The 57,671-nt window shown below is 64.9% G+C and carries 45 protein-coding genes, 3 tRNA genes and 1 pseudogene (1 of these 49 cut by a window edge); 16 read left to right on the top strand and 33 right to left on the bottom strand.

The window, feature by feature from the left end; genetic code table 11:
- From MSIMFI_RS15080 to lipQ, 4 genes are all read right to left on the bottom strand, one after another.
- Positions 1-925: the 5' end (the start) of a glycerol-3-phosphate 1-O-acyltransferase gene (locus MSIMFI_RS15080; RefSeq protein ID WP_191497807.1), read on the bottom strand. 1,430 nt of this gene lie to the left of the window's left edge; the window shows 925 of its 2,355 coding nt (coding positions 1-925); it begins with the start codon at positions 923-925; its stop codon lies off the left edge, out of view.
- Complete coding sequence (locus MSIMFI_RS15075) at positions 922-2,601, bottom strand: HAD-IB family hydrolase (RefSeq protein ID WP_396820229.1); 1,680 nt, start codon at positions 2,599-2,601, stop codon at positions 922-924. The genes MSIMFI_RS15080 and MSIMFI_RS15075 overlap by 4 nt, the downstream gene beginning before the upstream one ends.
- A gap of 77 nt (positions 2,602-2,678) precedes the next feature.
- Entirely contained in the window at positions 2,679-4,151 is a 1,473-nt protein-coding gene (locus tag MSIMFI_RS15070) for a WS/DGAT/MGAT family O-acyltransferase (protein ID WP_191497805.1), read from the bottom strand.
- Positions 4,152-4,338: 187 nt separating this feature from the next.
- Positions 4,339-5,586 carry an esterase LipQ gene (gene lipQ / locus MSIMFI_RS15065; protein ID WP_191498203.1) on the bottom strand — a complete coding sequence of 416 codons (1,248 nt, stop codon included), beginning with the start codon at positions 5,584-5,586 and terminating at the stop codon, positions 4,339-4,341.
- Between the two features lie 191 nt (positions 5,587-5,777).
- Here lipQ and MSIMFI_RS15060 point away from each other — a divergent pair.
- The 3 genes from MSIMFI_RS15060 (at position 5,778) to MSIMFI_RS15050 (ending at position 7,405) form a co-directional block, all read left to right on the top strand.
- Positions 5,778-5,851: transfer RNA gene (locus MSIMFI_RS15060), tRNA-Arg, on the top strand.
- A gap of 197 nt (positions 5,852-6,048) precedes the next feature.
- Positions 6,049-6,738, top strand: coding sequence for a cutinase family protein (locus tag MSIMFI_RS15055; protein ID WP_186243937.1), 690 nt, complete (start codon positions 6,049-6,051; stop codon positions 6,736-6,738).
- 346 nt (positions 6,739-7,084) lie between these two features.
- On the top strand, positions 7,085-7,405 hold the full coding sequence (locus MSIMFI_RS15050) for a hypothetical protein (protein ID WP_191497804.1): 321 nt from the start codon (positions 7,085-7,087) through the stop codon (positions 7,403-7,405).
- A 105-nt stretch (positions 7,406-7,510) separates the two neighbouring features.
- Here the strand turns inward: MSIMFI_RS15050 and MSIMFI_RS29275 are convergent.
- Positions 7,511-8,809, bottom strand: a pseudogene (locus tag MSIMFI_RS29275) (PE family protein); the annotation flags it as partial.
- 460 nt (positions 8,810-9,269) lie between these two features.
- Between MSIMFI_RS29275 and MSIMFI_RS15040 the strand changes: the two are divergent.
- Positions 9,270-10,052: an enoyl-CoA hydratase gene (locus tag MSIMFI_RS15040; RefSeq protein ID WP_191497802.1), complete on the top strand. Its 783-nt coding sequence runs from the start codon at positions 9,270-9,272 to the stop codon at positions 10,050-10,052.
- 91 nt (positions 10,053-10,143) lie between these two features.
- Here the strand turns inward: MSIMFI_RS15040 and MSIMFI_RS15035 are convergent, their stop codons facing one another.
- The 10 genes from MSIMFI_RS15035 to MSIMFI_RS14990 all read right to left on the bottom strand — a co-directional run bounded on the left by MSIMFI_RS15035 (position 10,144) and on the right by MSIMFI_RS14990 (position 21,527).
- Positions 10,144-11,346 carry a dihydrolipoamide acetyltransferase family protein gene (locus tag MSIMFI_RS15035; protein WP_191497801.1) on the bottom strand — a complete coding sequence of 401 codons (1,203 nt, stop codon included), beginning with the start codon at positions 11,344-11,346 and terminating at the stop codon, positions 10,144-10,146.
- Entirely contained in the window at positions 11,343-12,389 is a 1,047-nt protein-coding gene (gene bkdB / locus MSIMFI_RS15030) for a 3-methyl-2-oxobutanoate dehydrogenase subunit beta (RefSeq protein ID WP_191497800.1), read from the bottom strand. Before bkdB ends, MSIMFI_RS15035 begins: the two co-directional genes overlap by 4 nt.
- A gap of 10 nt (positions 12,390-12,399) precedes the next feature.
- Entirely contained in the window at positions 12,400-13,491 is a 1,092-nt protein-coding gene (pdhA, locus tag MSIMFI_RS15025) for a pyruvate dehydrogenase (acetyl-transferring) E1 component subunit alpha (RefSeq protein ID WP_191497799.1), read from the bottom strand.
- 346 nt (positions 13,492-13,837) lie between these two features.
- The gene (locus MSIMFI_RS15020) at positions 13,838-14,659 is read right to left on the bottom strand and encodes an HpcH/HpaI aldolase/citrate lyase family protein (protein WP_191497798.1); all 822 of its coding nucleotides are present in this window, start codon (positions 14,657-14,659) and stop codon (positions 13,838-13,840) included.
- Positions 14,656-15,225, bottom strand: a complete 570-nt coding sequence (locus tag MSIMFI_RS15015; protein WP_191497797.1) for a MaoC family dehydratase — start codon at positions 15,223-15,225, stop codon at positions 14,656-14,658. The genes MSIMFI_RS15020 and MSIMFI_RS15015 overlap by 4 nt, the downstream gene beginning before the upstream one ends.
- Positions 15,222-16,406 (bottom strand): acyl-CoA dehydrogenase family protein, encoded by a 1,185-nt coding sequence (locus MSIMFI_RS15010; RefSeq protein ID WP_191497796.1) that lies wholly within the window; start codon positions 16,404-16,406, stop codon positions 15,222-15,224. Before MSIMFI_RS15010 ends, MSIMFI_RS15015 begins: the two co-directional genes overlap by 4 nt.
- Before the next feature lie 18 nt (positions 16,407-16,424).
- On the bottom strand, positions 16,425-18,395 hold the full coding sequence (locus MSIMFI_RS15005; protein ID WP_191497795.1) for an acetyl/propionyl/methylcrotonyl-CoA carboxylase subunit alpha: 1,971 nt from the start codon (positions 18,393-18,395) through the stop codon (positions 16,425-16,427).
- Positions 18,396-18,399: 4 nt separating this feature from the next.
- Positions 18,400-19,977: a carboxyl transferase domain-containing protein gene (locus MSIMFI_RS15000; protein WP_191497794.1), complete on the bottom strand. Its 1,578-nt coding sequence runs from the start codon at positions 19,975-19,977 to the stop codon at positions 18,400-18,402.
- Positions 19,974-20,621, bottom strand: coding sequence for a 3-oxoacid CoA-transferase subunit B (locus MSIMFI_RS14995; protein WP_191497793.1), 648 nt, complete (start codon positions 20,619-20,621; stop codon positions 19,974-19,976). The genes MSIMFI_RS15000 and MSIMFI_RS14995 overlap by 4 nt, the downstream gene beginning before the upstream one ends.
- A 162-nt stretch (positions 20,622-20,783) precedes the next feature.
- Positions 20,784-21,527 carry a CoA transferase subunit A gene (locus tag MSIMFI_RS14990; RefSeq protein WP_186243947.1) on the bottom strand — a complete coding sequence of 248 codons (744 nt, stop codon included), beginning with the start codon at positions 21,525-21,527 and terminating at the stop codon, positions 20,784-20,786.
- Positions 21,528-21,794: 267 nt separating this feature from the next.
- Here MSIMFI_RS14990 and MSIMFI_RS14985 point away from each other — a divergent pair, with 267 nt between their 5' ends.
- Positions 21,795-22,463, top strand: a complete 669-nt coding sequence (locus MSIMFI_RS14985; RefSeq protein ID WP_191497792.1) for an SACE_7040 family transcriptional regulator — start codon at positions 21,795-21,797, stop codon at positions 22,461-22,463.
- On the opposite strand, the gene MSIMFI_RS14980 is transcribed toward MSIMFI_RS14985, so the two are convergent.
- Positions 22,457-23,485 carry an LLM class flavin-dependent oxidoreductase gene (locus tag MSIMFI_RS14980; protein WP_191497791.1) on the bottom strand — a complete coding sequence of 343 codons (1,029 nt, stop codon included), beginning with the start codon at positions 23,483-23,485 and terminating at the stop codon, positions 22,457-22,459. The genes MSIMFI_RS14985 and MSIMFI_RS14980 overlap by 7 nt on opposite strands.
- A gap of 162 nt (positions 23,486-23,647) precedes the next feature.
- On the opposite strand from MSIMFI_RS14980, the gene MSIMFI_RS14975 reads away from it, so the two are divergent.
- Positions 23,648-24,427, top strand: a complete 780-nt coding sequence (locus MSIMFI_RS14975) for an MmpS family transport accessory protein (protein ID WP_191497790.1) — start codon at positions 23,648-23,650, stop codon at positions 24,425-24,427.
- Here the strand turns inward: MSIMFI_RS14975 and MSIMFI_RS14970 are convergent.
- Positions 24,424-25,728 carry an MFS transporter gene (locus MSIMFI_RS14970; RefSeq protein WP_191497789.1) on the bottom strand — a complete coding sequence of 435 codons (1,305 nt, stop codon included), beginning with the start codon at positions 25,726-25,728 and terminating at the stop codon, positions 24,424-24,426. The two genes, MSIMFI_RS14975 and MSIMFI_RS14970, sit on opposite strands and share 4 nt — an antisense overlap.
- Before the next feature lie 409 nt (positions 25,729-26,137).
- Between MSIMFI_RS14970 and cmrA the strand changes: the two genes are divergently transcribed.
- A complete protein-coding gene (gene cmrA / locus MSIMFI_RS14965) occupies positions 26,138-26,944 on the top strand; it encodes a mycolate reductase (RefSeq protein WP_191497788.1) in 807 nt (268 codons plus the stop codon).
- Positions 26,945-26,947: 3 nt separating this feature from the next.
- Here cmrA and MSIMFI_RS14960 read toward each other — a convergent pair whose 3' ends face one another.
- Complete coding sequence (locus MSIMFI_RS14960; protein ID WP_191497787.1) at positions 26,948-28,507, bottom strand: helicase HerA-like domain-containing protein; 1,560 nt, start codon at positions 28,505-28,507, stop codon at positions 26,948-26,950.
- Between the two features lie 86 nt (positions 28,508-28,593).
- On the opposite strand from MSIMFI_RS14960, the gene orn reads away from it, so the two are divergent.
- On the top strand, positions 28,594-29,241 hold the full coding sequence (gene orn / locus MSIMFI_RS14955) for an oligoribonuclease (RefSeq protein ID WP_186243954.1): 648 nt from the start codon (positions 28,594-28,596) through the stop codon (positions 29,239-29,241).
- 32 nt (positions 29,242-29,273) lie between these two features.
- A tRNA-His gene (locus MSIMFI_RS14950) sits at positions 29,274-29,349 on the top strand.
- Between the two features lie 216 nt (positions 29,350-29,565).
- Here MSIMFI_RS14950 and MSIMFI_RS14945 read toward each other — a convergent pair.
- A complete protein-coding gene (locus MSIMFI_RS14945) occupies positions 29,566-30,786 on the bottom strand; it encodes a L,D-transpeptidase (RefSeq protein ID WP_224770268.1) in 1,221 nt (406 codons plus the stop codon).
- A 176-nt stretch (positions 30,787-30,962) separates the two neighbouring features.
- On the opposite strand from MSIMFI_RS14945, the gene MSIMFI_RS14940 reads away from it, so the two are divergent.
- A tRNA-Lys gene (locus MSIMFI_RS14940) sits at positions 30,963-31,035 on the top strand.
- Between the two features lie 142 nt (positions 31,036-31,177).
- Here MSIMFI_RS14940 and MSIMFI_RS14935 read toward each other — a convergent pair.
- Complete coding sequence (locus MSIMFI_RS14935) at positions 31,178-31,405, bottom strand: DUF3618 domain-containing protein (protein WP_191497785.1); 228 nt, start codon at positions 31,403-31,405, stop codon at positions 31,178-31,180.
- A gap of 52 nt (positions 31,406-31,457) precedes the next feature.
- Here MSIMFI_RS14935 and bcp point away from each other — a divergent pair, with 52 nt between their 5' ends.
- A complete protein-coding gene (gene bcp, locus MSIMFI_RS14930) occupies positions 31,458-31,931 on the top strand; it encodes a thioredoxin-dependent thiol peroxidase (protein ID WP_191497784.1) in 474 nt (157 codons plus the stop codon).
- On the opposite strand, the gene MSIMFI_RS14925 is transcribed toward bcp, so the two are convergent.
- Entirely contained in the window at positions 31,903-33,264 is a 1,362-nt protein-coding gene (locus tag MSIMFI_RS14925; protein WP_191497783.1) for a dipeptidase, read from the bottom strand. The two genes, bcp and MSIMFI_RS14925, sit on opposite strands and share 29 nt — an antisense overlap.
- A 26-nt stretch (positions 33,265-33,290) precedes the next feature.
- Between MSIMFI_RS14925 and macS the strand changes: the two genes are divergently transcribed.
- On the top strand, positions 33,291-34,424 hold the full coding sequence (gene macS / locus MSIMFI_RS14920; protein WP_191497782.1) for a MacS family sensor histidine kinase: 1,134 nt from the start codon (positions 33,291-33,293) through the stop codon (positions 34,422-34,424).
- The gene (locus MSIMFI_RS14915) at positions 34,394-35,053 is read left to right on the top strand and encodes a response regulator (protein ID WP_191497781.1); all 660 of its coding nucleotides are present in this window, start codon (positions 34,394-34,396) and stop codon (positions 35,051-35,053) included. The genes macS and MSIMFI_RS14915 overlap by 31 nt, the downstream gene beginning before the upstream one ends.
- Positions 35,054-35,129: 76 nt before the next feature.
- Here the strand turns inward: MSIMFI_RS14915 and acpS are convergent, their stop codons facing one another.
- The 4 genes from acpS to MSIMFI_RS14895 all read right to left on the bottom strand — a co-directional run bounded on the left by acpS (position 35,130) and on the right by MSIMFI_RS14895 (position 46,632).
- A complete protein-coding gene (gene acpS / locus MSIMFI_RS14910; RefSeq protein WP_186243960.1) occupies positions 35,130-35,522 on the bottom strand; it encodes a holo-ACP synthase AcpS in 393 nt (130 codons plus the stop codon).
- A gap of 86 nt (positions 35,523-35,608) precedes the next feature.
- Positions 35,609-44,854, bottom strand: coding sequence for a type I polyketide synthase (locus tag MSIMFI_RS14905; protein WP_191497780.1), 9,246 nt, complete (start codon positions 44,852-44,854; stop codon positions 35,609-35,611).
- 578 nt (positions 44,855-45,432) lie between these two features.
- A complete protein-coding gene (locus MSIMFI_RS14900) occupies positions 45,433-46,155 on the bottom strand; it encodes a DUF1906 domain-containing protein (protein WP_191497779.1) in 723 nt (240 codons plus the stop codon).
- Positions 46,156-46,215: 60 nt separating this feature from the next.
- Positions 46,216-46,632 (bottom strand): hypothetical protein, encoded by a 417-nt coding sequence (locus MSIMFI_RS14895; protein WP_191497778.1) that lies wholly within the window; start codon positions 46,630-46,632, stop codon positions 46,216-46,218.
- Between the two features lie 87 nt (positions 46,633-46,719).
- On the opposite strand from MSIMFI_RS14895, the gene MSIMFI_RS14890 reads away from it, so the two are divergent.
- Positions 46,720-47,556, top strand: coding sequence for a helix-turn-helix domain-containing protein (locus MSIMFI_RS14890; protein WP_191497777.1), 837 nt, complete (start codon positions 46,720-46,722; stop codon positions 47,554-47,556).
- A gap of 79 nt (positions 47,557-47,635) precedes the next feature.
- A complete protein-coding gene (locus MSIMFI_RS14885; protein ID WP_191497776.1) occupies positions 47,636-48,796 on the top strand; it encodes an aromatic ring-hydroxylating oxygenase subunit alpha in 1,161 nt (386 codons plus the stop codon).
- Positions 48,797-48,831: 35 nt separating this feature from the next.
- Here MSIMFI_RS14885 and MSIMFI_RS14880 read toward each other — a convergent pair whose 3' ends face one another.
- Positions 48,832-50,172 carry a lipocalin-like domain-containing protein gene (locus MSIMFI_RS14880; protein ID WP_191497775.1) on the bottom strand — a complete coding sequence of 447 codons (1,341 nt, stop codon included), beginning with the start codon at positions 50,170-50,172 and terminating at the stop codon, positions 48,832-48,834.
- 56 nt (positions 50,173-50,228) lie between these two features.
- On the opposite strand from MSIMFI_RS14880, the gene MSIMFI_RS14875 reads away from it, so the two are divergent.
- The gene (locus MSIMFI_RS14875; protein ID WP_191497774.1) at positions 50,229-51,719 is read left to right on the top strand and encodes an aldehyde dehydrogenase; all 1,491 of its coding nucleotides are present in this window, start codon (positions 50,229-50,231) and stop codon (positions 51,717-51,719) included.
- Positions 51,720-51,893: 174 nt separating this feature from the next.
- On the opposite strand, the gene MSIMFI_RS14870 is transcribed toward MSIMFI_RS14875, so the two are convergent.
- The 7 genes from MSIMFI_RS14870 to MSIMFI_RS14840 all read right to left on the bottom strand — a co-directional run bounded on the left by MSIMFI_RS14870 (position 51,894) and on the right by MSIMFI_RS14840 (position 57,535).
- Positions 51,894-52,940 carry a S41 family peptidase gene (locus MSIMFI_RS14870; RefSeq protein WP_191497773.1) on the bottom strand — a complete coding sequence of 349 codons (1,047 nt, stop codon included), beginning with the start codon at positions 52,938-52,940 and terminating at the stop codon, positions 51,894-51,896.
- Between the two features lie 136 nt (positions 52,941-53,076).
- Positions 53,077-53,523 carry a MaoC family dehydratase gene (locus tag MSIMFI_RS14865; protein WP_191497772.1) on the bottom strand — a complete coding sequence of 149 codons (447 nt, stop codon included), beginning with the start codon at positions 53,521-53,523 and terminating at the stop codon, positions 53,077-53,079.
- Positions 53,520-53,993, bottom strand: a complete 474-nt coding sequence (locus MSIMFI_RS14860) for a MaoC family dehydratase (protein ID WP_396820227.1) — start codon at positions 53,991-53,993, stop codon at positions 53,520-53,522. The genes MSIMFI_RS14865 and MSIMFI_RS14860 overlap by 4 nt, the downstream gene beginning before the upstream one ends.
- A gap of 47 nt (positions 53,994-54,040) precedes the next feature.
- Positions 54,041-54,466, bottom strand: coding sequence for a nuclear transport factor 2 family protein (locus MSIMFI_RS14855; RefSeq protein WP_191497770.1), 426 nt, complete (start codon positions 54,464-54,466; stop codon positions 54,041-54,043).
- 41 nt (positions 54,467-54,507) lie between these two features.
- Positions 54,508-56,064, bottom strand: a complete 1,557-nt coding sequence (locus MSIMFI_RS14850; protein WP_191497769.1) for an AMP-binding protein — start codon at positions 56,062-56,064, stop codon at positions 54,508-54,510.
- The gene (locus tag MSIMFI_RS14845) at positions 56,064-57,167 is read right to left on the bottom strand and encodes an aromatic ring-hydroxylating oxygenase subunit alpha (RefSeq protein ID WP_191498202.1); all 1,104 of its coding nucleotides are present in this window, start codon (positions 57,165-57,167) and stop codon (positions 56,064-56,066) included. Before MSIMFI_RS14845 ends, MSIMFI_RS14850 begins: the two co-directional genes overlap by 1 nt.
- A 176-nt stretch (positions 57,168-57,343) precedes the next feature.
- On the bottom strand, positions 57,344-57,535 hold the full coding sequence (locus MSIMFI_RS14840) for a ferredoxin (protein ID WP_186243974.1): 192 nt from the start codon (positions 57,533-57,535) through the stop codon (positions 57,344-57,346).
- Positions 57,536-57,671 lie beyond the last annotated feature (136 nt).

Here is a 57,671-nt window from a genome sequence, read left to right as displayed (position 1 = left end):
ACCGCCGCATCAGCGGACCCATGACTCCGAATGACAGGTTGATGCCGCCGAACATGTGCACCGGTGGCAGTCGGTTCTCCTGCATCGCCACCGGTACTACCGCGCCGTCGATGTAGGACCGGTGCGAAAACAGCAACACCGCCGGGTGTGCTTCCAGCGCAGTGCGCATGGCCGCGACCTGATACTCGTCGTAGTCGATTTCCGGATCGAATCCGCGGCTCAGCATCCTGCCCAGGACGGAAATCATGTCGACGGAAACCTGGCTCCATCCGGTCGCCAGTTCGTCGAGTATCTTCCCCGCCTGCTCCACAGTGGCGTTTGGGATCCGTTCCAGGCCGGCACGAAAACGCGCTGACGCCAAGATCTCCGGTTTCACGAGCCTCGGAGACTTGTATTGCGGTCCAAGGATTCGGTATTCGGCGCGTGCCAACGCTAGCAGCGCTCGACGGGTGACGAACTGGGCGAAATCGTGGGTGCTTTCGGCGACGGTGGTGTCGCGCCACTGTTGGCGAAGTTCGGACACTTTGGCCGACTCGCCCGCCACCACCCGCGCGCGCCGTGGGTCGGTGCGCAGGATGCGGCGCTGCTGACGTGCGTTGGGGTGGTAGGGATCTCGCCCCGGAAGCAGCGCCGCCACCTTGTCCGCCCTGCTGCGGTCCGCGGGCGGCAACCAGAACACCCGCACCGGCACGATGGAGCGATCTTCTCCGCCCTCGAGCTGTTCGACGAGCGCTGTCAGCGCCGCCAGCGGCGCACTACGTGGGGGCAGCTTCAACACATCGAACTTTGCCTCCGGATTGCGGGCACGCTGCTGGCCCACCCACTCCATGACCAACCCCATTTCCACGGGAGTTTCCATGGCGGCGAGCACCAGCGTGTCTTCCGCGGTGAGGACCGCGCTGGTGTCGGTGGCCGGTTTGGTCACGGCTGTCCTCTGGGCCTAGACGATTCGGTTGCGCCGGTTTCGTTAGTGGGGGGTTGTTGCGCCTCACCGGCTTTGACGGCCGTTGCGGCGACGTTGGGCGGCGTCTTGCGTGCGGGTGTTTTGGTGGCCTTCTTCGCGGGCTTGGGCGCGGCCTTCTTCGTGGTACCTTTCGACGCAGCCTTTGGTTGTGCCTTTTTCGCGGCTGCCTTGTTAACCTGAGCCGTCGCCTTTTTCGCCGCCTTTTTCTCGGCGTACAGATCGACCTTGGGCAGCTGATCGACCGGCCAGTCGCGCAGCGTGTCCAAATACAGTTGCCGCACTTCGGCGATGCGATCCGCTAGGTTGTCAAGGGTCCAGCCGTCGACAGGGATCGGCGGGAACACCGCGACATCGACCGTACCCGGATTGATTGTGGTGGAGTTTCGCGACGCGACGACCTCCGCGTTGCGGATCACGATGGGAACGATGGGGATTCCCACCGCCATCGCGATGCGAAACGGCCCCTTCTTGAATGGCCCGACTTCGGTGGTGTCCAACCGGGTGCCTTCGGGGGCGATCACGATCGACAGCCCGTTCTTGGCACGGTCCTCGACGGTATGCATCGTCTCCACCGCTGCGACCGGGTCGTCACGGTCGATGAACACACCGTCCAATAGCTTGCCCATCGTCCCCATGATCGGGTCGTTCTGCAGTTCCTTCTTGCCCACGCCAACCCAGTTGTCGCGCACCAGCGCTCCGGCAATGACCGGATCAACCTGGTTGCGGTGGTTGAAGAGAAACACAGCCGGACGCTGTGCGGTGAGGTTCTCTTTCCCAATGACGTTCAGATGTACACCGCTGGTCGCCAGTAGCAGCTGGGAAAAGTTGGAGGTAAAGAAATTCACGCCGCGCCGTCGGCTACCGGTGAGCACTCCGATCCCTACCGCGCCGGCCGCAACGGGAATCATGGTGGAAAAACCGGCAAGTGTTCGGAGTTGCCGACGCAGGCCCACGCCGCCGCGGCTATTGAACTTCAAGATCGGCCAGCCACGGCGTTTCGCGACAGCGGCCATTTTGCCTTCAGGGTTAGTCGGCCGTGGATTGCCGACGAGGTACATCAGCGCGACGTCCTCGTCACCGTCGGCGTAGAAGTAGCTGTCTTTGAGGTCGATATCGTGCTCGGCCGCAAATCGTTGTACCGCAGCGGCTTTGCCCGGACCCCACAAGATCGGCTTGACCACACCACCGGTGAGCATTCCGTCCTCGTTGGTCTCGAACTTGTTGGTGAGCATGTTGGTAATGCCCAGAAAACGTGCGACCGGCTCAACTTGAATCGTCAGGGCCGACGAGCTAAGCACCACGGTGTGCCCGCGAGCGACGTGAGCCCGCACCAGTTCTCGCATTTCCGGGTAGATCCGGGACTCGATCCGCTGGGCGAACAGCCGCTCGCCGATCTCCTCCAAGTCGGTCAACAGCCGTCCGCGCAACGCCGAGGAGGCCTTACCGATGAGGTCTTCGAACTCGATGCGCCCGAGCGTATGGTTCAGACCGGCCTGAACCATGCTGAGCAGCTCCCCCACCCCCATGTCGCGGCGCCGGAGCCGCTCCTGGGTGAGGATAACGGCCGTAAAGCCGGCAACCAACGTCCCATCCAGGTCGAAAAACGCGCCGATCGTTGGTCCCGGTGGACTGGCCATGATTTCAGCCACTGAGCCGGGCAGCCGCAGGTCTTGGACCGGCTTATTCGTCCCGCGCTCTTCGCCTTCGGAGACGCTCACCAGCCCCACCCCGATCGAGATGCCGAACCCGCCTGTGCCGCAAACGAAGCCGGCACCGCGCGCGGTGCCGGATCACCGGCCAGGGCGAGGATTTCGTCAAATCCCTCCAACAGACACTGAGCGAACAACTCATCGTTTCGTACCGCAGCCCGGTCGTAGCGCACGGTGATGGTGCACCAGCCTCCCCGCGATATCAGCACCACCATCATCGCAACCCCCGGCAGCGGTCCAATACCGTACTGCCGCAATATTTTTGCTCCCACGATGAAGGTATCGCCGGGATAGACCGGGACATTGCTGGCCTGCACGTCCGACCCGATTACCGAACCGCTGATCCCCTCCAACACCGCGGTGGGCAAAACACTCAACACCGGCGCCATGGCACCGATGACGTTCATCGCGGGTTCGTCGCGACGCTGGGTCATCTGTGCCCGGATCTTTTTCATCCGGGCCACCGGATCGGCAGTGCCCAGTGGAGCCGCGAGATTGACGCCGGTGAACCGGTTGCCGCCGGCCGCGTCGGCGTCGGCCCGCAGGTTCACTGGTACCGCCATCGGCAGGGTGCTGATCGGGACACCAAGCGCCTCGTGATAGCGCCGCAGCGCGCCAGACAAGCCCGCGAGGTAGGCGTCGTTGATCGACCCGCCACCGGCCTTTGCGGCCTTGTGTAGGTCGGCGAGCCGGATGTCGATCGCCTCGGTGCGGGTGGTCAGGCTGCGCCGGCGCAGCAGCGGCGACGGCTCGGCGGCCCGATTCATGACGCGCATGCTCGAGAGCGCGTAGCCGACAATTCCCGACACCGTAGACGCAGGATCCAAAACCGCGCGCCCGGCCACGGAAACCGCCCCGGAGAGCGCGCCCAGAACCCCGCCGACGATGGCGATGGGCAAGTGGTTGATGCCTTGGCGCATTAAGTCGTTGGGCGAAAGATCCTCCGGAATGGGCTGTGGAGGCGTCGCCCTGGGCGGCGGATCGCGCTCCAGGTCGTAGATTTCGGCGAACATCTCAACACCGCCGACACCGTCGGTGACCGCGTGACTCACGTGCAGCAGGGTCGCGGCTTTGCCGTCGGGCAAACCTTCGACCAGGGTGGCCGTCCATAGCGGTCGCGAGATGTCCAGCGGTGATTGCAGGATCACCTCGGCCAGGTCGAATACTTCGCGCAGCGTGCCGGGTTCGGACACGCGGACTCGGCGAACGTGAAAGTCGAGGTTGAAGTCGGGATCCACCACCCAGCGCGGCGCCGCGGTGGGCAGCGTCGGCACGACGACCTTCTGCCGCAGCCGCAACACCCGCCGGGATGCATTTTCGAACCGGGTCCGGAAGCGCTCCCAGTCCGGCGTGGTGTCGAGGATTTCGACCGCCATGATCCCGGAACGGGTCCGCGGATTTGCCTCGCCCCGATGCATCAAATAGTCGACAGGTCCGAGTTCGTCGGACAATCCAACTGCCTCGACAGGCTCAGCCACGCCGATCAAGCCTCCTGATTTAGCACCCACAACACAATCGACAACACAACGCTAGTCCGGTTAACGCGGTGGTGAAAGCCGAGTGTGGGTGAGGATCGGCTCAGTGCGGCGGCACGTGAGGGCTTAGTTACGAAACCTCGTGTTGGGCACCTGAGTTGGGAGCTTGGCGACCCGTGCTCTGCCCGGTTCAGCTGGCCGGCGTTGCTGATAGCGCCAACGAGCCCACCAGCGCCCGCCGCCCGTAGACGACTCCAAGGAAGTCCGCGACGGCGTTGGCAGCCAGCCGCGATCGGACCGTGGGGGTGATGTCAAAAGCGTGGTACGCGTTGGCGAGCTCGGCATAGGCCACCGTGACAGCTCCGGCCCCCCGTAACGCCGCACAGAACGCCCGCGACTGGCCGCTAGGCGCCATTTGGTCCTTTTCGCCGTGCAACACGAAGAAAGGCGGCGCTTCGCGGTGCACGTACGAAATGGGTGAAGCCGCCGTGAACCGTTCGGGATCGTCTACGTAGCGGGTCTTCATTACGAAGCGCTCGAGGAACGGCAGCATCATCTCGTGCATGTTGTCGAAGTCGGTGAAGTCGTAGACGCCGTAGTACGGTGCGACCGCTTGCACGGTGGTGTCGGATTCTTCGAATCCGGGCTGGAATTGTGGATCGTTTGGGGTCAGCGCGGCCAGGGAAGCCAGATGCGCGCCCGCCGATCCGCCGGTGATCGCGATGAAGTCGGGGTCGCCACCGTAGTCGGTGATGTTCTCGCGGACCCACGCGATCGCCCTTTTCACGTCGATAATGTGCGCGGGAAATGCGCAGCGCGGGCTCTTGCTGTAGTTGATCGAGACACAAATCCAGCCGAGTTCGACCATCCGACTCATCAGCGTGTACGCCTGAGGACGTTTGCCGTTGACGGACCACGCCCCGCCGGGTACTTGGATCAGAACCGGAGCCCGGCAGCCGGGCGCCAGGTCGGGCCGGCGCCAGATGTCGAGCAGATTGTCACGACCGCCCGGACCGTAGGAGATGTCGGACGTATGCGCCGCGTATCGGCGGCGCGGTCCGGACGGCAACAGCCCGCCCCGGCGCGTGCACACAGACGGATCGCTGGTCGGGTGACATACCTGGTCGCGGAAATCCGGACCGAATGACTCCTCGAGTGCAGCGGTAAGGGAGTGGTCGGCGCGCTGCGCGGCCCAGGTGGTTGCGACCCGGTTGATCGACGGCGGCGCCACCCGGGACAACGCGTGCCCGGTCACGACGTGCGGAGGAAATTCCGTAGCGAGCCAGCTGGCGACCCAGCCAAGGGCGAACGGCGAACCACGCAACAGTAGGGCGCCGGCCCGGTAGGTGTCGCGGGCGTCGGCCGCCAGCTGCGCCCCTTGACGCAGCGCCTGGGCACCTGCCCGCGAGCACCGCGAAGTCACACTGGCCATGCACATAACAAAGCCCACCCAACCCCTCGACGTCAGGCACACGCGTCGTTGCGGTTAACGGCCGATTACCGGCCGGTGTTGTACGTGTGTCGAGGCTCACACCATAACCGATATTTGGCGCAGGGGAAGACTTTTCGCGCGCGTTGCGCCGCTCAAAATGATCTTGAGGCGCCGTTGGATAGACTGACCTGCATATTGCCTCCGTAGCTCAGGTGGATAGAGCAAGGGCCTTCTAATCCCTAGGTCGGGTGTTCGAGTCACCCCGGGGGCACACGCTGGGACAGCTGTGACGATTGTGGCGTGAATGAGTGCGTCGTTGGTCGAAACGCGTACTCAGGTTGTTCGGGGTATTCCGCACCCAGTCGCCGATGAGGTTGCGACGGTAAAAAGCGCCGCTCACGGTGTGCTCAAACAGGTCGTGCGACTTTGCCGGTACCCGCTTCGGTCGCGATATGTCAGCATTGAGAAGTGAACGCACGCCAATTCGCTCGTTTGCTGGGTGCCGCAGTGGTGACAACCTGTACGACGCTGCTGAGCGCACCGATTCTCATTGCCTCCGCGTCTGCTGCACCCTGCCCCGACGTCGAGGTGACGTTCGCCCGCGGCACCGACGAGCCACCTGGTGTTGGTGGGGTCGGACAGGAATTTATCGATTCACTGCGCTCGCAGGTTAGGGGTCGATCCATCGAGGTATATCCGGTCAACTACCCCGCTACCGAAGACTTCGCCCCGTCGGCATCCGCCGGCGCCAGCGATGCGAGCGCTCACGTTCAGTCGATGGTTGCGAACTGTCCCAACACCAAGCTGGTGCTCGGCGGATATTCACAAGGCGCGGGGGTGATAGATCTGATCACCATCGCCCGAGCATCGGTCGCGGGCTTTAACGCCGCGACGCTATCGGCGGACGAGGCCGAGCATGTCGCTGCGGTCGCTGTCTTCGGGAATCCGACGACCAGATTTCTCGGGGGGCCGATAAGCGAGATCAGCCCATGGTATGGGCACAAGGCCATTGACTTGTGTGCGCCCGGCGATCCGGTTTGCTCTCCCGGGGGTCTGTCGCTGCCCACACATGACGAGCTGTTTTCCCCGGAGCACCTGTCCTATTTGCACTCCGGGATGCCCAGTCAGGCCGCAACTTTCGTGGCGAGCCAGCTCTAATGCATGTGTCGAGGACTACTTGCAGTAACGGGTTCCCACCCGGTGCCGAATCTCGGCTAAAACTGGTGTAGCACAACCAATACCGGCAACCTCGGAAAGCCGCACTGAGCGGCCGTTGGTCATCCCTGGGTTGCACGTTCGAGTCGTGCCGGGCACCGGTCGCACCAGCTGCGGCGGTGGGGGCGTGAGTCGCGAGTGGGCGCGCAGTCTCTGGCCAGACAAACAGACCCGCGCCGGGCAAGGGAACTGGGCGGTCCCCGCGCCGCGTCTGCAGGATCGCCGTCTCGGGACGACTGAGCCTATGGCATGCCGACGTCCAGGCTGACGAGCCTCGCAGTATCGCCGGGTGGAGTTAACCGGGTGCGCCGGGGTTGCCGGCGGTGCCGGGCGCGCCGTCGAGGCCATCACCCCTCGTCAGGGTTCCGGAACCACCGGCACCTCGGGTGCCGGCGGTTCCGCCCGTACCACCCGCCCCGGCCGCACCGCCCAAACCCGCCGCACCTCCGCTGCCCGAGGCCGCGCCGAACAACCCTCCGGATCCACCCGCGCCGGCGACACCGCCCGCGCCGCCCCCGCCGGCGCGGGGGGGTCCGGAGGGGTGGTCGGCGCCGCCCCGGGCAGCGGAGGCGCGCCGGGGGTGGGGCGGGCCGCGCGAATGAGTACGTAGGTGATGGCAGTGAAGGTGAGATAGACGGTTATGGTTGTAAATGAGGCGCCGCCCGCGGAGAAGACCACAGGGAGTGCCGTCGCCGGCGCAAAGGGTTTATAGGAGACGGCCCTGTTGGCCGGTACCGCCGGCCCCGCCCGCACCACCCACGCCACCATGGCCGCCATTACCGGCCAACAGGCCGCCCTGACCTCCGGCTCCGCCGCTTCCGCCCGCGCCGCCGTTGCCGCCGGACACCGAGCTCGCGGCCCCATTGCCGCCGGCACCACCGTGGCCGCCCGAGGTGAGGTTGTGACCCGCGACCACGGAGCCGGCGCCGCCGGCGCCGCCGGCTCCACCTGCGCTGCCGGGAGCCACGCCGTTGGTCCCATCACCACCGGCACCACCGGCGGCGGAGCCGGCACCCAGAACCGTCGCGCTGCCACCGATACCGCCGTCGCCGCCAGCGCCGCCAGCGGCGGCGGTGCCGCCGTTGCCGCCGTCACCGCCCGTGGCGGTGACCCCGCTGCCGCCCATGGTGGATGTTGCGCTAGCGCCGTTGCCGCCGGTGCCACCGCTGGGTGTCGAGTCGGTGCCGGTGCCGCCGCTGGTTCCGCTATCGCCCGTTTGACTACCAGGCCCGGACACGGCGTCGGGGCTAATGCCAGGGGCAGCGGCGGTACCGACGGGGGAATTGACACCGTTTGCCCCGGCGACGCCAGCACCGCCATGGCCCCCGGCACCGCCGCTGCCGATCAATAGGGCGTTCCCGCCGGCACCGCCGTTGCCACCAGTCCCACCGGCGGTAATGGCGGCTCCGCCATTCCCACCAACCCCACCGTTGCCGTACAACCACCCGCCGTGGCCGCCGTTGCCACCGGCCGCACCGGCGCCACCGGCTCCACCAGCCCCACCGTTGCCGATCAGCCCCGCAGCCCCGCCGTTGGTGCCCGCCACTCCCGGAGTCGTACTCGTATAACCCGCGCCACCATTGCCATACAAAATCCCCCCACTACCACCGCTTTGCCCCGGCGCAGTCGCATCGGCGCCGTTGCCGATCAGTGGGCGCCCGAACAGCGCCTGAGTAGGCGCATTCACCACAGCCAATACGTCCCGCTGCAAGGACTGCAACGGCGAGGTATTGGCGGCCTCCGCCGCCGCATACGCACCCGCGCCAGCATTGAGAGCCCGGACGAACTGCGCATGAAACACCGCGGCCTGAGCACTCAGCGCCTGATATTCGTAGCCGTAGGTGCAGAACACCTTCGCGATCGTCGCCGACACGTCATCGCTAGCCGCGGCCAGCACCTGCGTCGTCGAGCTGGCCGCCGCCGCATTGGCCGCCCCAATCGTCTCGTCGATCTCGGCCAAGACGGCCGCCGCAGCCGCCTGAAAATCAGGACTCGCGATCACAAATGACGACATCAACGGCCTCCATCGGGACGAGGCCCACCCGACCCCGCATAGACATTTGGGACAGTGCTGGTGCGGGAGACCGACGCGGCTGTCGACGACGGCGAATCCGGGGTAGGCCAGGCCGCTACGGCACCGAACGCCATCGCCGCCGTTGACACCGCCATGCGGCCGTCTCCTCGCGCGTAGAAACCTCCGACTGTCGAATCGTCGACCAACGAACTCACGCAGGGGCCGTAGCCGACTACCTAATCCCCAACCGTCGATGCCCTCGAACTACCCCAGTGAGACCACCGAGATGAAGTCGGCGGGGCCCTCGTCGCCTGGCGACCGCGACCGCATCGGTCGCTCGGACGCGGGCAATTTGCCTCTCGCCCTACACGGCGACGCGTGTGGCGCGGGTGGGTGCACGCAAAGGGCTTCCAATCCGGTTCGGGATACTGCATCCGAAACAAAAAACGGAGGTTGCTAGATGGCCGAATCCGATCTCGTCTTGTACAGCGTCGATAAGCGCGTCGCGCTGATCACCGTGAACGACCCGGACCGGCGCAACGCCGTCACCGACGAGATCTCCGCCCTGCTGCGCGCCGCAGTGCAGCGGGCCGAAACCGACCCCGATGTGCACGCCGTAGTGGTCACCGGAGCGGGCAAAGCCTTCTGCGCCGGCGCGGATCTAAGCGCCTTGGGCGCCGGTATCGGCGGCGAAGCCAAATCCGGATTGCTGCGACTCTACGACGGATTCATGGCCGTCGGCAATTGCGTCCTGCCGACCATCGCGGCGGTCAATGGCCCGGCCGTTGGGGCCGGCCTGAACCTGGCACTGGCCGCCGACGTGCGCATCGCCGGACCTGACGCAATGTTCGACGCCCGTTTCCAGAAGCTGGGCATACATCCCGGCGGGGGTGCGACCTGGATGCTGCACCGCGCGGTAGGACCGCAGGTCGCCCGGGCGGCGCTGTTGTTCGGCATGCGTTTCGATGCCGAATCCGCTGTGCGCCACGGGGTCGCGCTCGGCGTCGCCGACGATCCCGTCGCCGCGGCACTCGAGCTGGCCACGGGGCCCGCCGCCGCGCCACGCGAGGTAGTGCTGGCAACCAAGGCCACCATGCGCGCTACCGCCAGCCCCGGGTTACTCGACAACGAGCAACACGACCTCGCCAAGCGCTTAGAGCTTGGGCCACAAGCGAAATCGGTCCAGTCGCCCGAGTTCGCCGCACGTTTGGCCGCTGCAAAAGGGCAAGTACGTAGCGAGTAACCGATCTGGTGTCGGGCGCGGCGATGGGGAAACCCATATCGCGTTTCCATCACATCTGGTCGCCGCTGGCCGGCACCCGACCGGCCGCCCGTTACAGGTCCAACAGCGCGGTCTCGGGCGACTCAATCAGATCCCGCAGCTCACAGACGAATTGAGCCACCTGAGCACCGTCAGCGACGCGGTGGTCGAACACGCAGGTCAACATCATCGTTGGACGCACCACGACCTCGTCGCCGACGGCCACCGGGCGAGGCTTGATAGCTCCGATCCCCAAGATCGCCGCTTCGGGATGATTAATCACCGGGACACCGTCGTCCACTCCCAGCGCGCCAAAGTTTGACACGGTGAAGGTGGAGCCCCGCAGCTCCGCCGGCGTGAGGGTGCCCTCGCGAGCGCCGGTAATCAATTCGGCTGTCCGGCTGGCTAGTTCGCGAGTGGTTTTGTTGTGAGCGTCAGTGATCACCGGGACCAGCAGTCCGCGATTGGTGGCCACACCGAAGCCCAAGTGCACGCCACGATGGACGTTCACTTGGGGGCCCTGAGGCGACTCGACCCAGGTCGAGTTAAGAATCTCGTTGTGCGTCAACGCAATAACCACGAGACGTAATGTCAATACGAACGGTGTGATCTCCGGTGCAACCGAACGAAACCGGTCGGACAGCCGCTGCAGTTCGGTGCAAGCAACCTCAACGCTGGCGATCGCGGCCGGAATCTCTTTGTGGGACAACGCCATTTTCTCGGCCATCCGAGCCTGAACACCGTGGACCTGCCGCACATCTGCCGCCTCGACATGAGAGGCCGCCAGCACGTCCGCTCGGGTGATCACGCCGCCGGTGCCCGAACCTCGAGGAAGCGAGGCCAAGTCAACCATCAGCTCCTTGGCCAACTTGCGCGCCGGAGGTGCGGCGAGCGGCCGGCTTGGGCGCCGGCTGGTGTCGATGCCCGAGTCTGCTCCGTAGCCGACCAGCGTTGGTACGTCGGCCTCGCCATTCGTCCGCGACGGCATCTCCGGCTTCACATCACCATTCAACTGCTCGGTGTCAATGCGGACCAAAATCTCACCGACTTTGATCACATCACCGACATCGCCTGTCGAGCCGCCGATTTCGACGATCCGCCCGGCGTACGGGCTCGGGATCTCGACCTCGGCCTTGGCGGTCTCCACCGTGCACAACGTCTGGTTGAGCTCAACGTCATCACCGACGGCGACCTCCCAGCACGTCACCGTCACGTCCTCCAGTCCCTCACCGAGGTCTGGCACCCGGAAAGACTTGACCCGACCCTCGGCGCTCATGGCAGTGTCAGTACGCGCTCGACGCAATCCAGCAGCCGGTCGGGACCCGGCAGCCACAATCTCTCCAAGCGCGCCGGCGGGTACGGAGTGTCAAAACCGCACGCTCGCAATACTGGAGCCTCCAGCTCGTAGAACATCTCCTCCTGGATGCGCGCGGCCAAGCCGGCGCCATAGCCCAGGCTTCGCGGGCCCTCATGCATCACCACGCAACGCCCGGTCCGATGGATCGACGCTGCGATCGTGTCGAAATCCAACGGGACAAGCGACCGCAGGTCGATGACCTCCAGGCTCCAACCGTGTTGCCGTTCAGCGTCTTCCGCAGCGGACAGGGCGGTGCCGACGAGGCCGCCGTAGGTTATGACGGTCACGTCGGTGCCTGGCCTGCGCACCATCGCCTGCCCGATCGGAGGTTCCGGCCGGCTGGTATCAACCATTCCGCGACCCTGGTAACGCCGCTTGGGCTCCAGATACATCACCGGGTCCGGACAAGCAATCGCGTGCCTCAGCAGCCAATAGCCGTCGCCGGGGTTAGCCGGAACCACCACCTTCAAGCCGGCGGTGTGCGCCCAGTAGGACTCTGTGGACTCCGAATGATGTTCGGCCGCACCGATACCGCCAAACGACGGGATCCGCACGGTGACCTGCATACTCACCTCGCCGCGGGTACGGCTCCGGTATTTGGCGAGATGGCTAACCACCTGATCCAAAGCCGGGTAAGAAAAGCCATCGAATTGGATCTCGGGCACTGGTACAAAACCACGCAGCGCCAACCCCACCGCGATGCCGATCAATGCGGACTCGGCCAGCGGAGTGTCGAAGCACCGCTCCTCGCCAAATGTTTCGGCCAGTCCCTCGGTCACTCGGAACACCCCGCCCGCTGCGGAAACGTCCTCGCCGAACACCAGGACCCGGTCGTCGGCAGCCATCGCATCATGCAATGCTCTGTTGATCGCCTGCACCATGGTCAACTGCCGCGCGACGTCCGCCACCGCCACCGTGAGTGTTTCGTCCGCCTGGGCCGGACGATCGGCGATTTGAGTCACGCCCGCCTCCTCACTCGGCCCTGGCCAGTTCGGCGCGCAACTGTTGGCGCTGCGCTTGCAATCCGGGAGTGATTTCGGCGAACACGGTGGTGAATACGTCATCGATGTCGAAGTCAGGCGCACCGAACACCGCGTCACGCAATTCGGCCCGCGTCCGCTTCGATCGGGCGGCCACTCGCTCCTCCAACCGTTCTGACCACACGCCCTGGGCCTGCAAGTACGCGCGGTACCGCGGAACGGGGTCCAGCGCCAGCCAGCGATCCACTTCCTCCTGGTTCCGGTACCGGGTTGGATCGTCGGCAGTGGTGTGCGCCCCAAGTCGATAGGTGACCGCCTCGATCAACGTCGGGCCGCCGCCGGACCGGGCCCGGGCGGCGGCTTCTGCCATCACCGTGTAGCACGCCAGGACGTCGTTGCCATCCACGCGGATGCCGGGCATCCCGTAGCCAAGCGCCTTGTGCGCGATAGAGGGCGCAGCCGTTTGCTTGGATACCGGCATCGAGATGGCCCACTGGTTGTTCTGCACATAAAAAACGCACGGCGTCGTGAAAACCGCGGCGAAGTTCAACGCTTCGTGGACGTCACCCTCGCTGGTGGCGCCGTCGCCAAGGAACGCCACCGTCACCGAATCCTCACCGAGGCGTTGCGCAGCCATCGCCGCGCCGACGGCGTGCAAGGTCTGGGTGCCGATCGGTACGGACATCGGCGCGCAGCATTTCTTGGTGAATTCCAGCCCACCATGCCAGGTACCCCGCCACGCGGCACCTACATGTCCGGGAGGGATACCGCGGATGAGGTAGGCGCCGAGCTCGCGGTATTGGGGAAATAGCCAGTCAGTCTTGCGTAGACACGCAGTCGCACCAACCTGCGCGGCCTCCTGGCCACGGCAGGAGGCGAACAGCGCCAATTCACCTTGACGCTTCAGATTGATGAACTCGATGTCCAGCTCCCGAGTGAGCACCATCATCTCGTAGAGCCAGCACAGCGTCTCCTCAGGAAGGTCACGGCTGTAACGACGTTCGGCGGTCGGGTTCCCCTCCGGGTCGACGAGTTGCACCGGCACCAGGTCGACAGTCATCGGCTTTGGAGAGCTCTCCGCCATACCGCCTCCCAACTTCGGAGCCACAACGCGGTCACGCCGTCAGCAGATGCCGTCCTTCCGATAACGGATCACCAGTCAACTGCGTTCCATCCTTTGCGTCGACGCCAGTGGTGCGGCGGGCCCAGCAAAATCCCGAAAGCGAACTGCTACGAGCCGAAGTCGACCGCCAGTCCGCGATACACTTCGGCTCGCCGCAACACTGACGCACTTTCCATTATGCGCTCAAATGCGAAGACACCGCGGCTGATCGCCGGAACCCGTCGCCGTGTCGCACGCTTCGGCGAGGAACGCCTGCCATCAGCTCAGCGCCCCGCCGATGACCCCGACAACAGCGAGCCAGCAACCGTCACTCAGGCACCGACTCCCCCGCCCGGCGCAGCATCATTTCCGCGTGCCGCAGGACTGGCGAGTCGACCATTTGTCCTTCGAACGCAAACACCCCACGCTCGTTTCGTGACGCGGCCAAAACCCGTCGCGCCCAGGCCAGCTTCTCGTCGCCAGGCCTATAGGCCTTGCGCACCACCGGGACCTGGCTCGGGTGGATGCAGACGGTCACATCGAAGCCCACCGTCGCGGCGTCGATCGCCTCCTCCTGTAAGCCCTCGATGTCACGGATGTCCAGATGTACGGCATCGAGCGCCAGCCGGCCGAACGCGGACGCCGCCAGCAGGATCATCGACCGCACGTGGCGCGTCACATCCCGATAGCCGCCGTCGGCCCTACGGCTGGAGCTGCCGCCCAGGGTCGCGATCAGGTCCTCGGCACCCCACATCATCCCCACGGTGTTCTCGGCAGCGGCGATTTCGGCGGCGAACAACGCGCCGCGCGCGGTCTCCACTAGGGCGATGACATCGCGTGGCGCAAGTGCGGCCACCTGCTCGGCCGATTCGGCCTTCGGCAGCATCACTGTCGTGTACGCCGTACTGGCCAGAGCCTCTAGGTCACGAGCCTGGTCATCGGTGCCGGCCGCGTTGATTCGCACGACGGTACGCGCCGGGTCCAGCGGGGTGTCCCGCAGCGCCTGGCGCGCGACGGGCTTCTCCTGCGCGGCAACGCCGTCCTCGAGGTCCAGGATCACCACGTCGGCGGCAGCGGCCGCTTTCGCGAAACGTTCGGGGCGGTCCGCCGGGCAAAACAGCCAGCCGGGACCGGCGTCGCGCAGGCTCATCGCGTCTCCTCGCCGGGCCGCTTCTGTACCAGGGTCGTTCGTACTGCGCGTGCGACGATCTCGCCGTGCTGGTTGCGCCCGGTGTGCTCAAGCGTGACTATCCCCTCGCCGGGCCGGCTTTTGGACTCGCGCTTGCCGGTACAGACCGTCTCCGCATACAGGGTGTCGCCGTGAAACACCGGCTTGGGGAACGACACCTCGGAGAAGCCGAGGTTGGCCACGATGGTGCCCAGCGTCAGCTGGGTAACCGACAGCCCGACCAGGGTCGACAGAGTGAACATCGAGTTCACCAGCCGCTCGCCACGAAAGCCCGGTTGTTGGGCGGCCCACGCCGCATCGAGATGCAGCGACTGGGTGTTCATCGTGAGCGTGGTGAACAGCACGTTGTCGGCTTCGGTGATCGTGCGGCCGGGCCGGTGCAGGTACGTCGTGCCGATTTCGAATTCCTCGAACCACAAACCCCTTTGAATGATCTTCGCGCCGACTGTGAATCCTGCTTCGCGACACGCCGATTCAGCGTCACCAGATTCACCGTCGCCGGCCCGCTCGGTCTTCTCGCCGGTCATGAGAGCCCCAGCGAGCGTGCGATGAGCATTAGCTGCACCTCGGTGGTGCCTTCGCCGATCTCGAGTACCTTGCTGTCGCGGTAGTGACGCGCCACCGGATATTCGTTCATGAAGCCGTATCCGCCGTGGATCTGGGTGGCGTCGCGGGCGTTGTCCATCGCCGCCTCCGAGGAGATCATCTTGGCGATCGCCGCTTCTTTCTTGAAAGGTTTGCCCGCCAACATCTTTGCGGCCGCCTCGTAGTATGCGGTACGGGCGACGTGCGCACGCGCTTCCATCCGCGCGATTTTGAAGCTGATCGCCTGATAGGAACCGATCGGCTGGCCGAACGACTGCCGTTCCTTGGCGTACTTGACGCTCTCGTCCACGCAGCCCTGCGCCGCTCCAGTTGCCAACGCAGCGATGGCAATCCGGCCCTCGTCCAAGATGGACAAGAAGTTCGCATAGCCGGTGCCGCGGGCGCCCAGCAGGTTCTCCCGCGGGACGCGGACCTCATCGAATGTCAGCGGGTGGGTGTCTGAGGCGTTCCAGCCGACCTTGTTGTAAACCGGCTCCACGATGAATCCCGGTGTGCCGCTGGGCACTATGATCGTTGAGATCTCTTTCTTGCCGTCCGCTGAGCTTCCAGTGCTCCCGGTGACCGCTGTGACGGTAACCAGCGAGGTGATGTCGGTGCCGGAGTTGGTGATGAACTGCTTGCTGCCGTTGATGATCCATTCGTCACCCTCGAGACGGGCCGTGGTGCGGGTGCTGCCCGCATCCGAACCCGCTCCCGGCTCAGTGAGCCCGAACCCGGCAAGCGCGCAGCCGGCGGTCAGGTCCGGCAACCACTTGCGCCGCTGCTCCTCGGTACCGAACCGGTAGATCGGCATCGCACCGAGTCCTACCCCGGCCTCCAGGGTGATCGCCACCGACTGGTCGACCTTGCCCAGCTCTTCGAGTGCTAGGGCCAGGGCGAAGTAGTCGCCGCCCATACCGCCGTACTCCTCCGGGAACGGCAGCCCGAACAAGCCCATTTCGCCCATCTTGGCGACGACCTCGTACGGGAAGCTGTGCTCCGCATCGTGTTTGGCCGATACCGGAGCAACGACGCTGCGCGCGAAATCGGCCACCGTGTCGCGCAGTTCCTCGTATTCCTTGGGTAGCGTCCCTCCCGAAAAGGAGGCAATGGTTGTCGTCATGATTCTCTAATCCTCGATCTATTCGGCCGGCTTAAACCTGGCCAGCACCTGCTCAACTTTCACCTGATCGCCGACCGACACCAGAACCTCTACTTGTCCCGAAACCGGTGCGGTAAGCGGGTGTTCCATCTTCATCGCCTCGACGACCACCACCACGTCGCCCTCGGAAACGTCGGCGCCCGAAGTGACCGGCACGGCAATCACATTGCCGGGCATGGGGCTGACGACCTCGGCCTGGCGCTCACCCACCGCACGGTGAATCTTGTGCTCCTCGGCCTCCCGCAGGTGCCAGGTTCCGCGTTCGTCGGCGATCCACAGGTGCCGGTCGGCCTCAGCCCAGCGATAATCCCGACGCAGCCCGTCTATCGTCACGCTCATCTCTGAGTGCGTGACTTGCACACTCGCAGAAACGATCTCACCATCGCCGACCTGCACCCTGGCCGTCTCCGGTAGCCCCCACACCGACACCGTCTCACTGCGCAGCGGCGTTTGCATGGCGGTGCGCACCGGCGCCGCACCCCCGCCGACCCGCCATCCGGTCGGCGCGGCCCACAGGTCTCCCGCGGCCCGGCGGGACAGTGCCCACTGGCGGTAAAGGCCCCCCGCGGCCAGCACGTCGTCGGGCGCCGGCAGCGGCACGAAGTCGGCCAATCGCTCGTCCAGTAGAGCGGTGTCGAGGTCGCCGGCACGCACCCGCTCGTCGGTAAGGAGGAACCGCAGGAATTCCAGATTGGTCTGCACGCCCAGGACCGCGGTCCGGGCCAGCGCTTCATCGAGCCGCTGCAGCGCCTGCTCGCGGTCGTCCGCGTGGGTGATCACCTTGCTCAGCATTGGGTCATAGTCACTACCGACCACCGTGCCGGCCAGCAGCGACGAGTCCACTCGCACCCCGGCACCTGACGGTTCGAGCACCTGCAGCACGCGGCCGCCGGTGGGCAGGAATCCCCGCGCGGGATCCTCCGCGTAAATCCGGGCCTCGATCGCGTGACCGCTCAGTTCGATGCCGTCCTGCGCAAAGGCCAGCTTTTCGCCGGCACCCACCCGTAGCTGCCACTCGACAAGGTCCAGCCCGGTCACCGCCTCGGTGACCGGATGTTCCACCTGCAGGCGGGTATTCATCTCCATGAAGAAGAACTCATCGGGGCGGTCGGCCGAGACGATGAATTCCACCGTGCCGGCGCCGACATAATCGACGCTACGGGCGGTGTTGCAGGCCGCGGCCCCGATCCGGTCGCGGGTCTGCGGGTCAAGCAGTGCAGACGGCGCCTCCTCGATGACCTTCTGGTGGCGTCGTTGCAGGCTGCACTCACGCTCACCCAGATGCACCACGTTGCCGTGGGTGTCCGCGAGCACCTGCACCTCGATGTGCCTGGGCCGCAATACAAATCGCTCCAGGAACAGGGTGTCGTCACCAAACGACGATCCGGCCTCACGGCGCGCGCTTGCCAGCGCCGCACGCAGCCGGCCCGGGTCTTCGACCAGCCGCATGCCTTTGCCGCCCCCGCCAGCGGACGGCTTGATCAGCACCGGATAGCCAACCTCGGCGGCTGCCGTGACGAGCTCGTCGTCCGTCAGGCCCGGCTTAGCGACCCCGGGAACCACCGGCACGTCGAATGCGGCGACGGCGTTCTTGGCGGAGATCTTGTCGCCCATGACCTCGATCGCGCGCGCTGGCGGTCCTAAGAACACGACTCCCGCTTGCTCACAGGCGGCCGCGAAATCGGCGTTCTCGGAAAGAAACCCGTAACCCGGATGGATCGCCCGGGCACCGGTGCGCACCGCAGCATCAATCACGCGAGCGACATTGAGGTAGCTCTCGCGGGCCGCGGCGGGTCCCAGCCGCACGGCCGTGTCAGCTTCGACGACATGCCGGGCGTCGGCATCCGGATCGCTGTAGACCGCGACCGACCGGATGCCCAGCCGACGCAGCGTTCGGATAACCCGCACCGCGATCTCGCCGCGGTTGGCCACTAATACGGTGTCAAACATCACGTCACATCCGGAACACGCCGTAGGAGACTTGTTCTAGCGGAGCGTGTGCACACACCGAAAGAGCCAACCCAACAACCGTTCTCGTGTCAGCAGGGTCGATGATGCCGTCATCCCATAGGCGCGCCGTCGAGTAGTACGGGTTGCCCTGGTCCTCGTACTGCTGGCGGATCGGCGCCTTGAACGCTTCCTCCTCCTCGGGCGACCAGGGATTGCCGGCCGCAGACAGCTGCTCGCCGCGCACCGTCGCGAGCACCGACGCCGCCTGCTCGCCACCCATCACCGAGATCCGCGCATTCGGCCACATCCACAAGAACCTCGGCGAGTACGCCCGGCCGCACATCGAATAGTTGCCCGCGCCATAGGATCCGCCGATCACGACGGTCAGTTTCGGCACGCGCGCGCACGCGACGGCGGTGACCATCTTGGCGCCATGCTTGGCGATGCCGCCGGCCTCGTAGTCGCGGCCCACCATGAAGCCCGCGATGTTCTGCAGGAACAGCAACGGGATCTTGCGCTTGTCGCACAGCTCGATGAAATGTGCTCCCTTGAGAGCGGATTCGCCGAACAACACACCGTTGTTGGCGACGATCCCGACGGGGTGGCCGTGGATGCGCGCAAAGGCGGTCACCAGTGTCTTGCCGTATTTGGCCTTGAACTCACTGAATTCGCTGTCGTCGACCAGGCGCACAATGACCTCGTGCACGTCGTAGGGCACCCGGGGGTCGGGGGGTACGACGTCGTAGAGCTCGGTCTGCGCATGCTTGGGCTCGACCGAATGGCCTACCTCCCACTGCGCAGGGTCTCGCGGCGCAAAGGTGGCCGCGATCGACCGGACGATCCGCAGCGCGTCCTCGTCGTCCTCGGCCAGGTGGTCAGTGACACCAGATACTCGCGAGTGCAGATCGCCGCCGCCGAGTTCCTCGGCCGTCACAATTTCGCCGGTGGCGGCCTTGACCAGCGGCGGGCCACCAAGAAAGATCGTGCCCTGTTCGCGGACGATAACCGCCTCATCGCTCATTGCCGGTACATAAGCGCCGCCCGCGGTGCACGAGCCGAGAACCGCCGCCACCTGCGGGATGCCCTTGGCGCTCATCGTCGCCTGGTTGTAGAAGATCCGCCCGAAGTGCTCGCGGTCGGGAAACACCTCGTCCTGGCGCGGCAGGAACGCGCCGCCGGAGTCGACCAGGTAGATGCACGGAAGCCGATTCTGCAGCGCGACCTCCTGCGCGCGCAGGTGTTTCTTGACCGTCATCGGGTAGTACGTACCGCCTTTGACGGTCGCGTCATTGGCGACGATCACGCACTCCCGTCCCGACACTCGACCAATACCGGTGATAATTCCGGCGCCCGGGGACTCGTCGCCGTACATGCCGCCAGCGGCCAGCGGAGCCAGCTCGAGGAATGGGCTGCCCGGATCCAAGAGGCGGTCCACCCGTTCGCGCGGCAGAAGCTTGCCACGGCTGACGTGACGCTCGCGTGCGCGTTCGTTGCCCCCCAGAGCGGCGGCGTCAAGCTTGTCGTTCAGCTCTGCAACCAGCCGGCGGTGCTCGTCGGCAAACGAGGGCGCGATAGTTGTCACCTTGTCGCCAAGTCCCGAAGCACAAGGGGTGGTTGAGTTTTCGCGATCACCTCTTCGACCGACACGTCCGGTGCGGTTTCGATCAGGTGCAGGCCGTCGTCGCACACGTCGATGACGGCGAGTTCGGTGACGATGCGGTTGACGCAGCCGATGCCGGTCAACGGCAACGTGCAGCGTTCGAGGATCTTTGGGCTGCCGTCTTTGGCCGCGTGCTCCATCATCACGATCCCCTTGCGGGCGCCGTGCACCAGATCCATCGCGCCCCCCATGCCCTTGACCATCTTGCCGGGGATCATCCAGTTGGCAAGGTCACCAGTGACCGAAACCTGCATGGCGCCAAGGACTGCCACGTCCAGATGCCCGCCGCGGATGATTCCGAATGAGGCCGACGAGCTGAAGAACGCGGCACCTGGCAATGTGGTTACGGTCTCCTTGCCCGCGTTGATAAGGTCGGCGTCGACATCTTCGCGCCGAGGGTATGGGCCGACACCGAGGATTCCGTTCTCCGAATGCAAGACGACATGGACGCCCTCGGGTATGTGGTTCGGAATCAGAGTGGGCATGCCGATGCCAAGGTTGACGTATTGCCCGTCCTCGAACTCCGCCGCGACCCGCGCTGCCATCTGGTCTCTAGTCCAGGTCATTTGGCGCCGCTCCTCCTCATCGCTTCGCTCTGCATCGTCGCCGACGCGGTCATTTGGCGCCGCTCCTCATCGCTTCTGCCTCGAGTGTCACGCCAGCGTGACGCGCGGCGCCGAACGCCGCGCTGGCGTGACACTCAGCGAAGTACATATTCGTCGGCGCGGTCACCGCACCGTCTCCTTCTCAATCTTCTTCACCGGATTGGGTACGTGCACGACCCGCTGCACGAACACGCCTGGTGTGTGGACGGTGGCGGGATCGATCTCTCCGGGTTCGACGAGGTGCTCGACCTCGGCAATCGTGATCCGCCCGGCCGGCGCGCATTCCGGATTGAAGTTTCCTGCTGCGTAGCGGTACACCAGGTTGCCGTGCCGGTCGCCCTTCCAGGCGTGCACCAGGGCGAAGTCGGTTCGAATACCCCGCTCGAGAACATAGGTGACACCGTCGAACTCGCGCGTCTCCTTGGGCGGCGACACCACCGCCACCGCGCCGGAGGCGTCGTAGCGCCACGGCAGTCCACCGTCCGCGATCTGGGTGCCAACCCCGGCCGGCGTATAGAAGGCCGGTATGCCCATCCCGCCGGCGCGGAGCCGCTCGGCCAGGGTTCCCTGCGGGGTCAGTTCTACCTCGAGCTCGCCGGACAGAAATTGGCGGGCGAATTCCTTGTTCTCCCCTACATATGATGAGACAGTTCGACGAATTCGTTTGTGCTGCAACAACACCCCAAGACCGACGCCGTCAACGCCGCAGTTGTTCGACACCGTTTCCAGATCGGTGACGCCGCGGTCCGCCAGCGCGGCGATCAGCGCTTCGGGAATGCCGCAAAGCCCGAATCCCCCGACCGCCAGGGACGACCCATCGGTTATGTCCGCGACCGCCTCCGCGGCGGTAGCCACCACCTTGTCCATTACCGTCGGGCCTCCGATTTCAGTTAATCCTGATTAACTGGCTGTGAGAATACCACCGCACTTGCGATCGCGTCCAGAACGGAACTTCACCCTTGACGAGCGAGGTACTCGATCTATCGCCTGTTGGCGCATCTCCACTTTTGCTGTGGCCGCGGTTCCTCCGCCTAGCGCCTACACGCGACAAACTCGAGTTAATGGCGAATAACTCGTGCTACGTTAGTGACGATTAACCGATGTGTCGAGGATGAGTTGTGGACGGAGGCCGTCATGACAGCGTCCGCCCCTCACGGCCAAGCCGGCCAGCACGGCCAGCCCGGCCAGCCCGGCCAGCCCGAGGTCCCAAATCGTCGCAGCCAGTTGAAGTCCGACCGGCGTCTGCAACTGCTGTCAGCCGCCGAACGGCTGTTCGCCGAGCGCGGTTTCCTCGCGGTGCGGCTGGAGGACATCGGTGCCGCCGCCGGCGTCAGCGGCCCCGCGATCTACCGCCATTTCCCCAACAAGGAGTCGCTGCTGGTCGAACTGCTGGTCGGGATCAGCGCCCGGCTTCTCGCCGGTGCGCGCGACGTGACGGCTCGCAACCCCGACCCCGTGGCGGCACTGGACGGTCTCATCGATTTTCACCTCGACTTTGCCCTCGGTGAGCCAGACCTCATCAGGATCCAGGATCGTGACCTTGCACACTTGCCCGCCACCGCCGAGCGGCAGGTCCGGAAGGCCCAGCGGCAGTACGTGGAGGTCTGGGTGGGCGCATTGCGTGAACTGCACCCCGCCCTGGCCGAGGCCGACGCTCGGCTGATGGCGCACGCAGCATTCGGCCTGCTCAATTCCACACCGCACAGCATGAAATCGGCGGATGCCAAGCCGGCACGCGCGGTGCGTTCCCGCGCCGTCATGAAGGCGATGACGGTCGCGGCACTCATGGGCGGCGATCAGTAGCCGGTTGCTGATCTGTCGGGGAACGCGGGAATGACATACCGAGCGAAAAGGCGCATCTGTTCCAGCATTTCGTCGACGGTATTGGCGACGAACAAGGTCGCATAGAACCCATCCAACCCAGCCTCTTCGAAGGCAGCGACCTTGGCGCACACCTGTTCTGGAGTCCCGATGAGATTGTCGGCGACATACTTATCCAGGCTCACGCCCTTCATCATGGTGTCCCGCAACGACGTTCGGAACAGCTCGAAGGTGGAGGCCTCAAGTCGTTCGCGAGCCTGCTCGGCGGTCGCCGCAAGGCACACAACGGTCTGCAAACCGATCGTGACATCGGCGGGATCCCGTCCTGCGGCCCGCGCATATTCCGCTATTTGCCCGCGGCCAGCGGCGATTTCGGCTGGCCCCAGCTTGGCCGGCAGCCAGCCTTGGCAACGCTCCCCCGCCCGTCGGATCGCACCTCGTGCGTTGCCACCGGAAAAGATCGGCAGCGGAGACTGGACCGGCTTCGGGTACGACTCGACGTCGCAAAAACGTCGGTACTTGCCGTCATAAGTCGACCGCGGATGCTCAAACAGAATGCGCAATGCGTCAATACCCTCGGTCATCAGCCGGGTACGTGACGCATCGGCCAAATCCGGTGTGACTGCTTCAAATTCGTCGCGATAGCCACCGGCTGCCACCGTTAATGTGACGCGGCCGCCACTGATGTGGTCCAGCGTGGCAACCTGCTTGGCAAGCAGAACCGGGTCACGCATTGGCAAGACGAGGATCCCTGTGGCAAGCCGTACCACAGAGGTCTTGGCGGCGATCGAAGCCAGCATCATCAGGGGCTCGAAGTAATCCGGCGGCGCCGACCACGCTTCGCGCACGAACTGCTGCGTGCTCAGATGATCGTTGCCGGCGACCTCGTAATAACCAAGTTCTTCGGCCTCGACCGCGATCTGAATCACCTCGTCGGCCGTGGCAAAGGGAACCGGATACGCCATGCCGGCCAGACACGTGGGTACGTCAATCCCGAACTTCACGGTGTCCACCTCCGGGGCTTAAGCCCGTTTTCTTCAGCATTCGTTCAAGAATCACTGTACCCGTGGCTCACTCATACATCAACATTCGTTGAAGAACTGTTCCGGAGCACTCCGGCGACGCTGCTCCACATCGCCCGGTACCCTGCAACCCATGAGGTGGACATGAGCGATCCACGTCGACCCCAGCGGTTTGGTCCCCCTCTATCAGGGGGACCGACCGCGCCGCAGGGTCCCCCAAATACGCCGCCGGTCGATCCGGCTTACGCCGGCCAGGCACCCTATGCGCCCAGCTACGGAGGTCACATCCCCCAGTGGGCGCCGGGGTCCAACGAACCGAATCCAACCCAGCGGTTGCCCCAGTACTGGCAGCAAGGCCAGGCGTCAGGTTCGATGCCGCCGGAGGGTCCGGAGCCACCGCAAGAGCCGAAAACACCGCGCTGGTTGTGGTTTGCCGCGGGCGCGGCGGTGCTCCTGGTGGTCGGCTTGGTCATCGCGTTGGTAATCGCAAACATTTCGGTCAAGAACCAAACTGCGGTCGAACCCTTGCCCCCGATGCCCGGGCCAAGTTCGCCCCTGCCGACCACAACAAGGACGCCACCCACGCCCAGCGCGGCGCCGGCGCCGACGACTACGAGTGGCACGGGTACGCCCACCGAAACGACCGGCGCCGCGGCGATGCAAACCGTCGTCTACAACGTCACTGGCGAAGGCCGCGCGATCAGTGTCAGCTACCTAGACACCGGCGACGTCATACAGACCGAGTTCAACGTGGCGCTGCCATGGACGAAAGAGGTCAGCCTGTCGAAGTCGACCGAGCACACCGCGAGCGTCACGATCGTCAACATCGGCCACGACATCACCTGCTCGGTGACCGTGGCCGGGGTCCAGGTGCGCCAGCGCACCGGAGCGGGCTTAACCATCTGCGACGCCCCGACGAGCTAGGGCAGTTCGGTCACGGCGGCGGTCGTGCCATGCCGCGGAACTCGTACCGCCAGCATTGCCACGAGTCCCACCAGCAGCACCAGGCATATGCCACCCAGGCCGGCGCGAACCGCGTTGAACGCATCGACGAAGACGGAAAACAACCACGGTGCCATGAAGGCCACCGCTCGACCCGTCATCGTGTACAGACCGAAGGCCACCCCCTCCTTGCCGTGCTGAGCCATCCGCAGCAACAGTGCACGAGCAGATGACTGCGACGGCCCGATGAATAGACACAGCAGCAGTCCGCACACCCAGAACGCCACCGCGCCGGACAACGCCATCAGGGTGAGCGCCGATGCGAGGATGGCGGCCAACGACACGACGATGACCGGCTTTGAACCGACCCAGTGGTCGACGAAGCCGCCCAGCACCGCACCCAGCGCGGCCACCACACTTGCAGCCACACCAAACACCAGCACGTCGGCTTGGGCGAGACCGTAGACGTTGACGCCAAGCACCGCACCGAAGGCGAACATCGCCGCCAGCCCGTCTCGAAAGATGGCGCTGGCGATCAGGAAGTAGACGAGGTTGCGGTCCCGGCGCCATTCGGCGCTGATGTCGGTCCACAATTTTCGATAGCCGCCCAGGATGCCCGTGGAGTGAGAGACCTCGTTTGCCCCGGGTAGCCGGTGCGCGACAAATAACAGCGGCAGCGCCAACATCGCCAGCCATGCCGCAGCCAGCAGCATCGCTACCCGGACGTTGAGTCCGTCGTTGGTGGGCAACCGCAGCAGCCCGCGGACCTCACCGGTGCCGGACATGAAGCCCAGATAAACCAGAATCAGCAGCAGGACGCTGCCGACATAACCCGAGGCCCAGCCGAAGCCGGAGACCCGGCCGGCCGTCTCCGGCGTCGAAAGCTGCCTCAGCATCGCGTTGTACGGAACGCTGGCCAGGTCACCACACGCCGCCGTCGCCGCAAGCAGCGCCAGTCCGGCGAACAGATAGCCCGGACTATCGCGGATCAAGAACATCGCACACGTCAGCCCCACTGCGAGGCCGGTCAACACGCCCAACGCCACTCGTCGGCGATGTGGCGACTCCACCCACACGCCGACCACGGGCGCCAGGACTGCGATGGTCACCCCGGCGGTGGCGCCCGCGCGCCCCAACCAGCTCTCCGGCGCGGCACCGCCGGGCATGCCCTCACCCACACTGCTGGTCAGGTAAACGGAGAACACAAACGTCGTCACGATCGCATTCAGGCCAGTGGAGCCGCAGTCCCACAGCGCCCACGCCGCGACCCGCAAACGCAGCATGGCCGACCTCGACCGTATTGCGCCTCGCCCTACGACCGGGCTTCGCCCACCGCTTTCAGCCTGTAATTTTGCAGGCCCGCTCTCGCTGTTTGTCTGCGGATTTACAGGCTCGGCAAATGGGCGATGGTCTTCAGCTGCACCCGGGCCCGAGTTATCCATGCCCGGCAGCCTATTGGGATTTGTAGCGACCCGCTGCGCCCGGCTACGCCGCGCTTGCGATCGCTACGTTGGGATTTGTAGCGACCCGCTGCGCCCGGCTACGCCGCGCTTGCGATCGCTACGTTGGGATTTGTAGCGACCCGCTGCGCCCGGCTACGCCGCGCTTGCGATCGCTACGTTGGGATTTGTAGCGACCCGCTACGCCCGGCTACGCCGCGCTTGCGATCGCTACGTGTCTACGATTGGCCGCATGCCGATACCCGCCCCTAGCCCCGACGCACGTGCCGTTGTCACCGGAGCCTCGCAAAACATCGGCGAAGCACTGGCCACCGAACTTGCCGCACGCGGGCACAGCCTGATCGTCACGGCACGACGCGAAGATGTCCTCACCGATCTGGCGACGCGGCTGGTCGACAAGTATCGCATCGCCGTGGAAGTGCGACCCGCCGATCTCGCGGACCCCGGGGAACGAGCGAAACTCTGCAATGAACTGGCCGCACGGCCGATCTCGATCTTGTGCGCCAACGCGGGTACCGCGACCTTCGGTCCGGTCGCCACACTGGACCCGGCGGGTGAAAAAGCTCAGGTGCAGCTGAATGCCCTTGGCGTGCACGACCTTACGTTGGCGGTGCTGCCCGGGATGATCGAGCGCGGGGCCGGGGGCATTTTGATTTCTGGTTCGGCAGCGGGCAATTCGCCGATTCCGTACAACGCCACGTACGCCGCAACCAAGGCGTTCGCGAACACCTTCAGCGAATCGTTGCGCGGTGAACTGCGTGGTTCGGGTGTGCACGTCACGCTGCTGGCCCCGGGCCCGGTGCGCACCGACCTACCCGATGACACCGAAAGGTCACTCGTGGAAAAGCTGGTGCCGGATTTCTTGTGGATTTCAACCGAGCACACCGCCCAGTTGTCCCTGGATGCGTTGGCGCGCAACAAGATGCGTGTCGTTCCGGGGTTGACGTCGAAGGCGATGTCGGTAGCGAGTGGATACGGTCCCCGCGCTATCGTGGCGCCGATCGTGGGTGCCTTCTACAAAAAGCTCGGCGGCGGGTAGCCGCTATTTCCGACGGCGACGCCCGGAGCCGAAGATGCTGCGTACGGCTTCGCGTATCGCCGTGTTGATGCCGCTCTTCACCGTCGGATTCCTCAGCACTTCCTCCCACATGGCGGGGCCCTTCGGCTCCGCGGGAGCCGGCATCGGCGGGACCTCGATTTCGTCCGGCCAAGGCAGCGGGTCATACCGCCCGTGCGACGGAGTCTGACCTGCCTCTGGCTGGGTAGTGACTTGTGCATCCGGCTTGTGTTCTATCGTCCGGCCGTATTTGGCCTGCAGTGGACTGTCTTTGGCCGCGGCGGCGATCGCGTCGGTGCCGATCGAGGCCATCAGCGACCGGGGCACCCGCATGCGCGTCCACGCCACCGGTGTCGGCGCCCCCTTCTCCGACAACACGGTGACGACGGCCTCACCGATTCCCAGTGATGTCAGCGCCGACTCCAAGTCGTATACATCGGTTTTCGGGTAGGTGCGCACCGTCCTGCTGAGCGCCTTCTGGTCATCGGGAGTGAATGCCCGCAGCGCGTGCTGGATCCGGGCACCCAACTGGGACAGCACATCGTTGGGCAGATCGGTCGGTAGCTGCGTACAGAAGAACACCCCGACGCCCTTGGAGCGGATCAGCTTGACGGTTTGTTCGACCTGCTCGAGAAAGGCTTTGGACGCATCGGCGAACAACAGGTGTGCCTCGTCGAAAAAGAACACCAGCTTGGGCTTGTCCACGTCACCCACCTCGGGCAAGGACGTGAACAGTTCGGACAGCAACCACATCAAGAAGGTGGAAAAGATGACCGGCCGCACCGACTGACCGCTGAACTCAAGCAGCGAGATGATGCCCTGACCCTGCTCGTTGGTGCGCTGCAGGTCCTGTGGGTCGAGCTTGGGCTCGCCGAAGAAAGTGTCGCCGCCCTCGGCGTCGAGGTTAACCAGCGCACGCAAGATGACACCCGCCGTCGTGGGCGACACACCGCCCAAAGATTTCAGGTCGGCTTTACCCTCTTCGCTGGTCAGGTGGCTAATTGCCCGGCGCAGGTCGTCCAGGGTGACCAGCCGACGGTCTTTGGCCCAATGGAAGATCAGCCCCAGCGTCGACTCTTGAGTAGCGTTGAGCCCCAACACTTTTGACAGCAGAACCGGACCGAAGCTGTCGACGGTCGCACGCACCGGGACCCCAATTCCGCTGGTACCCAACGACAGGAACTCGACCGGAAATGCGGTCGGCGTCCAGTTGTCCCCGGTGTCTTTTGCGCGTGCGGCGGTCTTGTCGTTGCCCTCCCCCGCCCGGGCCAGACCGGATAGGTCGCCCTTCACGTCGGCCATGAGCACGGCCACACCCGCCGCGCTGAGCTGCTCGGCGATCAGCTGCAACGTCTTGGTCTTGCCGGTTCCGGTCGCGCCCGCCACCAGACCGTGCCGGTTGACGGTGGCCAGCGGAATGCGAATCTGTGCGGTCGGGTCGGCGTTGCCGTCAACCACGACAGTGCCCAGCTCGAGCGCCTGACCTTCTACGGCATAACCGGCTGAGATCCGCTTTGCGGGCGTGCCCGCAGAGTCAGTGGTCATTGGTTCCCCTTGCAGTGCGGCAATTCATCACATTACTTGCCAGGGGGCGGCAGGTGTGTGGCTGACGTGGGCCTACGCTGAGCGCTGTGCGTGACGAATTGGTGTGGATCGACTGCGAGATGACCGGGCTCGATTTGGGCGCCGACAAGTTGATCGAGATCGCGGTCTTGGTAACCGACGCCGATCTGAACATTCTCGGCGATGGAGTCGACGTGGTAATCCACGCCGACGACGCCGCGCTGTCGTCAATGATCGACGTAGTAGCCGAAATGCACTCGCGCTCTGGGCTAACGGCCGAAGTGAGGGCGTCCACAGTCGACATAGCGGCCGCCGAGACGATGGTGCTTGATTACATCAACGAGCACGTCAAGCTACCCAAGACGGCGCCGCTGGCGGGTAATTCGATTGCCACCGATCGTTCGTTCATCGCACGCGACATGCCCACGTTGGACTCGTTTCTGCATTACCGGATGATCGACGTCAGCTCGATCAAGGAACTCTGCCGACGCTGGTACCCGCGCATCTACTTCGGACAGCCGCCGAAGGGGCTCGCTCACCGGGCACTGGCCGACATTCACGAATCCATCCGCGAACTGCAGTTCTACCGCCGCACCGCGTTCGTGCCCCTGCCAGGGCCCTCTACCAGCGAAATCGCGGCGGTGGCCGCCGAGCTATCCAACGGGTCCGGCACGCACGAAGATATCGATTCGGCCGAGGAGCGTCCGAGCGGTTAATATCGACGTCGCCGCGGCTACGCCCGGCAATGGTGGCTGTAGTTCAGTTGGTAGAGCACCAGGTTGTGATCCTGGGTGTCGCGGGTTCGAGTCCCGTCAGCCACCCCAAACGCGCAGCAATGCGCTAGCCCCGATCGTGGCGACCCGCTGCGCCCGGCTCCGCCGCCCTTGCGATCGCCACTAACCACACCGTGGCGACCCGCTGCGCCCGGCTCCGCCGCCCTTGCGATCGCCACTAACCACACCGTGGCGACCCGCTGCGCCCGGCTCCGCCGCGCTTGCGATCGCCACTAGCGCCCCTTGGTCGCTAGCGACCAAGGGTCGCTAGGCGTTGGCGTTCCCGGCGCGCCACTGATCCCACGGGATGTTCCAATCGCCGAGGCCCTCGGTGCCGGGCAACGTGCCACCCACGGTGTTCATGATCTCCACGATGTCGCCGCGCTTGCTGTGGTCGTAGAACCACTGCGCATTACTCGGGCTCACATTCAGGCAGCCGTGACTGGTGTTGGTGTGGCCCTGCGCCCCCACCGACCATGGCGCCGAGTGCACGAAGACGCCGCTGTAAGAAATCTGCGTGGCCCAGTCGACATCGGTGCGATATCCGTTGGGCGAGTTGACGGGTACGCCGTAGGTCGACGAGTCCATGATGATGTGCTTGAACCGCGCGCCGACGGTGTAGATGCCGTTGGCGGTTGGGGTGCTGTCCTTGCCCATTGACGTCGGCATGGTCTTGACGACTTCGCCGTTGATTCGCACGGTCAATATCTTGGTGTTGTCGTCGGCGGTCGCGATCATCTCGTCACCGATGGTGAAGTGTGTCTTGACGTTGTCCTCGCCGAACATCCCTTCACCCAGGTCGACGCCGTAGGTGTTAACCGCAACGTCGATGGCCGTCCCTGACTTCCAGAAATGCTCTGGGCGCCAACGCACTTCACGGTTGTTCAGCCAGTAGAACGCGCCCTCAACGGGCGGGTTCGTGGTGATCTTGATGGCTTTCTCGGCAGCAACGCGGTTGGCGATGTTCTCGTCGAACCGGATGGCCACCGGCTGACCGACTCCCACGACCTCGCCATCGCCGGGCACGACGTACGGCATGGTCAGATGCGCGGGAGAACTGGTCTGGAAGGTCATTTGACGGTTGGCGGCGCCGCCCAGCCCGAACGCCTTAGCGTTCAGCGTGTAGCGCCGGTTGTAGCCCAGCTGCTCGGTGGTCTGCCAGTGCAGTCCGTCGGGGCTGAGCTGACCGCTAATTGCCCTACCGTTGTCGTTGACCATGGTTACCGACGCCAGCACCCCGTCGGCAACGCTCACGGTCACCGGCGCGTCCACCGTGACACCGACGGCACCGTCAGTCACCGAGGCGGTGAGCTTTGGAACCAACAGATCGGCGAACGGTGTGCCCTTGTCGACGATGACTTTCGCCGGCGCGGCAGTGCTGCCGCCGCTGCTGCACGCGCCGGTGAACACAGCAACCGGGATGAGGGCCGCAGCCAGCCACGATCGACGTCGGCGCAAAGGCGTCATCAAGTGACCTTCCAGACACATCTCACTTACTTTGGTCACCGCTGACCCTGGATTGTTCCCAGTATTGTAGTGCCTTACGGCCACACGCTGCGGAAGTCCGGCCCAATTGTTGCGGTCTAGTGCTCTAGGTCACCTGAGAATTTCGCTCTGCGACAGAATGCCTGTTATTGTCGCAAAGCGGTCTCTGGCCGACCAAGGCGCCGTTAGCTCAGTTGGTAGAGCAGCTGACTCTTAATCAGCGGGTCCGGGGTTCGAAACCCTGACGGCGCACAAATTACCTTCATCCACTCGTGCAATTAGGGATTCGAGCGTCACGCCAGGGCGGGAATCCTGCAACTTTTACGCCCAGAACACACCCTCGAAGCCGTCAATTCACATTGGACGCGGACGCTGCCCCATGCTCCGTCTCGCCTTAGCGATTCCTGACTCGGTGCACAACCACCACGACCACAACGGCCCCGACTCCGGCCAGTGACACCGTCACCGCAGGCTTCCTGACGAATTCGATCACCCGGGCCTTGACGTCATCGGCCAGACGGCGCGGGTTGGCGCGCTCAGCAAGAGAATCGACGGTCGCGGCCAACCGGTCGCGGGCGAGGTCGATCTCCTGCTTGATGGTGTCGGGATCGCGGTCCGCCACGTGTCTGTCCTCCAAGTGAGCCTGCTGCACCTGCCCGAACTACCCTAAAGCAGTGACCGAGACAACGCGGCTAGCCCCCGGAGACAAAGCCCCCGCCTTCAGCCTGCCCGACGCCGACGGCAACAAGGTGTCATTGGCCGACTACAAGGGACGCCGCGTCGTCGTGTACTTCTACCCAGCGGCCTCGACGCCCGGATGCACCAAACAGGCCTGCGATTTTCGCGACAACCTGCACGACCTCAACGACGCCGGCCTCGACGTCGTTGGTATCTCCCCCGACAAGCTGGAGAAGCTGGCCAGATTCCGGGATGCCGAAGGTCTGACGTTTCCGCTGCTATCCGATCCCGACCGCAAGGTCCTCACCGCCTGGGGCGCCTACGGCGAAAAGCTGATGTACGGCAAGACGGTCACGGGTGTGATCCGCTCGACTTTCGTTGTCGATGAGAAGGGCAAGATCGCCGTCGCGCAGTACAACGTCAAGGCCACCGGCCACGTCGCTAAGCTTCGGCGCGATTTGTCGGTATAGCCCCAAGGTTGGCCAGCAGCAGAGCCTCAGCGGTCGCAGCACGTTCCAGCACAGCTAGGTGCAGGCTTTCGTTGATGCTGTGCGCCTGCGTTCCGGGATCCTCCACCCCGGTGACAAGGATCTTCGCATGCGGGAAAGCGGCGGCGAACTCGGCGATGAAGGGGATCGATCCGCCCATGCCCATATCGATGGGATCAGCGCCCCATGCCTGCCGAAACGCCGCCCGCGCGGCGTCATAGACGGGGCCGCTTGCGTCGATCACATATGGCTGGCCGATATCGCCGCGCGTGACGGTGACCTGGGCGCCCCACGGGGCGTGCTTTTGCAGATGGGCTTCCAGCGCGTCCAGATGCGCAATGGCGTCGCCGCCGGGCGCAACCCGCAGACTGACCTTAGCCCTGGCCCGCGGGATCAAGGTGTTCGACGATGCCGCAACCGATGTGGTGTCGATGCCGATCACCGTTATCGCCGGTTTGGCCCACAGCCGCTGTGGCACCGAACCCGAGCCGATCTCCGAAACCCCGTCCAGCAGACCAGAGTCCGCGCGTACCCGCTCCGGCGGGTAGTTGGGGTAATGCAGACCAGCGACGTCCAATTCGTGCATGCCCGCCACTGCGACGTTCCCCTTATCGTCGTGCAGGCTGGCCAAGAGCCGAACCAGCGCGCTCAATGCGTCCGGAACGACGCCGCCCCATATGCCCGAATGCAGGCCGTGATCCAGAGTGGCGACCTCGACCACGCAGTCGGCCACCCCCCGTAGCGACGCCGTCAGCGCCGGAACCTCGGTGCTCCAATTGTCCGAGTCGGCAATGACAATGACGTCGGCGGCCAGCGCGTCGCGGTGGGCTGCCAACAACCGGCCCAACGATGGCGATCCCGATTCTTCCTCGCCCTCGACAAACACCGTCACGCCCACCGGCGGCCGGCCGCCGTGCGCCCGAAATGCCGCCAAATGCGTTGCGATGCCCGCCTTGTCGTCAGCGCTACCCCGGCCATAGAGCCGCCCGTTGCGTTCGGTCGGCTCAAAAGGTGGCGAGGTCCATTGCGCACGGTCGCCTTCGGGCTGCACGTCGTGGTGGGCATACAGCAGTACCGTGGGTGCGCCCGGTGGCGTCGGGTGCTGCGCGATAACGGCTGGCGCACCGCCCTCGCTGACAATCCGGACATCGTCAAAACCAGCCTGCGACAACAGCTCCGCAACCGCTTGTGCGCTGCGCTGAACCTCATCGCGGCGAGTGGGATCGGCCCACACCGATTCGATCCGCACCAGGTCTTCGAGATCACGCCGCACTGCCGGCAACACGTCGCGCACTCGCTCAACCAGATCAGTCATGGCTCGAGGCTAGCTAAGCTGGGCCGGTGGCGACCCATGGTCCTGACCCGACGACGCCGCTCTGGCGGGCGGCGCAGCTGTTTCGCCTGCTGAGCTGCGGTTACGCGCTGGGCTTCCAGATCGCGGTGAACTCCGATCTCCGCCACCCGGGGTTGGCGTGGCTGCTGTTCGCGGTGCTCATCGGGTGGAGTGCGGCGTGGGTGGTTGCCTATTTGCGTGGCTTCGGTCGGCGGCCGGCGTGGGTGATCGCGGAAATCGCGGTCGTGGTCCTGCTAATGGCATCCACCGAGGTGGTCGCGTCTGCCCAGTGGGCGCACGACAACCAGACTTGGCCGACCACGCTGTGGGCGACCAACGCCACGATTTCGGCGGCCCTGCAATTCGGCCCGGCCGGCGGAATGTTGACCGGCCTGGCAGTGACGGCCACCAACGAAGCCGTCAAGGGGTACGTCAACGTCAACCTGGGCCGCAGCGCCACCATCGTCGTCGAGCTCGCGGTCGGCTTGGCGGTGGGTATGGCGGCGCGAACCGCGATACGCGCCCACGATGAATTACAGCGAGCGGCCCAATTGTCCGCCGCGCTGCAAGAGCGCGAACGGCTATCCCGGCAAGTCCATGACGGTGTCATGCAGGTGCTGTCGCTCGTTGCCCGGCGAGGCCACCAAATCGGCGGCGCCACATCCGAACTAGCGAAACTCGCCGGCGAGCAGGAGCGCACCTTGCGAAGCTGGTTGACCTCCAACGACATTGACCAAGACGCGGACACCCGGACGGTCGACCTACGCACGCTGCTGCGGCGGCGGGAGTCCGACCGCGTGTCCATGAGTTTGCCCGGAACCCCGGTGACCATGCAGCGGGCCGTAGCCGCAGAGCTGGATGCTGCGGTAGGCAACGCCCTGGACAACGTGCGATTGCACGCGGGTTCGGATGCCCGCGCCTTCGTGCTGCTAGAAGACCTCGGCGATTCGATCACCGTGAGCATTCGCGACGACGGTGTCGGTATCGCCGCCGGCCGGCTGGAGGAAGCGACCGGTCAGGGACGTCTGGGCATTTCGAAGTCCATTGTGGGACGGCTGATATCGCTGGGCGGCAACGCAGAACTCCGCACCGAAGTGGGAGAGGGAACCGAATGGGAACTGAGCGTGCCGAACTCACGGTGATGGTGGTCGACGACCATCCGATCTGGCGCGACGCGGTCGCCCGCGACCTCGCCGATGACGGGTTCAACGTGGTCGCCACCGCCGACGGTGTGGCCGCGGCACGACGCCGTGCGGCGGTGGTCAAGCCCGATGTGGTGCTGATGGACATGCGACTTCCCGACGGCGATGGCGTGCGGGCGACGACCGAGGTGCTCGCCGTCTCCCCGTCGTCTCGCGTGCTGGTGCTGTCGGCCTCCGACGAACGCGACGACGTGCTCGAGGCGGTCAAGGCCGGTGCGACGGGATATCTGGTAAAGAGCGCTTCGAAGTCCGAATTGGCCGATGCCGTGCGGGCCACCGCGGCCGGCCGGGCCGTGTTTACCCCGAGCCTGGCCGGGCTGGTCTTGGGCGAATACCGGCGCATCGCCGCGAGTCAAGACGCCGGACCGGCGACCCCCAGTCTCACCGAGCGCGAGACGGAGGTCCTGCGGTATGTGGCAAAAGGGTTGTCTGCCAAGCAGATTGGCGAGAAGCTTTCGTTGAGTCACCGCACGGTCGAAAACCACATCCAAGCAACCTTTCGCAAACTCCAAGTCGGCAACCGGGTGGAATTGACTCGCTACGCCATCGAACACGGGCTCGACCAATAGCGCGAGCAGACGCAGAATCGCACAAAATCGCAGATTTTGATGCGATTCTGCGTCTGCTCGCGGTGCTAGGTGGCCCCTAGGTGCTCTCGAGGATGGCCACCGCGGCGGCGGTATCCCCTTCGTGGGTCAGCGACACATGGATCGTGACATCGGCCAGATGCTTGGCAATCTCTCCGGTGAGGCGGACCCGCGGGCGGCCCCACATGTCGGTAACCACCTCGATATCACGGTGGATGTCCTCCGGCAGCACCGGCCGCTGGGCGAACCGCGATCCCGACCAGGCCTTGATCACCGCCTCCTTCGCTGCCCACCGGGCCGCCAAATGACGGGCCGCCGAAGAACTCTTGTCGGACGCGTCGCGGCGCTCGCCGGGGGTGAAGGTCGCCGAGAATACCGTGCCCGGCTGGTCGACCTGCTCGGCGAAATCAGGAATCGAGACGACGTCGATGCCCACTCCGACGATGCCCATGGGTGGCCAGGTTAACGGATGGTCTAGCCCGGCGACGATGCGGTCCGCGCATCGGACCGAGGAGCAGCCGGGCAAGCCGGCCAGCGTCATCCCGCAGAGACCTGGTATGCCTCACCGTCTCCCAGCCGCGCGGCCGGATTCAGCAGCATCGATGCCTCCTGCGGCTTCTCCGGGGCATCGTGGCCGAAGCGACGGTCCGCGGGCCGCTCATACATCGGTGGACCGCCGGCGATGGCCGAGGCTAGACGGCGCTGCCCGGCCAGCAGGCGTGCGTCGGCACGGCGCTGGTAGTCAGCACGCTGGCCGGGCTCCAGCGAGGCGACGAACGCCTGTGGGTGTACAAGCGCGATCAACCCGGACACGTGGCCGAACCCGAGACTGGTCACCAACCCGGCTTTGAGCGGGAACTTCGCACCCAGCCGCAACGTGTCGCGCACCCACACGAAGTGTGCGGAGCCGGCGAGTTCGTCGTCGACACAATCCAGGCTGCGGTTGGGTGGGATCACCCCGTCACGCAGGATCTGGCACAGCCCCATCATCTGGAATACCGCTGCGCCGCCCTTGGCATGCCCAGTCAGGCTCTTCTGCGACACGACGAACAGCGGCGCGCCCTCGGACCGGCCCAGTGCATCGGCGAGCCGCTCATGAAGCTCGGTCTCGTTCGGATCGTTGGCCAGCGTCGAAGTGTCGTGCTTGGAGATGACCGCGATGTCGTCGGCAGTCACGCCCAGCTTGGCCAGCGCCCGCGCCAGCGGCGAGTCCTTGCCGCCGCGGCCCGCACCGAGTGCGCCCAGTCCCGGCGCCGGGATCGAGGTGTGCACACCATCGCCGAACGACTGCGCGAATGCCACCACAGCGAGCACCGGCAGCCCCATCTTGAGCGCCAGGTCACCGCGCGCCAGCAGGATAGTGCCGCCGCCCTGCGCTTCGACGAAGCCCAGCCGGCGCCGGTCGTTGGGCCGGGAGAACTTCGAGTCGTGGATACCCCGGCCACGCATCATCGAAGTGTCGGCGGTGGCCGCCATGTCGCCGAAGCCGATGATGGCCTCCAGCGTGAGGTCGTCCAGACCGCCAGTCACCACCAATTCGGCCTTGCCCAGGCGGATCTTGTCGACGCCCTCCTCGACCGACACTGCCGCGGTCGCGCAGGCCGCAACCGGGTGGATCATCGCGCCGTAGCTACCGACATACGACTGAACCACGTGCGCAGCAACAACATTCGGCAGAACTTCCTGCAGGATGTCGTTCGGCTTGTTCCGGCCCAATAGATTGCCGTGGTACATGGTCTGCATCGACGTCATGCCGCCCATCCCGGTGCCCTGCGTGCTAGCCACCAAACTGGGGTGCACATAGCGCATCACTTCGGCCGGGCTGAAACCGGCGGACAGGAACGCGTCGACGGTCGCGACAATATTCCACAAGGCCACTCGGTCAATGGAACTCGCCATGTCCGGGCTGATCCCCCACACCGTGGGGTCGAATCCGGTCGGGATCTGAGCGCCGACAGTCCGCGACAACTTGGTCTTTCGCGGCACGCGAATTTCGGTGCCAGCCTTCCGGATTACCTGCCAGTCGGTGGAGTCGGGCAACGGCCGAACGACCGTGTGCTCGGGGTCGAATTCGACAAAGCCGCGCGCGTCGGCCTCCGAGGACACCACGAAGGTGAAGTCCTTGTCCAGGAACACCGACACCAGCAGAGGTGAGGCGTGGTCCGGGTCGATCGCGCCGTCGTCAACAAACTCGCGAATGCCAACGCGTTCTATCACGGCGTCGTGGTAGCGCTCGACCAGCTCGGCCTCGTCGACCAGGTCGCCGGATTCGGCGTCGTACCAACCCGGTTGCGGGTCGTCTTCCCAGCGGATCAAACCGGTGGTCCAGGCCAGCTCCAAAACGCCGGCCGCTGACAGTTCGTTCTCGACCTCCATCTCGAACCGCGTGCGTGACGAGCCGTATGGGCCGAGTTCGGCACCACCCACTATCACCACCAGGTCGGCGGGGTCGACGGCGAGGTCATCCCATTCCGGTGGCGGCGCCGGGGTAAAGCCCCGCGGCGGCGACGGGAGCGCCGCGATCGTGCCTTCGGCCCCCTCGTCCGCAGCCCCGTCTTCTGCGGCCTCCGCCGCATGCTCCTCTCGGGCCTTGGCGGCCAGTTCGGCCATGTCGAGGTTGGCATCGGCGAGCCCGCCGGTGAGATCCGCCTTGATCGGCGAGCTGGCCGCGGCCACCTTGGACTCCACATCGCACAACCCGAGCAGCATTGCCGCCATCTCGTCGGTTGAGTAGGTGGTGACGCCCGCTTCCTCCACGGCGCTGACGATGGCATCGTTGTGACCCATCAGCCCGGTGCCGCGGGTCCAGCCAATCAGCGCGTGCGCCAGACTGACCCGGGCAGCCCACGAGGACTCCGCGTGCCAGCGGCTCACAACCGCGTCCAGCGCCGACTTGGCTTCACCGTAAGCACCGTCGCCACCGAACATTCCACGGTTGGGCGAGCCGGGCAGGACCACGTGTAGACGCGACGCGATGTCACGCTCAGCGCCGATCGTCGACAGACCACCGATCAGCCGCTGCACGGCCCACAGCAGCACCTTCATCTCCATCTCGGCACGCGAACCGGCCTCCGAGAGATCACCAACGACCCGAGGCGCCGCAAACGGGAACAGCAGCGTCGGCGTCTGCGCATCCTTGATGTGAATCGATTGCGGCCCAAGGCTTTCGACCTGTTCGGTGCCGACCCATTCGACCAGCGCGTCGATATCGGAGTACGACGCCATGTTGGCCGCGACCACCCACAATGCGGCACCGTAGCGGGCGTGGTCGCGGTACAGGGTGCGGTAGAAGGCCAGTCGATCATCATCGAGTTTCGAGGTGGTCGCGATGACGGTGGCACCGCCGTCGAGCAGACGCGCGACCACCGAAGCCGCGATCGAACCCTTCGAAGCGCCTGTCACCACAGCGACTTCGCTGCTGTTGGCGCCGGGGTTCGGGTTCTCGGCGCCCGCCGCGATACGGCCGTACAGCGACGCGTGGATTTGACGGCCCGCGGCCAGCGACTTGCCCTGCCACCAAGTTGCCTGAGTCGCGACGACGTGACCGGCCCCCTCGAAACGCTCCGACAGCCGCATCCAGTCGGCGTCAATGTCGCCCTCGTCGGTCAGCCACAACTTGACCAGGTCCTCGCGGGCACTGGCCCAGCGGTCGTCGAAGACGACGGCCTTCTTGGCGTCGAACACCGGCGCCACCAAACGTGGCCAGTCCGCGCCCAATTCGGCGGTGACCAAGTCAATGAGCTCGGCATCGGTGGCCGCCGGTGGCGCGGTGACCGGGTCGTCCAGCCCCAGCTGGCCCAGCACTAGCCGAGCGGCCGAGGCGAGCACGCCGTCGCGGCCGGTGATCTGATCGGTGAATTCGCTCAGTGCGGCAGCGTCGACAGTCGCGCCGCCACCACCACCGGCGGACGGCAGCGCCACCGAAATGCCGCGGCGCGCCGCGACGGAAGCCACCGCGGCGTCGATGACCTTGTCGACTGAGCCCGCGTCGGCCAATGCGCCCTCGTGTAGGTGGCCCATGGCCCCGCCCCGAACGCTAGTGCCCTCGCGGGTTCCCAGCGCGACCTCGACGGTGACGTGCTTGGCCCAACCATCGCCGAGTTCCCAGGTCTTCTTGACCCGTTCCGCAATGGCGGCCGGCCGCTTGCCCGAGGGCCCGAGAACCGTCCGCAGCTGATCGTTGATCGCGTCGGAAAGCACTGGGCCATAAGGCTTATAGGTGCGTGCCAGCTTGGTGACCTGCGACCGCAGCCCGGCCAAATCGGCCTCCGCGGCGCCATCGATGGCACCCAGGTTCAGCTCGGAGCCCAGGTCCACCAGCAATTGGTTGCGCCTCGACGACGCGCCGTCGGTGATGGACTCGATGGAGTCCAGCTCCTCGATCTGGTCGATACGCATTTTGGCTGAAATCGCAATCAGCGCCACGGTGGCATCGGCCGCGTCGAACGCAATGTCGTCGGGTCTCGGAGCACCCGACGGAGCTCCGGCGGGAGCCGGAGCGACGGTGGGGGCGACATCGGGGCTGGGCCCGCCGTCCGCCGCGGCCGGAACGGCTGCGGCGGAATCCTCGACCTCGTCCTCCGGCTCGGGGTCGTTGTCGGTGGCGAAGAGCACCGCGGCGTCGCGCTCGGCGTTGAGCACTTCCACTGTGCTGTGGGCATATTCGGGAAGCTTGAGGGTGTTGGTCGCAAGACCGGCTACGGTCGGCGACGACTTCACGCCGATCTCGACGAACCGCTCCACCCCCAGGCCGCCGGCGGCCTCCTCGATGAAAAGCAGGTCCTGGGTTTCGATCCAGCGCACCGGGCTGGCGAACTGCCACGCCAACAGCTCGATCAACACAATGCGCGCCATCTCGTTACGGCGTTCGGCAAGCCAGGTGTCGTAGTCGGCGAGGATCTCGTCGAGCGGCTCGGCGGGCACCAGGTCGCGGATTTCCTGAATGAAGTCCCGGTCCAGGGTGAATGGTCGCGGCACCAGGTTGGGGATGTAGCGCCCGACGATGACGTCGGGATTTTTGTCGCGCGGCATGACCCGGTCCAGCGATCGGCGGAACTCGGCCACCCCGACCCGCAAGACCCGCGAGTGGAACGGAACGTCGATGCCGGGCACCAGGATGAAAGAGCGCCGACCGCCGGTGAGCTCACGCCGCCGCTCCACCTCTTCTTCCAGCGCCTCGAGACCGCGCACGGTGCCGGCGATCGCGTACTGCGAGCCACGCAGGTTGAAGTTCACGATCTCAAGAAACTCACCAGTATTCGCCGCGATCCCGGCGACGAACTCGGTCACTTCGTCGTCCGGAAGGTCGATCTGGGAGGGCCGAATCGCCGCCAACCGGTAGTTTGAGCGACCCAACTCGTCGCGCGGCACGATGTCGTGCATCTTCGACCCACGGTGAAACACCGTCTCCAGCAAGGCTTCCAACTCGTAGATGCCGGTAACACAGGCCAGTGCCGTGTACTCGCCGACGGAATGGCCGCATGCGATGGCACCCTCGACGAAGGCACCTTGCTCGCGCATCTCGGCAACCTGAGCGGCGGCCACCGTTGCCATGGCGACCTGGGTGAACTGCGTCAGATACAGCACGCCATCGGGATGGTAGTAATGCACGCCGCTGGCGATGATGCTGGTCGGGTTGTCGCGCACCACATGTAGCACCGAGAAACCAAGCGTGTCACGGGTGAACTTGTCTGCCTTGTCCCACACCTTGCGGGCCGCCTTGGAGCGTGCACGGACGTCCATACCCATGCCCTTGTGCTGGATACCCTGACCGGGGAACGCGTAGACCGTCTTGGGCGCGGCCAGGCGTGCCGACGCCGACATCACCAGATCCGACCCGATGCGTGCGGCTACCTCCAAAACCTCTGCACCCTGGTCGATTCCGACGCGCTCGACGCGGAAGTCAACCTCATCACCGGGACGTACCATGCCCATGAACCGCGCTGTCCAACCGACGAGCCGGGCCGGCGGACGAGCTTGCCCGTCGGTGGCGGTCACCGCGTGCTGCGCTGCGGCCGACAGCCACATGCCGTGCACGATCGGCGATTCCAAACCGGCCAGCAGTGCGGCGGCCCGGTCGGTGTGAATGGGGTTGTGGTCGCCGGACACCACGGCGAACGGCCGCATGTCGACCGGTGCGGCAAGCGTGACATCGCGCCGGCGACGACGCGGGGTGTCGGTGGCGTTCTCGGAAACCGCACCGCCGGCCCGGACCGGGTCGGTGAGTTCGGCGGTACCGGTGCGCCCAAGGATCGCAAACCGCTCGTCGAGGGTCGCGATTACCGCACCGTCGGGCCCGGTAACCGTGACCGAGACCGGCACCACGCGACCCATATCAGTGTCGGTGGCCGCCGAAGCCGTTGCAACGACGGTCAATTGGGCCGGCTCGGTGGGCAACTTGCCGACCATGTGGGCGGCATGGTCCAAATGAACCAGGCTCAGCAGGCCCTCCAGGACTGGCACACCGGAGTCAGTGACAGCAGCGCCTATCGCCGCGAAAACCGCGGGCCAGCAAGGACCGACGAGCGCATCCGGCACGGTGGTGAGGCTGGGCGCCAACGGCTCGCCGAAGGTAGCGGTAACCCCGGTGTGGTCGGCGACCCGCTCGGGGTCCCAGTTCACCGCCAGGGTGGCCGTCCCATCCTTGACCGGGGGCAGCGAAGCCGGCCCGTCCACGCCGGCGGCGATGGCGAGCACCGAGCGCATCGCGGTGGCAGCGTCGGCAGCGGAAACCACCGGCATACCGCCGTCAACGGTGTTGGCGGGCAACGTGAATCGGATGTCAATCCAAGTGCCAGACACCGGCACGCTCAAAACGACGTCGTCGCGGTCGGTCTGTAACCGAGCTCCGGTGGATGAGTGTGTGGCGCGGGGGTTTTCGGGCCCATCGTGTACCTGCCACTCGGCGGCATCGGCGATTCGATGAACCGGGTTGATCGCGGTGCGACCGGCCCACAGCACATCTGGCGCATCGAGCACGACGGCCAGCGGTCCGGTGACATCGGGGCGACCCAGCCGGCGCGAGGTCACGTCCTTCGGTTGCGCTCCGGCGCCGAGCACCTCCTCGATGGCAGCTTGCTCGAAGCGATCCAGCAATTCACCGACGGGTTCATCCATCTTGGTGATGCCGGCAACCGACGCGGTGCCCGGAATGATGCACACCTGGTCGGCGTCGTAGCGGGCGTCATGCGCCTGCCACAGCGAGTCGCTGCGCCACCAGCGCCGCACATCCTTGTCAATGACCGGCACGAAATTGACCGGCTTGCCCAGCGTCTTGCACAGCGTCACGAAGAACGACACATCCGCGGGATGCAGTTGCACGGTTTCGGCGTCTGGGTAGTGCGCCAGCAGGGTGGCGATGGCCTGCCGCGGACTCTCCAGCAGCGCGGGGTCGCAAAATAGCGTCTCGACGGGGCCGAAATCCTTGGCGTGCAAACGAGCTTCGGCGCGCTGCAACATCTGCTCGAACCGGTCGCGCCAGGTGTCGGCCAGCCACGGGCTACCGGGTGCCGCGGTGTCGGCGGTCGAATTGCCTTCCCCGATGGTCAATTCGACATAGCGCTGCAGCCACTGCAGGTAGGTCATCTCAGACACGTCGCCGAAGTACGGCTTGGCGGTGTTGGCCATGGCCGCGATGATCTCGTCGCGACGCTCCGCGACCGCATCGGCGTCGCCGGCGACCTCGTCGAGCAGCCGGCCGCAACGCGAGGCGGTGTTGTCGATCTCGTGGATGTCGGCGCCGAGCTGGCTACGGCTGGAAGCCATGCCGCCCTGGGCTTTTCCGGCGCTGATCCACTGGTCAGTGCCTTGGGTCTCGACCAGCATCCGCTTGACCGACGGCGACGTGGTGGACTCCAGCGTCGCCATCGCAGCCGTGCCGACGAGAATGCCGTCGATCGGCATCAGGGGGAAGCCATAGGACTGCGCCCAGCGGCCCGACAGGTATTCCGCGGCGCGCTCGGGAGTGCCGACACCGCCGCCGACGCAGACGGTGATGTTGGCGCGTGACCGCAACTCCGAGTAGGTGGCCAGCAACAGGTCGTCGAGGTCTTCCCAGGAATGGTGGCCTCCGGCGCGCCCGCCCTCGACGTGCATGATCACCGGCTTGGTGGGCACCTCGGTCGCGATGCGGATCACCGAACGGATCTGCTCAACGGTTCCGGGCTTGAATACCACGTGGCTGATGCCGATCTCGTTGAGCTCGTCGATCAGCTCGACGGCTTCTTCGAGGTCCGGGATGCCGGCGCTGATCACAACGCCGTCGATCGCCGCGCCGGACTGGCGGGCCTTCTGCACCAGCCGCTTGCCACCGACCTGGAGCTTCCATAGGTAAGGATCCAGGAACAGCGCATTGAATTGATAGGGGCGGCCGGGCTCGAGCAGTCCGGACAGCTCCTCGAGGCGGTTGGCAAATATCTCCTCGGTCACCTGTCCACCACCGGCCAGCTCGGCCCAGTGCCCGGCGTTGGCCGCGGCGGCGACGATCTTGGCGTCGACGGTTGTCGGCGTCATCCCGGCAAGCAGGATGGGAGACCGGCCGGTCAGGCGGGTGAACTTCGTCGAAAGCTTCACGCGGCCGTCGGGCAGGCGAACCACGGTAGGCGCGTAGCTCGACCAGGGCCGGGCCACCTCGGGGACGGCGCCGACGGTAAAGAGGTTGCGCTGCCCGCCGCGGGTCGCCGCGGGCACGATGCCGATACCGAGGCCGCGGATTACGGGCGCCGTCAGTCGGGTCAGGATGTCGCCGGGACCCAGATCGAGGATCCAGCGCGCGCCCGCTTCATGGACCCGGGTGATCTCGGCTACCCAATCAACCGTGTTGACCAAGATGGAGTCGGCCAGCTTGCGGGCCAACGTGGCGTCGAGGCCGACCTTTTCGGCCCAGCCGCCAACGATGTCAATACCGTCGGCCAGCCGCGGCGTGTGGAAACCCACCTCGACCTTCACCGGGTCGAAGGCCGGCGCGAAGACATCGCCGCCGCGGACCTTGTTCTTGCGGTCGGCTTCTTCCTTCTCGGAGATCTGCCGGCAGTACAGCTCGAAACGCGACAACTGCTCGGGAGTACCGGTGATGACGACAGAACGCCGGCCGTTGCGGATCGACAACACCGGCGGCAATACCGTTCGCACATCCTGGGCGAACTCGTCGAGCAGCCGCCCGATCCGCTCCGGGTCGGCATTGGTGACCGACACCATCGGCGGACGATCGCCGAGGACGGAAATTCCGCGACGGCGCGCCACCAGCGTTCCGGCGGCACCGAGCAGCTGGGCCAGAGCCAATAGCTCCACGTCACGCACACCGGCTGCCTTGACCGCCTCAACCGCCAGCACGCCCTGCGAGTGTCCCGCCAGCGCCACCGGCGGGGTGCCAATGAGGTCCATGCCCTGGCGGGCCAGGGCCTGGATGGCCGCCATCTGGGTGAGCAACACGCCGGGCAACGACACGGCGGACGACGTGAGGTGCTTGTCCGACGGGGCCATATCTTCGGCCGCCAGGGCACGTACCCACTGCAACGGCTCGAAGCCAATCGGACGTACCACGACCAGCTCTCGCGCGACCGGCTCGAGCAGCAACTCCGCTTCACCAACCAGCGTCGCCAATTCAGATTCGATCCCGGCCGCCGAGACGAGCTCTTCGAGAGTCTCCAGCCATGCGCTGCCCTGGCCGCCGAACGCGGCAGCATACGGCTCACCAGCCGTCAGACGATCGACCAGAGCATGGGTGCCGTGCGGGCCATTTTCCTCGCGGTCAGCGGACACCCGGTCGTGCTCGTGGATCGTCACGTCTATCTCCCTGTATGCCTCTATATGCGTCTGTATGTATCGGTTTGTTCGGCCGGGTCCGGACGCCCCGTCGCTGGGCGTCATCGATTCCACATCGAATCGCAGCCGAATAACGACTGACCGGTGTGTTGTCGGCGGCCGGCTCGTGGGTCGAGCGGCGCCGACGACTGCATCGGCCCTTATAAGAGTCTCATAAGGATTGGTCCACCTTTTTTACGCAGATCGGTTACTGGCGAGTTCTACGCACGGGTAACCGTGTCGCGGGTAACACCCGGTTGAACCGGTGGCGCGGATCTGCCGGACAAACGTCCTGCATGCAGGTGGTTACGGTCGAGTAGCTATAACTGCGCTGATCAAGGCAGTATTGTTACCAAATCGTTATGTTGAAAATTCGCGCTGCGCGACCGGTATGAAGCCACGCCTCCCGAGGCATCGTCGATTCGCCGGCGTCCGCGCGGCGGCTCGGCGAGCGAACGAGTGTTTGCTGGAGTGCATGCGCCTGCGCCCAGTCTGATGGCCCGGCTCCTCACTCGCGCCGTTCCGGCGCTCGCCGTCGCCGAGCTAGCCGAGCAGAAAAGTTAGGTCCACTGTCCGAATTGGGGCTTCAAGATTTCGTTGATGTCGACCCCGACCCCGCCGACCTTGCGCTTGTCGATCTCGACCTGGTGCAAATGGGCGGCCGGATGGGTGTACCCCTTGGGCGAACCCCAGTTGTGCTGCCAGAAGTACGCACCCAGGCCGTCCTTCACCGCCCAGTCAATCGTCTTTGAGTTGGCGTACACCCCGGTGCGCTGGTGTCCGATGACCGACTCCCAGGACCGCAGATACGGAACGATTTGGTTCTTGTACTGGTCGTACGACGGATTGTCGTCGATCGACGCATAGATAGGAGCACTGGCCGGACCACCGGCCGCGGCGTGCAATTCCGCACCGCGCTTGGCGTGCTGCTCCCCGGCGGCTGCTCCGCCCAGCCAGTCAGAGGTACTGCCCTTTCCGTACTGATAGCAAGAAACGATCTTGAGCCCGCTTCCGGCCAGGTCACGAGCTTCGGTGAGTTGGATCGGCTTGCCGAGCATCCAGGCTCCGCCTGGCCGCCGGTCGGAGACGTACCTGATCGCCCCGACGGCGCCGGCGGCCATGATCTGGCTCGCGGGAATGACGCCGGCCGCATAGTCCAACAAGGTGCCGAGTGAACCCGCCGATACCGGTGCGGCGCGCAACGACGCCGCAGCGACGCCGAGGCCTAGCAGGCCCGGGGTCGCCGCAGCGAATTTGAGCACTTCACGCCGCGATACCGACACATGCCACAGGGTACGACAGGAACATCATTTAACACACCAGCACCACTGATCACATGTGCATCACATTCGGGCCAATTGGCCCTGAATCTCGCCGACCGCCCCCAGGGCCGCGTACGGACCAGTCACCGCGATCAGGCTCAGCAGCGAGCGGACCCGGGGATCGCCGCGCTTGAGGTTTCGCATTTCCATCAGAGCGTTGACGTTGTCCAACGCGTCGACCATGAGTCCGATGTGTTGCCAACGCCGACGGTTGGCTTCGTCGCTGCCGAGATAGCCAATACCAAGGGCCAGGGCGCGGGCCCCAAATATGCGAATCAAGTACTTCATCTCGGTGGACAGCACGTGGTCCGGGACGCCGTTCATGCGGGTCTGGGACCGTGGGGAGGCAAATGCGGTGGCACCCAGCAAGATTCGTCCGATAGCCGCCGCGGTAAAGGCGCGACGCAGGACCTTGGGTTGCGGTGGTGTTGTAGTCATGAATTCAGTCTTTGCCGTCGCGGTAAACATGTCGATTACCTTTGAGGTAGTGGTTTAAGTCCGGACAACGCCGTTAGGTTCCGAAGAATGTCCGCGGGTATCGCGGTGCGCGAGTGGCGCACTCACCGGCGTATCAGCCAGATGGAGCTGGCGCACCAGATAGGTGTATCGCCGCGTCATCTCAGTTTCGTCGAGACGGGTAGGGCCAACGCCAGCCGGGCGTTGCTGCTGCGTATCGGTGAGTCGCTGGACCTTCCGCTGAGTGCACGCAACCGGCTACTGCTCGACGGTGGCTACGCACCCGTTTACGGTGAGCACACGTTAGACGCCGAGAGGATGCGGCCGGTAAGGGCGGCCGTCGATTCGGTTTTGGCCGGCCATGCCCCGTATCCGGCCGTCGTCACCGATGCCTGCTGGAACCTTGTTGCGGGCAACGTGGGCTGCGTTGTGCTAGTCGAAGGGTTGGCTCCGGAGCTGTTACAACCGCCGATCAATGTTATGCGGTTGTGCCTACACCCAAAGGGATTGTCGCGGCGGTTGCTCAACCTCGCCGAGGTGCGCTCGGCAATCCTGCGGCGCGTACGCCGACACGCCAACACCACTGCGGCACCAGATATCCGCCATCTCTACGACGAACTGTCTGGTTATCCGGCGCCCAAGCTGGCCGACCACAGCGAGCAGACCGGCGAGCTGTATGTACCGTTTCGGATGGCCACCCTTGACGGTGCCGAACTGAAGTTCGTCAACACGATCGCGACCTTTGGCAGCCCGCTCGACATCTCCGTGGAAAGCCTTGCCATAGAGTCGTTTTTTCCCGCCGACGCGGACACCGCCGATTACCTGCGTCGTCTCGACAGCGATCACCGTGTCCATGTCATCGCAGAGCGATACCCGCAATTGCTCGATTACATCGGATGGCGTTAGACGCCGACGTGGCCGAATTATTATTGTCACTATAAAGTTAATGAAGTTACGGTGAGCGCTCACTGCAACGGGGGTTCAGATGGATCACGATCAGCTCATCGACCTCACCCGGCGGGCATTGAAACTGGCGCGCGACAAGACCACCGACCTCGCGCCGCAGCAGCACACGGTCGACGCACGCGAGTACACCTCGCTGGAATGCCACGACCGTGACAAAGCCATGCTGATGGCCAGCCCGCAACTGGTTGGCTACGTCTCGGAGCTGCCCGGTCCGGGCACGTATTGCACCAAGACGGTGATGGGGCGTTCCGTCCTGCTGACCAGGACAGCTGACGGCTCGGTAAAGGCGTTCAACAATGTCTGCCTGCACCGGCAATCCCAGATAGTCACGGGCTGCGGCACCGCCAAGCGGTTCAGCTGCCCATACCACGCATGGACCTACGACAACACCGGGCGCTTGGTGGGTGTGCCGGGCCGCGAGGGCTTTTCCGAGGTGACGCTGAAGTCCGACGGTTTGACCGAGCTTCCGGCTACCGAATTCGCCGGATTCCTTTGGGTGGCACTAGATCCCGGCACCACGCTGGATGTCGCAGCACATCTGGGAGATCTGGCCGACGAGCTCGACTCGTGGGGCATCGGGCGGTGGTCGCCACTGGGCGAAAAGGTGCTCGATTCCCCGATCAATTGGAAGCTCGCGGTCGATACCTTCGCAGAGAACTACCACTTTGCCACCGTGCACCGGCAGACCTTTGCCACCATCGCTCGTAGCAACTGCACAGTTTTCGACTCGTATGGACCGCATCACAGGTTGATCTTCCCCCTCAACGCAATCCTGGAGCTCGACAATGTTCCCGAGGATCAGTGGGACCCGTTCCACAACATGGTCGTGATCTATGCACTGTTTCCGAACATCGTGCTATCGGTGACGATCGCCAACGGCGAGCTGTTCCGGATCTATCCAGGCCCATACCCCGGCAGGTCTATCACCGTCCATCAAAACTCCACTCCGTTGGACCTTTCCGACGAATCCGTAGCCGCCGGCGCTCAAGCCGTCTTCGAGTACGCGCATGCCACGGTGCGCGACGAGGACTACCGGCTGGCTGAGGCGCTGCAGGCAAACCTCGAGTCCGGCGCTCGCGATCGACTTGTGTTCGGGCGCAACGAACCCGGACTGCAGCACCGCCACATCACCTGGGATCAGGCGATCGCAGGGCATTCTCAAGCCGCCGCGAGGCTGTAAATTTGCGCCAAAAGTGCGAGTAGACACCTGCAGATTTACAGTCTCGGCGAACGCAGTGCGGTGATGAGGTCGTCGAGAATGGCACCGACGTTGTCATCCTGGCCGGGCCGCACCTTCGCCAACAACTCGATCGCCTCGTGGCGACGGCCCGAGTTCACCAACGATACAATCTGATCCACAGCCGCCTGCAGTTCCGGCTCGGTGTCCGCCACGGTAGTGGCTAGCACATCCGCCAGCTCCCAGTCCCGGTACAGCGCCACCGACCGCTCGTTGAACGCGAAAGCACTCACCTGTTCCCCCGCGAGGGTCCCGTGGTAACGGTATGGCCCCTCCATGTATTCAATCGGAAGGCCGTGTGCCGGCGCGGGCACCAGCGGCTCTCCGACAACGTCTAATCCCAATGTGGCGCAGGTGATCCGGTGCCGATCCGGCATGTAGCGCGCCAACGAAGGCGGACGGACAAGGGGCCGTACCGAATTCGGCCACCGAACGTAACTGTTGATCGTGATCTCGACGTCTTCCGCACACTGGGGTGGTCGGGCGGTGTCGGGATAGCTTGTCGTCACACCGGTAAACGGTTGCAGCGCATTGCCGTTGCGTCGGTCGAACTGCCGCCAGATGCTCATGTCGACGCCATTGTCGAAATTGATCGTGCGCCATTCGTGCGACCTCGCCCGCGGGTCTCCCCCGCTGCCCCCACCGCCGGCGTACTTCGGAAACCACTGCCGGTCGACATGCCCCGCGGTGCCGGAAACCTGTTCGGCCACCTCGCCCCAGCGCAGCGTCCCGGTCATGGTCATCCCGGTCTGGAAGTAGGAGTACGTGTCGGCCTGGCCAAAGCAGGCGATCTTGCCGTTGTGGGCCGACGCCCCCACCGGTGTGGGTGCTCGTGTCGGCGTAACCGCTAGGTCCAGCCGCATGGGTCGACCGGTTTGGTCGGTGCCGGGCAGCTCGACGCGGTACGTATACGGCAGCAAATCTCCGTCGTCATCGCGACGGGTGGACCACGATGCCGTGCCGGCACCGCTCTCGTATTCGAGGTGGAGATGCCCGACGGCGGCCGAGAGCTTGGGCTTCGCGCCCGGCTCCATGCTGGCCGGGGGCATGTCGTAATCGGTGTAGGTGCCGTACTCGCCAGCGTCCAGATCGAACAGCGCCAGCGTGTAGAAGTCAGCGACAACCGATCTCCCGGGCCGGTTCTTGTTGAAGATGGTCAGGAACGCGAATGACCGGCCGCTGTCGGCCGCGTCGAGTTGACCCGCGATGAACCAGGTGTCCGACTCCTGGTCAGGGTGTGCGCCCTCAGCGGCGGGAAACTCCAGCCAGCTGTCACCGGGCACCAGCTGAAAGGGGTAACTGCGCCAATCGCCATTCATCTCGGCCTCGAATCCAGCTATTTTGCTATGTTAGCAGCAATAGTAAGGTTACGGTCGTGACGGAAGCTCCCGGCCATCGCTCCTATGACGAACTGTTCATCGGGGGGCGCTGGCGCAAACCCGCCACGCCGGAACGGATCAGCGTGATTTCCCCGCACTCCGAAGAACCGATCGGCCAAGTCCCGGCGGCCGGACCCGACGATGTCGATGCAGCCGTGTCTGCAGCGCGGCAGGCCTTCGACCACGGTCCCTGGCCGCGGGTAGAGCCCGGCGAGCGGATACGCAAGGTCGAAGAGCTGGCCGCGATTTACGCACGACACCTCGATGAGATGGCTGACCTGATCACCGCGCAGATGGGGTCGCCGCGCAGTTTCAGCAGGCGGGGCCAGGCGGCCGGAGCGGCGGCCATGATGCATTTGGCGCTGGCCGCCGCCCGTGACTTTCCGTGGGTGGAACGCCGCCAGGGGGTGCTCGGCCAAGCGCACCTGCGCCGGGCTCCGGCGGGCGTGGTCGGGGCGATCGTGCCGTGGAACGTTCCCCAGTGCGTGCTGATCCCCAAGCTGATTCCCGCCCTCATTGCCGGCTGCACCGTCGTCGTCAAGCCCGCACCCGAAACACCTTTGGACTCTTTGTGGTTAGCCGAGATGATCGAGCAACTCGATCTGCCCGAAGGGGTGGTATCGGTAGTCACCGGCGGGCCGTCGGTCGGCGAGGCACTGGTGCGCCATCCCGGCGTCGACAAGATCGCATTCACCGGCTCCAGCGCTGTCGGACGCCGTATCGCCACCTTGTGCGGCGAGCAACTCAAACGCGTGAGCTTGGAATTGGGCGGCAAGTCGGCTGCGATCATCCTCGACGATGCCGACGTCGACAAGACCGTAGCGGGATTGCAGAACGCCAGTCTGATGAACAACGGCCAAGCCTGCGTCGCGCAAACCCGCATCCTGGTCAGCGAACGCCGCCACGATGAGGTTGTCGACGCTATGGCCAACATGATGTCGAACCTGCGCGTGGGCGATCCCACCGACGAGCAGACCGACATCGGACCCCTTGTCGCACAACGACAACAGCATCGGGTCCAGGACTACATCCGGTCCGGCCAGCAAGAAGGTGCCCGCGGTGTGGTGGGTGGGGAGCATAGCCTGGCCGAGCGCGGCTGGTATGTGCAACCAACGTTGTTCACCGACGCGACCAACCAAATGCGTATCGCTCGAGAGGAAATCTTCGGCCCGGTATTGACCGTCCTGACATACCAGGACGAGGACGACGCCATCCGGATCGCCAACGACAGCGACTATGGTTTGGCCGGCTCGGTATGGACCGCCGATACCGCCCATGGGCTCGAGATCGCCGCCCGCGTCCGCACCGGTACCTACGGGATCAACATGTACCAGCTCGACATCAGCAGCCCGTTCGGCGGCTTCAAGAATTCGGGCATCGGGCGCGAGTTCGGGCCGGAGGGTCTCGAGGAGTATGTCGAGTTGCAGGCGGTGGTATGCAACGGAAAGATGCCAGCGCTCAAGGGATTAGCGGCATCTGCAGAGTGATCTCGTACCCGACCGCACAGTGCCCAAGCTGATTGCCAGGTTCAAATGGGTCGTCGCAACACCGAACCGTTCGGGTACAAGGTGGTCTGAGATTGCGACGCACCACCGACGGCAACCGTGACCCGTGGCGTGTCCCGTCGGGTCGTGATGACTCGTGTTTCGGGTAGAGCCACATCACCCCCCGACGACCGCAACCGCGGCGTCGATCACCGGATCCTTGGCCTTGAGATCCTCGGCGGTCGTCCTGACCTCGACATCCGGAGTGATGCCAACCCCTTCGAGCGGACTTCCGTCGGCCTGGTAGGCGCGCCACGACGGCAGGTACACCGTCACGGCGTTGCCCAGTTCGACTGGTTGCGGGTTCCCCGATGCCCCAAGCGTCTTCTCCCCCACCAGTTTTACGCCAGCAGCGCGCATCATGAGCAAAAATGCTTCGTTGCTGCTCATGTTCACCGGTCCGGTCAGCGCGACCGTAGGCTTGTGGTATGCCACGATGCCCTGGGCGGGCGTCAGCACGATATCCTCCTTCGGAGTAAAGCCGCTCGGCGCGTGTGCATCACGCATTTCGCGCTTGGCGTAGATCACTGGGCCGTCGGTGAAGTATTGGGCGACACTGCGCGCAATCTGCTCATCACCGCCAGTATTCGGTCGGACGTCGAGCACCAGCCCGCTCGAATTAGTCATATCCGCAATGACCTTTGGAAATTCGGTGTCGACGAGCCCACAACGCTCCTGTGTCCAACTGTCAATCAGCACATAGCCGATGTTGTCGGCGATTCGCCCACTTGCCATGCAGGCGCCGTACCGCTTGACGTCACGGACGATTGTTCGCAAGACGTCCTTGTTGAAATTGACGTCCCTTGGCGGCAGTTGGGTCCCTACCCGTTGGCCGCCAGCGACGTCGAGCCAAATGTGAACGTCCTTGGCAGAAATGAGCAACTTCGCCGCGCGCTCTGCGAATTCCTGTGGTGTGCTGGCTGTTTCGAGATCAGTCTGCGCGTTCTTGAATAGCGCCGTCCAGTCCAGACCGAGTCGGTCTCGGTACGAGTACCTGTTGTCGATGGCTTCTTGCAGCATGCGGATGGCGGTGACGTTTTCGGCCTTGACATTGACGGCGCCGGCGGCGGTATTGGTCGGTGGCGCGTTCGACGAGGTGCCCCCACAACCGACCGCGAGAGCACCGGCGCAGATCAACGCGACCACCCGCCACCAGATTCCCATGCCGCAATTAATAGCGGCCCTTGGACGACGGGTCAAGGATGACGCCACTGTACCGTTCTAACCTACCGGGATCAACATGTACCAGCTCGACATCAGCAGTTGCAGGCGGTGGTGTGCAAGGGAAAGATGCCAACGCTCAAGGGATTCTCGGCATCTGCAGGGTGATCTCGACCGGACAACACAGTGCGCCGTGCTGGTTGGTCACCTCGATCTGAATGTCAACCAGATAACGCGGCGGGTCGACCGTGGTATCACATCGCTTCGCCACCGCGCGCCCGCGACCGATCATCGTGTCGCCCGCATAGATCGAGCCGACCAACCGCATCGAGCGGCGCACCACACGAGCGCCCGCACCCGCCCAGTCGGTCGCGACGCGGTCGGCGAATCCGGCCAAGTGCATGGTGTTCACGTAAATCGTTGGATTGCCCTGACTTTGAGCGTAGACCGGATCGAAATGCCCAGGAAAATAGTCCCAGGTCGCACCGGAGTTCTCCACCACCCGTTGGTAGCTGATCTCGTCGACGACCTCTGGCAGGTCGACGGGAACGCTTATCGTGTTCCAGTCCAGATCCGAGGTAGTCACGGCGGAGCTCCAGGAGTGAAGCGGAACAAGGTATTTCGATTGATGGCCACTACCGCGCCGTCTTGGCGCCGATAGGTCTCCAGCGTCTGGATGAAATGACCGACACCCAGCCGGGTCTGCTTTTCCGGCGACACCGACACCAGCTCCTCGACAACGGTGAGCCAATCGCCTTCGACGATGGGTAGCAGGAACTCGACATCGTTGGCCGCGTTGATGAACGTGGTGCCCGGTAGCGGCACTCGCAATGCAAGCGACGCCGCCGGTACCCTTCCCCCGGGTTGCCACGGCGGAGGCACCAACCAGCCCATGAGCAGCGCCGGCGGGGCCAGCAAACCCCCCCATCGTTGCCGGGCGTAATCGGCGTCCCAATACGAACGATTACCGTCGCGGACCATCGCGGCGAACAACTGAATGCGCGCGGCGCTGACCGCCGTCCCCGCGGTCCGCGGTTCGCTCGCCGCGCCGACCATCGCCAGCGCGTCCTCATAGGTACCGAAGGTCAGTTGGTGGCTCACGCTTACATGACGAGCCGGTGGCGGCTGGGTACCGAATCCCATTCGAGCACGCGGGAAGTGAAGTACCAGCCGCCACGTTCGTAGATCAGTCGATCCTGAACTGTGCCGGTGGCCCGCAATGTGGTCTCGCGATTCACGGCGGCGAACAGCACGACGACACAGCGCTGGGTCGCGTTGACCCCATCGACGTGGATCTCGTGGTCGAGGCTGACCAGCCGTTGTGCGTCACCGCCGTCGAAGGCTGCGCGCAGGTCGGTGAACGTCTCGCCATCACGGGTATAGCTGGCGCCGGAATGACGAAAGGTCGCGACCCAAGCGTCACGATCGCCGTCGGAGTAGGCCCGATTGTGCCGCGCGGTCAGATCCAGGATGGCAGCGCGTCCCGTCGCGGCCTGCAGCATCTGCTGCTCCTGATAGGTCATGGTCATACTTGCTCTCCAGCTTTCCTTGGACCTGAGGAAACACTAACTCACCGGCTAACTTTGTATCCGTGGCTTTCACGGTCCCATGCGCCCGGGCGTAAACCTCGAGCCCGCAGGACATCTTTGCGTATCCGTCCGATGCCGTTCTTCGGGAGTTCATCGACCGCCTCGACGAATCTGGGCACGCAGAAGTAGGGCATCCGAGCCGCGCAATGGTCAAGCAGCTCCGTGCAATCCAAAGCGGCCCCTGGGCGCAACGTCACGATTAGCAGGATGTCATCCTCACCCAATTCGCTGGGGACTCCGACGGCCGCGGCTTCGGCCACCGCCGGATGGCCCATGGCGACGGTCTCGACTTCCACCGAGGAGACATTCTCACCGCGCCGGCGCAGCGAATCCTTCACGCGGTCCACATACGTCAGGTTTTGGCCGCTATCGAGCCGGCCCAAATCACCAGTGTGAAACCACTGTTCATGGGCCTCCACCAGCAAATCGCGACCCACGTAACCTTCGCTCATCACATGCGGATACCTCGGCCGGCAGGTGATCTCCCCGACCGCCCCGACCGGTAACTCGGCGCCGGTCTCGTCGATGATGCGCACGTCGAAATTCGGGTTGGGCCGCCCCGACGTTCCCGGAACCCCCTCGTCGGCAACGCCTTTGACCGCAAGGGGAAACGCCTCGGTCATTCCATACATCGTGACGATGCGGCAGTTGTAGCGCTTCTCGATGGCGTGGTAGGAATTCGCGTCGATGGGTGCCGCGGAGATGAACCGCAACCGTAACTGTGCGTCACGCGGATCCACGGGCAGGTTCTGCAGCATCGATACCATCGCGCCGGCACCGGCGAAGCCGATAGCACCGTGAGCGCGCACGTCGTCCCACACCTCGCTGGGATGAAAAGTGGCCGCCAGCACGGTAGTTCCGCCGACCAGCATCGGCGCCAGCACGCTGGGCGCCGCGCTCAGGTGGAATAGCGGCATCGCGGTCCACAACACCTCCTCCGGGCCGAATTCCCAGGCCGAGGCGACGGTCGCGGCGACGGTGAATAGGTAATGCCAGGACGTGGCAACCGCTTTCGACGGTCCGGTGGTGCCCGAGGTGAAGAACAGCGCGCCCACCTCACCGGCATTCATCGGGACAGACTCATGCATGAGGGCGTCGTTGAGCGAAACATCCTCCACCGCAACGACGCTCACGGGATGCAATCGTTCGACAACCTCCTCGACGCGGGCGTGCCGCTCGGCGTCGGTCAGGATCACCTTGGCCTGCGACAACCGCAGGTTGTGCAAGAGAAAGTCGCCCTTGTTCGCCGCATTCACCGCAGCGCTCACCGCGCCGATCCGTGCCGCGCCCAGCCAGAAGTAGATCCATTCCGGACATGTCCCGGTGAATAGCGCCACACCATCGCCCCGGCCGACACCGAGATCGGCCAGCACGTTGGCCGCCGCGCAGGATCGTTGCCGCATCTGCTCGAAGGTGACCTCGGTGCCGGCAACCGACATCATCACCCGGTCGGGATACTGCTCGGCCCGGCGATCCAGCACAGCTGGCACGGTGAAACGATCAACGCCGAAATCGGAAGGACCCAAGGGCCCGCTCATCACGCTCCCGCAGCGGCTGGGTCGGGCTCGCCCTCCGCCGTGTAGCCGAAGTCGTTGGACGAAGGTTGCTCACCCGGGTAGAAGCGGTGCGCCCAGCGACGCAGGGCCGCATAGTCGCGCGCCTCTTCGGGCGCCAGGTTCGGCTTCTCCAGGTATTTCATGTTCTCCCAGGTGAAGAAGTCCTGTTTGATGACCTCTTGCTGCAGTGCCAGAAACTTGGCGGCGCGACCTGTAGGCACGTCACCGGTGTCGCCGGGCTCGCGAATCGAAGCCTGGGTGTAGAAGTAGTCGGTGTAGTCCTCGTCGACCGGCGTCTGTCCGGTGACCTGGCAGGTGGCCACCAAATCGCTTGGAAACCGGACGATTCCCAGCCCCAGCGAGTAGTTGTCGTAGACGATCTTGGCGTCGACCGGACCATTGGGCGTCAACCACGTCTTTGCCCGGCCGCCGCCGAAATTGGCGTTGACCGTCGCATGGAGGTGGTAGCCGGAGACCTCGAAGGAGGCGGTGTTGGCGGGGTTGGCGGCCTTGTGCACGTACTGAACGTGGTACGGGTCGGCGGCGTTCTCGATGATCATCTGCGGGTGCACTTTGACGCGGTTGAGCATCTGGGTGTGCGGGTGCAGCGGGTAGTACTCGTTGGTCTCCAGCTCTGGCAGCACCGGCGGTTGCCAGTATGGCGCCCGGCCGTGGCGCTCATGCCACGCCAGAATGAACCCGTACCACTCCACGGTCGGGTAGGTGCGGATGCGGACGTTGTTCTTGCAGCCGATCTTGCTGTACGGGATCAGCGCATTGGTGCCGTCGCCACGCCAATGCCAGCCATGCCAGGGGCAGATGATTTCTTCGCCTTCTACCGTGCCGCCAACACCCAGGTTGGCGCCGAGGTGCTGACAATAGGCGTCCAGCACATGCACCTTGCCGGACGCGGTTCGGAACAGCACCAGCTCCTGCCCGAAGTAGTGAACGCGCTTGACGTCCCCGGCGGCCAGCTCGTTAGCGAACGCGACGATGAACCATCCCGTTGGGAACCGGTACGTCGACAGCGCAATGCCGCTGGGCCCGAACTCCCGTTCCGACGGATCGCTGGCGGGGTCTGACATGGTATTCGTCACGAGCTCTCCGGTTCGACTGCTAGGCCTATTTTTACTATCTTAAGCATTGAAGGTCAACGCGGCTGCGCCGCGGCGCCGCGGCGCCGAGAGCGAAAGACACGACGGCCCATCGGCGTGTCTCGTCGTAGGATTCACAGTCGCCCAACGATGCGGCGCGATCCGGCTCAGTCGACGATCCGCAGCGCAGCCCGCGGGCATTGCTCCACCGCCGCGCGGACGTCGATCTCCCGGCCCGGCGGCACCGGGCCGTCGGCAATCTGCACCACGTCCTCGTCGCCCAACTCGAAAATGTCCGCGGCAATCGATTCGCAGAACCCGTTGGCCTCACACAGGTCGGGGTCCACTTTCACGCGCATCAGCTGCTCCTTCCTTCGCTGTATCGGTATACCCCCTTATCGGCGGTTGGCTTCCATGACCGCCATGTTGGGATCTGTTGCCGACACCTCGATGAGCTGGCAAGCGGCGACCCCCACCAAGCCAGCGCGTCATTTT

Origin of the sequence: Mycobacterium simulans, assembly GCF_900232995.1 — a bacterium.
Classification (GTDB): domain Bacteria; phylum Actinomycetota; class Actinomycetes; order Mycobacteriales; family Mycobacteriaceae; genus Mycobacterium; species Mycobacterium simulans.
The sequence above is the reverse complement of the archived record's forward strand: the minus strand, read 5'-3'. Positions and strand labels throughout refer to the sequence as shown.

What these genes read in the sequence shown, in the direction of transcription:
- MSIMFI_RS15075 (WP_396820229.1), bottom strand. Translation starts at nt 2,601, where the DNA reads ATGGCCAGTCCACCGGGACCAACGATCGGCGCGTTTTTCGACCTGGAT.
- lipQ (WP_191498203.1), bottom strand. Translation starts at nt 5,586, where the DNA reads ATGTGCATGGCCAGTGTGACTTCGCGGTGCTCGCGGGCAGGTGCCCAG.
- MSIMFI_RS15040 (WP_191497802.1), top strand. Translation starts at nt 9,270, where the DNA reads ATGGCCGAATCCGATCTCGTCTTGTACAGCGTCGATAAGCGCGTCGCG.
- MSIMFI_RS15035 (WP_191497801.1), bottom strand. Translation starts at nt 11,346, where the DNA reads ATGAGCGCCGAGGGTCGGGTCAAGTCTTTCCGGGTGCCAGACCTCGGT.
- pdhA (WP_191497799.1), bottom strand. Translation starts at nt 13,491, where the DNA reads ATGGCGGAGAGCTCTCCAAAGCCGATGACTGTCGACCTGGTGCCGGTG.
- MSIMFI_RS15020 (WP_191497798.1), bottom strand. Translation starts at nt 14,659, where the DNA reads ATGAGCCTGCGCGACGCCGGTCCCGGCTGGCTGTTTTGCCCGGCGGAC.
- MSIMFI_RS15015 (WP_191497797.1), bottom strand. Translation starts at nt 15,225, where the DNA reads ATGACCGGCGAGAAGACCGAGCGGGCCGGCGACGGTGAATCTGGTGAC.
- MSIMFI_RS15010 (WP_191497796.1), bottom strand. Translation starts at nt 16,406, where the DNA reads ATGACGACAACCATTGCCTCCTTTTCGGGAGGGACGCTACCCAAGGAA.
- MSIMFI_RS15005 (WP_191497795.1), bottom strand. Translation starts at nt 18,395, where the DNA reads ATGTTTGACACCGTATTAGTGGCCAACCGCGGCGAGATCGCGGTGCGG.
- MSIMFI_RS14995 (WP_191497793.1), bottom strand. Translation starts at nt 20,621, where the DNA reads ATGACCTGGACTAGAGACCAGATGGCAGCGCGGGTCGCGGCGGAGTTC.
- MSIMFI_RS14990 (WP_186243947.1), bottom strand. Translation starts at nt 21,527, where the DNA reads ATGGACAAGGTGGTGGCTACCGCCGCGGAGGCGGTCGCGGACATAACC.
- MSIMFI_RS14985 (WP_191497792.1), top strand. Translation starts at nt 21,795, where the DNA reads ATGACAGCGTCCGCCCCTCACGGCCAAGCCGGCCAGCACGGCCAGCCC.
- MSIMFI_RS14975 (WP_191497790.1), top strand. Translation starts at nt 23,648, where the DNA reads ATGAGCGATCCACGTCGACCCCAGCGGTTTGGTCCCCCTCTATCAGGG.
- MSIMFI_RS14970 (WP_191497789.1), bottom strand. Translation starts at nt 25,728, where the DNA reads ATGCTGCGTTTGCGGGTCGCGGCGTGGGCGCTGTGGGACTGCGGCTCC.
- cmrA (WP_191497788.1), top strand. Translation starts at nt 26,138, where the DNA reads ATGCCGATACCCGCCCCTAGCCCCGACGCACGTGCCGTTGTCACCGGA.
- MSIMFI_RS14960 (WP_191497787.1), bottom strand. Translation starts at nt 28,507, where the DNA reads ATGACCACTGACTCTGCGGGCACGCCCGCAAAGCGGATCTCAGCCGGT.
- MSIMFI_RS14945 (WP_224770268.1), bottom strand. Translation starts at nt 30,786, where the DNA reads ATGTGTCTGGAAGGTCACTTGATGACGCCTTTGCGCCGACGTCGATCG.
- MSIMFI_RS14925 (WP_191497783.1), bottom strand. Translation starts at nt 33,264, where the DNA reads ATGACTGATCTGGTTGAGCGAGTGCGCGACGTGTTGCCGGCAGTGCGG.
- MSIMFI_RS14915 (WP_191497781.1), top strand. Translation starts at nt 34,394, where the DNA reads ATGGGAACTGAGCGTGCCGAACTCACGGTGATGGTGGTCGACGACCAT.
- acpS (WP_186243960.1), bottom strand. Translation starts at nt 35,522, where the DNA reads ATGGGCATCGTCGGAGTGGGCATCGACGTCGTCTCGATTCCTGATTTC.
- MSIMFI_RS14895 (WP_191497778.1), bottom strand. Translation starts at nt 46,632, where the DNA reads ATGACTACAACACCACCGCAACCCAAGGTCCTGCGTCGCGCCTTTACC.
- MSIMFI_RS14890 (WP_191497777.1), top strand. Translation starts at nt 46,720, where the DNA reads ATGTCCGCGGGTATCGCGGTGCGCGAGTGGCGCACTCACCGGCGTATC.
- MSIMFI_RS14885 (WP_191497776.1), top strand. Translation starts at nt 47,636, where the DNA reads ATGGATCACGATCAGCTCATCGACCTCACCCGGCGGGCATTGAAACTG.
- MSIMFI_RS14880 (WP_191497775.1), bottom strand. Translation starts at nt 50,172, where the DNA reads ATGAATGGCGATTGGCGCAGTTACCCCTTTCAGCTGGTGCCCGGTGAC.
- MSIMFI_RS14870 (WP_191497773.1), bottom strand. Translation starts at nt 52,940, where the DNA reads ATGGGAATCTGGTGGCGGGTGGTCGCGTTGATCTGCGCCGGTGCTCTC.
- MSIMFI_RS14860 (WP_396820227.1), bottom strand. Translation starts at nt 53,993, where the DNA reads ATGGTCGGCGCGGCGAGCGAACCGCGGACCGCGGGGACGGCGGTCAGC.
- MSIMFI_RS14855 (WP_191497770.1), bottom strand. Translation starts at nt 54,466, where the DNA reads ATGACCATGACCTATCAGGAGCAGCAGATGCTGCAGGCCGCGACGGGA.
- MSIMFI_RS14850 (WP_191497769.1), bottom strand. Translation starts at nt 56,064, where the DNA reads ATGAGCGGGCCCTTGGGTCCTTCCGATTTCGGCGTTGATCGTTTCACC.
- MSIMFI_RS14845 (WP_191498202.1), bottom strand. Translation starts at nt 57,167, where the DNA reads ATGTCAGACCCCGCCAGCGATCCGTCGGAACGGGAGTTCGGGCCCAGC.
- MSIMFI_RS14840 (WP_186243974.1), bottom strand. Translation starts at nt 57,535, where the DNA reads ATGCGCGTGAAAGTGGACCCCGACCTGTGTGAGGCCAACGGGTTCTGC.